The following is a 57,671-nucleotide window of genomic DNA, read 5'->3' on the forward strand; positions in this document are numbered from 1 at the left end:
TGATCCAGATTATCCGGAAAGTAGAATACAGTACATTATTCAAGATAGCCAAGCGAAAGTTATATTGATGAAAGAGACGCCTATAACATGTGATGGGGTTCAAACAGTTTCAATGTATGATAGTGAAACTTGTGAAGATATAGATGTAAAGTTGTCTATTCATTGTGATGATGTAGCTTATATGATTTATACATCTGGTTCAACAGGGAATCCAAAGGGAACGATGTTAGCACATAGAGGCGTTGTTAATCTGTACACTTGGATGCAAAAGCAATATGAATTGACAGAAGAGGATGTATTTGCCCAATTTCCTTCTTTTAGTTTCGATGCTTCTGTATGGGAGTCATTTGCTTCTTTATTCTGCGGAGGAAACTTGTATGTATTATTAGAGGAAGAGCGATTGTCTGTAGAAGCATTTGCAAATGCAATCTATAAAGTGAAAGCAACTTCGATCTTGGCATTAGCAACAATTTTTGTTCGACAAGTAGCAACTTATTTAGCAGAAGAAGATATATATAAGCTAGCTTCCCTAAAAAGAATTGCGATTGGCGGTGAAATGTTGCCTGTAGAGGTTATTAAATTGTGGAGAGAAAGAATAGGTACAAATGTTGAAATTCATAATGTATACGGACCGACAGAATGTACTGTAGTGACGACAACCTATAAAATACCTAGTCAGTTAAATGAGGATGTTGCGAGTATTCCCATTGGTAAACCATGTGCTAATTATCAAGTTATGATTTTGGATGAGAATATGAATCTTTGTCCAATTGGTGTACCTGGTGAATTATATATTGATTCAGTAGGATTAGCAAAAGGGTATTTTAATAAGCCTAATAAAACAATTGAAGCTTTTATTCAGAACCCCTTTAATCCTATAGTTAATATATATAAAACAGGTGATATTGTTAAGTTATTAGAGGATGGAAATATAGAATTTTTACATCGGAAAGATGATCAAGTAAAGATTAGAGGACATCGTATTGAACTAGGAGAAATCCAAAGTAAAATTTCTCAAAATCATAATATAAAAGAAAATGCTGTTTTTGCTAAGAAGAGTAAGGAAGGTAGCCAATATTTAATCGCGTTCTATACAACTTTAAATAAAAAAGAAATACCAGAATTAGTTTATCAGTTACAAGAGCAATTACCAGATTATATGGTGCCATCTAAACTAATTTATATTAATGAATTACCACTTACACCTAATAAAAAGATTGATGTTAAGAAGTTAGCTCAGTTAGAAGAAAAGTATGAACCGGTTCGTCTACAAGAATATGTTGCACCTTCTAATAAAGCAGAGAAACAAATAGCGCGCGCTTGGGCGGAAGTATTAGGAATTTCAAAAGTTGGAGTGCATGATGATTTCTTTACAATTGGTGGACATTCATTAAAAGTATTACGAGTCTTAACGTTGTTAAAAGAAGATTTTTCACATTTAACAATTCAAGATTTCTTTAAAGAAAGAACGATATATGGATTAGCTCGAATTGAGCGAGAAGTAAAAGTAGAGAAAGAAGAAGTATTTCGTGAATATAAAGTGATTCACGAACCAGATACTATTACGTATGCAAACGTTTTGGAAGAAACCCAGATTTTAAATGTCTTTTTAACAGGAGCTACTGGTTATTTAGGATCACACATATTATATGAATTGTTGAGAGATACATCTGCTACTATTTATTGTTTAGTAAGACCAACCAAAGATGTGCAACAAAGAATTATAGATACATTAACAGGCTACTTTAGTGATATATGTGAAGAATGGTTACAGCGTATACAGGCCGTAGCTGGTGATCTGGGGGAAGAGTATCTTGGGATGAGCGAAGAAGAATTTATGTTCATCAGTTCTAAGATGGATACGATAATTCATTGCGGTGCAGATGTAAGACATTTTGGAGATGTAAAACAATTTGAAAATATAAATGTCCAAGGAACTAGCCGTATGCTAGCATTAGCGGAGAAAGGTGCTACATTCCAATTTATTTCTACAATTGGTATCCCGTTAGAATTAGCGGTAGATCAATGGGATACATACATGAAAACTGGTGATTTTAATTACAGTGTAGACTTAGAGAATGTATATTCAAATAGTAAACTACAAGCGGAAAACATTGTTCGTGAAGCAATGAAAAATGGTTTGCGCGGAAATATTTATCGTGCAGGTAATTTAGCATGTCATTCAGAAACAGGTTCGTTCCAACAAAATATTGAAGGAAACGCATTTTATCGTCTTATTAAAACAATGCTATTAATTGGGAAAGCACCAAATGTGAAGTGGAAAGTTGATTTCACACCAATTGATTTTGCTAGTAAATCAATTGTATCGTATTTAAAAGATTCGCAAATTGTAGGAGAGACGTTACATATTTGTCATCCACATCAAATTGAGTTTGAACAATTTATACAGTTAATTGGAGAGTGTGGATACAATCTTAAAATGGTTCCACTTTCAGAATATGTAAATACCGGACTTGAATTAGCGAAGGAAAATGAAGTAATAGCAGAGTTAATTGCTTCTCAAGTTGCAGGAGATGGAGCGCAGCAATCTGAAATTGTAATGGGTACGCGTAGAACGAATGAATGGATTAAGAAAAAAGAATTGATAGTACCAGCAATCAATAAAGAATTTATACAGCAGTTATTAGCTCATGGTGAAAAAGTTGGATATTTTCCAAAAATAATGAAATGATTATGCATGCTTTTGTTTGTTCAATAAAATAAATCATGCTACAATGAAAACGAATTAAGGACCGGGGAGCCAATTGGCTGAGAGGATGTAAGTAAACATCGACCCTCAACCTGATCTGGATAATGCCAGCGTAGGGAGTTACTTAAAGTGATGTAGCATATGTTATTCTATAATAACTTGCATACAAGGCTTTCCTACGCAGTAGGAAAGCCTTTTCTTATTTTTGAAATTTAATTTTATAAGGGGGATTTTATTATGTCACAACAAGTTACAATGTCATTTTCAGTAGTACCACAAGCGAAAACGAAAGATGTATATTCTGTTGTCGATAAAGCAATTGAAGTTGTGCAACAATCGGGAGTTCGTTATGAAGTAGGGGCAATGGAAACAACTTTGGAAGGAGAATTAGATGTACTTCTTGATGTCGTTAAACGTGCGCAACAAGCTTGCGTCGATGCTGGAGCAGAAGAAGTGATTACTTCTATTAAAATCCATTATCGTCCAAGCACTGGTGTAACGATAGATGAAAAGGTTTGGAAGTACCGTGATGAATATGCAAAACCAGAAGCAATCTAAACTTATTACAACTATTTGGCTTATCCTTCTCATTGCGATATGGGAAGGATCTGTTTCATTATTTAAAATCGAACCGTGGATTTTACCAAAGCCTTCTGCCATTGTTCAAGAATTAATTGGGATGAAAGATTTACTATTACCAAATACGATGCAAACACTGCAGGAAGTTATAATTGGACTATTCTTTGCAATTTTATTGGGGACGAGCATCGCAATTATTATGGACGTTATACCTTTATTTCGTATTTTAATAAATCCATTGCTCGTTATTTCGCAAACAATTCCAATTGTTGTACTTGCACCGCTATTTATTATTTGGTTTGGATATGGGATGTTGCCGAAAGTAATGGTCGTAATACTCGTTTGTTTCTTCCCAATTGCGCTTAGTATTTTAGAAGGTTTTCAAACAGTAGATAAAAACATGTTGAAGCTGTTACAAACAATGAAGGCGACAAAATGGCAAGTTTACCAGAAAGTAAAATTTCCAGCAGTGCTTCCATACTTTTTCTCCGGTTTAAAAATTGCAGTTACATATAGCGTAATGGGGGCAATTATCGGAGAATGGCTCGGTGCAAGTGAAGGATTAGGCGTTATGCTTACGAGGGCTACAAAATCCTTTTTGACTGCCCGAGTATTTGGTGTTGCAGCAATCATCGTTATAGTGACATTATGCCTGTATTTTATCGTAGAGTTTATGGCAAGAATAACAGCACCATGGATATATAGAAAGGACGGCAGAAAATGAAAAAAGGTTTGAAAGTTATGTTAGCTGCCTTAGTAGCGGTAGGTGTGGCTGGATGTAATCCGGCGAAGAAAGAAGAAAGTGCAAGTAAAGATCAAAAAGTAAAAGTAGTATTAGATTGGTTTCCAAATACGAATCATACTGGCTTGTATGTAGCGCAAACGAAAGATTATTACAAAAAGCAAGGATTAGATGTAGAAATTATTCAACCAGGTGACAATGTAACAGCAGAGCAAATGATAGCATCAGGAAAAGCAGACTTCGCAATAAGCGCACAAGAAAATGTAACATTAGCTCGTGTGGAAGGAATTCCTGTTGTATCTGTAGGAGCGATTATTCAGCACAACACTTCAGCGTTTGCATCGCTTAAGAAAGATAATATGACGTCACCGAAAGATTTTGAAGGTAAACGTTATGGTGGCTGGGGAGGACCAGCGGAAGAAGCGACATTAAAGACGATTATGGATAAGCATCAAGCTGATTTTAATAAAGTTGAAAAAATCATCTTAGGACAAACAGATTTCTTTAAATCAATCGGCCGTGATGCAGATTTCGAATGGATTTATTACGGTTGGGATGGTATTGAAGCGAAGCGCCAAGGAAAAGAGTTAAATACGATTATGGTGAAGGACTTAGATCCAGCGCTTGATTTCTATAGTCCTGTTATTATTACGAGTGAAAAACATACGAAGCAAGATAAAGACTTTGTGAAAAAGTTTATGAGTGCAACAACAGAAGGTTATAAATTTGCAATTAAGGAACCGAAAGAAGCTGCTGATATTCTAATTAAAGCTGTTCCAGATGTAAATAAAGATTTAGTTCAAGAAAGCCAGAAATGGTTAAGTACGAAGTATCAAGATGATGCGAAAGCATGGGGAGTACAGAAGGAAGAAATTTGGACGAATTACATGAATTTCTTATATGACAACAAAGTTATTAAAAAGAAAATCGATGTAAAAGATGCTTTTACAAATGAATTCCTTCCAAGTGAAAAATGAGCGGATTACAAATAAAAAATATAGTGAAATCTTTCGACGGAAAGAATGTATTAGAGAATATTAGTGCCTCTATACAAGAGGGAGAGTTTGTTTCCTTTGTAGGACCGAGTGGTTGCGGGAAAAGCACATTATTAAACATGATTGCAAATGTTGAAAAACCAACAAGCGGGAACGTAATGTATAAAGATAAGCAAGTACAAGAGCAAGATGTTGTTAGTTATATGCCACAACAAGATTTATTACTACCGTGGCGATCAGCTTTGCAAAATATCGTTCTTCCGTTAGAAATTGAAGGAAAGCCGAAAAAACAAAGGCTGACAGAAGGAATGGAAGCATTAAAGCAGTTCGAACTAGATGAATATGCAGACCATTATCCAGATGAATTGTCTGGTGGTATGCGTCAAAGAATTAGCTTTCTGCGCACATATTTATGTGAAAAGCCAATTATGCTGCTGGATGAGCCTTTTGGTAAATTAGATGCATTTACAAAAATGGAAGTACATAGCTGGCTTTTAAACTCTTGGCATCAAGAAAAGCAAACAATCGTTATGGTGACACATGACTTAGATGAGGCAATCTTGCTTTCAGATCGCGTATTTATTTTATCTCAAAGACCAGCGTCAATTGTTGGCGAGGTACAAGTGAAATTACCTAGACCGAGAACGATGGATATGTTAACATCACTCGAATTAAAAAAGGATAAAGAAGAGATTTTAAGTGTGTTAGCTCCTTATATGAAAAAATAGAAAAAGCCTTTTAACAGTTTTTAGTATAATTACTGTTAAGAGGCTTTTTTTAGAATATGAAAAGATGGAGAAGGAACAAAAGGGAAAATAGAGAATAGAATATAACAGAGTAGTTTATACTCTTAATATAACAAATGTTAAAGGAGTGAAAGGATAAAATGACTTTATCAACTGTTCTTCAAATGGTTTTAGCTTGATATGGGAGAAGTCTGCCCATTTTTTAAGATTAAGCTAAATTGAAGACAGCAGGTAAAGAACCTTAATCCTTTTTTACGATAATATGTAATGGGTAAGGTGTATTCACCTTACCCATTTTTATATGCATAATTAAATAAGGCTTCATACTGTTGGTCTCTCTATTTAGCTTATGGACGATAAGTAAAGGAGAGAAAAAAATGAGTATATTAACAGTAGAAAATTTAAGTCATTCGTATGGTGAGAAAACCATCTTATATAATGCGTGCTTTCGATTATTAAAGGGGGAGCATGTTGGGTTAGTAGGGAAAAATGGGATTGGAAAATCAACACTGCTAAGAATTTTAACAGGAGAACTTATACATGATGATGGGAACATTGAATGGTTTCCACATGTGAAGGTTGGATTTTTGCAGCAGCATATAGATTTACAAGAAGGAATAACAATTGAAGGATACTTGCAAAGTGCATTTTCTAACTTGTATGCGATTGAATACGAAATGTTAAAAATTGCAAAAGAGATGACTGAGGCAGTAGAAGTAGAAAAATTGTTAGTAAGGTATGGAGAGTTACAAACTATATTGGAAAACTCTAATTTCTATCAAATTCATACAGAAATTGAAGAAGTGGCAATTGGTTTAGGGCTGTTTGAAATAGGATTGGAAAAGGATGTTTCAAAGTTAAGTGGAGGACAGCGGACAAAGTTATTACTAGGAAAGCTTCTTCTAGAAAAAGCTGATGTTTTATTGCTAGATGAACCAACGAACTATTTAGATACAGCACATATAGAATGGTTGCAATCGTACTTGAAACTGTACGAAAAAGCTTATATTATCATTTCGCATGATGAAGTATTTTTGAACAATATTACGAATGTCATTTACCATCTAGAAGAACGAAAAGTTAAGCGATATGTAGGGGATTATGAAAAGTTTTTACAAAGTTACCAAGTACAAAGGAAACAATTACAATCGGCGTATGTGAAACAACAAAAAGAAATTGCTCAGTTAGAAACATTTATTCAAAAAAATAAGATTCGAAAAGCAAAACAGGCAAAAAGTCGAGAGAAAGTATTGGAGAAAATGCAAAGGGTTGAAAAGGTTAATAATATACCTCGGTCCCGTTTTGCTTTTACTGTTTATAATGAACCAGTAAGTCGTATATTACAGGCTGAGAAACTAAGAGTGGGTTATAGTGAGCCGTTATTTCCAGACTTGAATTTACAAGTGAAAAAAGGAGAAAAGATAGCTGTTGTTGGTCATAACGGTATTGGAAAAACGACAATGTTAAAGACGTTATTAGGTCAAATAAAGCCGCTAAGCGGTTCAATTTTTGTTGGGGAACGAGTAAATCCTGCTTATTTTGCACAGGAAGAGTTTGCTTCAGAAATAACACCGTTAGAGAAAGTTTGGGCAGAACGACCAGATATGACAAAGAAAGAAGCGCGCCAAGCATTAGCGAAGTGTGGATTGAAAGAAGAACACGTATTAAAACCTATTCGTTTATTAAGCGGTGGAGAGCAAACGAAAGTGCGTTTATGTGAACTTATCGTAACGAAAAGCAATGTTTTAATTTTAGACGAACCGACTAATCATTTGGATGTAGAAACTAAGATGGCTTTACAGGAAGCGTTACAACAATACAAAGGAACGGTTTTAATTGTCTCACATGAACCTTCTTTCTATGAATCGTGGATAACAAAAGTATGGAATATAGAAGATTGGAATACTGAACAATATGAATAAAGAAAAGGCATTAGCTTTTAGGAGCTAATGCCTTTTCTTTGTGATTAACATGATTTTCGAGAACTCTTACATGAGAATTGTATGAAGAAGCACTCTTATGGTGCGCTTATAAGCGTGCTTTTTCTTTTGTTATATTTATAATACGAAAGCCTTTCCCTAACAGGTGACTATCTTTCTTTATATATATAGATAGTTCAAAATGGAATGAAAATAATTCCTTTATGTAAAGGATAATATGGATATTATAGGAAGACAATAGAAATTAAAGGAAATTCATGTAAAATTCAAATGAACTTCATATAAACTTCATATTAGAAATTAAATATAATTATAATAGGTTATTATGATATTTTTGATTTTTCGTAAAATTAAAAGTTTGAATTTAGGAGGTATTGCTCAAACCTAAATTCAAACTTTAGTGAATTAATTAATGGATATTACGTCTAGTTTTCGCTAATGACGGTATTTAAAAGTTCGGCAGGATTACCTGTTCCTGCACCGCCAATTGTAATAGATCCACCAGGAGGAATTTCACCATTCCATCCTGCGTTCGTAATTACATAATGATTATTTGTTTTACTACTAATTTTAGAATCCCAAACTTGTGTTAAATTACCGCTATAATCAAATTCTAATTTCCAATTTTTAATAGGAGTCGTTCCATTATTTTTGATTATAATCGAGAAGTTATAACCGCTGCCCCAATTCGAAGTGACTGAAAATGTAGCAGTGCCATTTCCATCAGGAGGTGTCGTATTAGCTTCATCCGTTTTGACAGTAAGAGCGGTAGGTTGTGATTTATTTCCAGCAGCATCTTTGGCAATTATTGAAAATGTGTATTCCGTATTAGGTTTTAAGTTTTTAATTGTAATGCTATTTGTTGTTGTACTCCATTTCTCTTCTCCAGCAGTAATTTCATATTCCGTAACTCCTACGTTATCAGTAGATGCAGTCCAGCTTAATTGAACTGAGTTTGAATTTTTATTCGTAACTACAATATTTTTAACGTTCGTTGGTGGCTCAGTATCTTTTTGACTAATAGGTCCACCAAGTAATTCTTTTACTAGCGTATCAAGTAATTTTGGACCACTACAACTATATTTTGGACTTGTACGGCAATCCCCGCTTAGTTCCCAAAACATTGCTCCACTTAAACCCTTCGTCTTTATATAGTCTGTTTTATATTTCATAGATTCATTGTCATCGTAGCTAATAAATGTGCCTGTAGTCGCATTATATAAGTAAGGTACTTTAGCTGTGTCATTCCAGTAGCGTACAAAACCATTCTTATTAACGTAATTGGCTGCTAAATCACCGTAATCATACACACCTGTGTCACCGGTAGAATAATCATCCCAAGTACCTTTAGAAGCAAGTTTCCCATCGCTACCTGGTTTGCAAGGTTGATATTGTCCGTTATTTTCTTTTCCACAACTTTTCCATCCACGTCCGTAAAAAGGTACGCCTAATACTAGTTTATCGACTGGAACACCTTCATTTGTATAAACATTTATAGCACCATCTACGTAAAAATTCGTATTTGCTGCTGGGGCATTTGGATCCTTATATAGAGCTGCATTATGATTAGAAGTAGCTTCCCATCCGCCGTGGAAATCATATGTCATAATATTAATCCAATCGAGTATTTGAGAAATTTTCTTTAGCTCTGTATGATCAGCGTAGCGTTGGCTTGCACCTGAAGCGATTGTTAGTAAATATTGTTTGCCATCTTCAGTACCTGCTTTATTCAAAGCATTTCGGACGTCTTGAAGAAGGAGAGTGAAATTTTGTTTATCTTCAGGACGATAACTACCACCAGGAATCGTTTCAACGCCCGGATATTCCCAGTCTAAATCTACGCCATCAAACCCATATGCGCGAAGAAAAGCTACTGTAGATTCAGCAAATACTTTTCTTGTTTTTTCATCAGCGGCCATATCAGAAAAGCGGTTAGACCAAGTCCAGCCACCAACGGAAATAATTGTTTTTAAGTGAGGATATTTAGCTTTTAATCGTTTTAGTTCTCCGAAATTTCCGCAACGGGCATATTTATCGCAATCTTCCCAAGTTGTACCTGAGCCAGGATACGATTTGGTAACATCAGCCCATGGTTCCCCGAGTACGAGAGTACCATTAGGAACCTCTTTATTTTGCAATGGTACACCAGATTCTTTACAGTTCCACGTTTGTTTATTTGGATTATCAGGATGAGTAGAAGGGTTTCCATGTTTTCCATTCCAACAAATATCCGCGAAAGCATAGTTAAGGTGAGTAAGTTTTGATGCATCAATGTCAGCAACTTGATAATTACGTCCGTAAACGCCCCACGAAGGAAAGTACCCAACAATTTTTTGATTTTGCTTTGGTGAATCTGCTAATGCGAGATTTGGAGTAATAAAATTTGTGAGAAAAAGAGGTAAGAAAAGTAGTAGAGATAGTAATAGCAGTGTGAATTTTTGAGACCTCATAGCCATTTCTCCTTTCAAAATAAAAGATATATTTAAAGGCATACGCCAATAAATCAAAATGAATCTAGACGTATGAAACGTCTAGATAAAATGATCAGACATCACGAAGTCTATACAAGGGAGCTGGGGGTGATTAAATCGTAACAAATGTAAGATTTAGTGTAAACGCTTTATTCAGTTGTAAAAGACTTTCTCAATACAAAAAGGCTTGAATACAAACTATATATGAAAACGAAAGATCAGTATGGGAGGAAATAGCTCATTATAAATAAATTTGAGAAAAAATTGTATGGAGCCAATTATTAAAGACGTAGAAAGATAAGGAAATATCATGTAAAATAATAGTAAAAATATGTAAAGGAGGGAATAGTGTGGATGTGTTTTTGAACATTGCTGAAGAAAAAATTCGAAAAGCAATACGGAACGGTGATCTTGATTATCTTCCGGGAAAAGGAAAACCACTACAATTAGAAGATTTTTCAATGGTACCTCCAGAACTTAGAATGAGTTATAAAATTTTAAAAAATGCGGGAATGATTCCACCAGAAATGGAACTACAAAAAGATATATTAAAAATAGAGGATCTAATTGCTTGCTGTTATGATGAAGAAGAGAGAAAGAAATTAAGAGAAGAGTTAACAGTAAAAACGCTTCGTTTTCAGCAGGTAATGGAAAAGAGAAAGATTAAAGATAGTTCAGCTTTTCGTATGTATCAAGAAAAAGTATTTCGTAAATTACGCTAAGAGGGATAAGATGACTACATTTAAAACGATAGAAGAATTAGCGACCTATATCGAAGAACAACAATTGGTACTTCTGTTTATTAAAACGGAAAATTGTGGTGTTTGTGATGTTATGCTAAGAAAAGTAAATTGCGTATTAGAGAATTATGATTACGTAGAGAAAATAGAGATATTACTACAAGACATGCAAGAGATTGCGGGGCGATATGTCGTATTTACAGGACCGACAATTTTATTATTTTATAATGGAAAAGAGATCCTTCGAGAATCGCGCTTCATTTCACTTGAAAATCTAGAGAGAACCATTCAATTATTCGAGGAATAAGGGAGGCTTTTATATGGAATTTATTATTGTCATACTATTATTTGTTGTAGTTGGAATAATCGTAACAGCAGTTCGATCGAACAAAAAGAAGGTAAATCTTACAAAACAAAATAACATTCATAATTCATCTAACAGCTCATCACCATTATTTTTCTTTGCTGGATCTGATAATGATAGCTCGCATGATGGCGGCTCACATGATTGTGGAGGGTCTTTTGGGGGAGATAGCGGTGGAAGCTGCGGTGGTGGCGGTGATTGATGAAAATGCGCCTTATATAGGCGTATTTCTTTTTAAACAAACGTTTGATTAGTTGGCTTACATATTGCATAAACACAGTTAAACCAACGTTTGATTAATATTTTTAATATACTAAGGGGAATGGAAATGAAAAGGGAACCGAAAGTGAAAAATAAGGAGAAAGTAGTGTTATTTTTATTAGCTGCGGGAGGCGTATTTCTTGTTAAATTAGCATTTAAATTTGGAACGATACATATGATTCGAACTTGGTTTGAAAGTACGTTTTCTTAAATAAGGAATATATCCTCTTGCGATAGAGGTTTTTGATTTGTTATCATTAGACTGAACGGTCGGTTTAAAGAGGTGTGAATATGAGAAGAAGCGCAGAAGAGATAAAGAAAGAAATTGCATATAAAGCAGAAAGTCTATTTTCACAGAAGGGCTATGCAGCTACATCTATGGAAGAGATTTGTGAAATTACAGAGCGAAGTAAAGGAAGCATTTATTATCACTTTAAAAGTAAAGAAGAATTATTTTTATTTGTAGTGAAACAGCATACGTATGATTGGGTTGAAAAATGGAATGAAAAAGAGAAGTTGTATAGTACTAGTACTGAAAAACTATATGGTCTCGCGGAATATCATGTAGAGGACATACAGCAACCAATTTCAAATGCAATAGAGGAATTCTCTATGAGCCAAGTTGTAAGTAAAGAGATTCTGGATGAATTGTTAGCTTTAACTAGAGAATCATATGTTATGTTTGAGAAATTAATTGAAGCAGGTATACAGTCTGGAGAGTTCCGTGAAGATAATGCTCGTGATCTTATGTATATTGTGAACGGATTATTATCAGGGCTTGGAGTACTTTACTACGAGTTAGATTATAAAGAGTTGAAGCGTATTTATAAAAAGGCAATAGATGTATTGTTAAAAGGAATGGCAGCTGAATAATAAGTCAGTTGCTTTTCTTACAAAACAAATTAGACCGAACGGTCGGTTTATGAAAGGGGAATGAAAGTGAACGCTTTATTTAAAAACCGAGCATTTATGCTCGTTATGGCATCTGATATTTTACAACAATTTGCAATTTGGATCAGAAATATGGCTCTTTTATATTTCATAATGGAGCGGACAAATAATGATCCAGTTTCAGTGTCTCTATTATCTGTCATGGAGTATGCACCTATCTTTATTTTCTCGTTCATTGGTGGTGCATTAGCAGATCGCTGGAATCCGAAAAGAACAATGGTCGCTGGAGATGTGTTGAGTGTACTGTCTATTATAGGAATTGTCCTGTTGTTAAAGCTGGATTATTGGCAGGCTATATTTTTTGCAACACTCATTTCCGCGATTGTAGGTCAGTTTTCTCAGCCCTCATCTTCGCGTATATTTAAGCGCTATGTAAAAGAAGAACAGGTAGCAAATGCGATTGCATTTAACCAAACATTACAGTCATTATTTATGATTTTTGGACCAGTTGTAGGATCAATTGTGTATACACAACTTGGCTTATTTACATCACTATATAGTTTAATCATTCTATTTTTGTTATCGGCTATCGCCCTTTCATTTTTACCAAAATGGGTTGAAAAAGAGCAAGTGGCAAGAGATTCATTAAAAAATGATATAAAAGAAGGATGGAAATACGTTCTTCACACGAAAAATTTACGTATGATTACGATCACTTTTACAATTATGGGTTTAGCTGTTGGATTAACAACTCCATTAGAGGTGTTTCTTGTAATTGAACGTTTAGGCATGGAAAAAGAAGCTGTTCAATATTTAGCAGCAGCTGATGGAATAGGTATGTTAATCGGTGGTATTGTTGCTGCAATTTTCGCTTCAAAAGTGAATCCGAAAAAGATGTTTGTATTCGGTATGGGCATATTAGCGATATCATTTTTAGTAGAAGGGCTATCTACATCATTTTGGATTACTAGTTTCATGAGATTTGGAACAGGTATTTGTTTAGCTTGTGTTAATATTGTTGTCGGTACGCTTATGATTCAACTTGTACCAGAAAATATGGTTGGAAGAGTAAATGGGACGATTTTACCACTGTTTATGGGGGCAATGCTAATTGGAACTTCACTAGCTGGAGGATTAAAGGAACTAACTTCACTAGTTACTGTATTTTGTATAGCGATGGCACTTATTTTATTAGCGATAGGGCCAGTTCTACGTATGCAAATAAAGAAAGAAGCTGTCGCTAATAAAGAGGAACTAACAAATTCGTTAGCTTCGAAATAACTATTGTAAGGGAGCAAAATTGCTCCCTTTTTCTTTGAGGAACTTTTGACAACTATATGAGCCAATTATATACTGATGTTGTAAAAACGATTTTACAGGTTAGGAGCAATGGTGTGAAAAATCAAATCTATGAATTACGCACTGAAAATAATATTTCACAAGGCGCATTAGCTGATAAATGCAAGGTTTCTAGACAAACGATAAATGCAATTGAGAATAATAAATATGATCCAAGCTTAGCGTTAGCATTCCGTTTAGCTGAAGTATTAGGAACAACTGTTGATAAATTATTTTTGTACAAGCAGTAGGGTCGTTCATTATAAGGCGCACCGTTAAAAATAAAAAAGATCCTCTTCTTATGAGAAGAGGATCTTTTCTTATAGCGTTTTAGTCTTTGGACTAGGTGGTGTAACGGATGTATTATTTTCTGGAACTCTAGTGAGTAAGAATCCACCGATAATAAACAATACAATAATACTAAGAACACCAGCGTTTGTTTTTCCTGTTAATTGCGTTGTAACACCGACTAATACCGGGCCCATAATTGCGGCGAACTTACCAAAGATATTATAAAATCCGAAGAATTCATTAGCAGATTCTTTTGGTACTAGTTTTGCAAAGTATGAACGACTTAGTGCTTGAATACCACCTTGAGATGTAGCAACTAACATTGCTAAAATCCAAAAATCAAGTGTCGTTTTTAAGAAATAAGCATATGTGCAAATAATGATATAAATAATGATACCGACATATAACATTTTTTTACCAGTAAATGTTTCAGATAGTTTTCCGTATAGTAACGCAAATGGACAAGCGACAATTTGTGTTACAAATAATATGATTAATAGATTCGTTGCACTGATACCGAGGTCGGTTCCGTAAGCTGTAGACATAGTAATAATTGTATCGACTCCGTCAATATAGAAAAAGTAAGCAATTAGAAACATAAATACAGTTTTATATTCTTTAATATTTTTAAAAGTATCAGCAAGACGTTTGAAGCTCATTTTAATAGGTCTTGGATGACGCTCAATATAGTGTGTTTGCTCTACGTTTTTAAGCATTGGAATTGTAAATAACCCCCACCAAAGAGCAGTTATCGCAAATGAAATTTGACTAGCAATGCCAACTGATAAAGGGATAGTTCCTTTTTGAGCAAGAATAATAAGAGCGATACAACCGATAAAAGGAATAGTACTCCCAATATAGCCTAAAGCGAAACCTCTTGTAGAAATTCGATCCATTCTATCTTCAGAAGTGACATCTACTAAAAATGCATCATAGAAAATGTTGGCTCCAGCAAAACCAACTAAGGCGAGCATATAGCATCCTAATAATAAGTACCACTGAGATGTTGGAACGACTGCTAACATACTTGTAAATACGATACCAAGTCCAAAGAAGAATGTGAAAAATCGTTTTTTAAATCCTTTATAATCAGCAACTGTGCCGAGAATAGGAGCAAGTATAGAAATTAAAAGTGTAGCGAACGAGTTTGCATATCCCCAATATGCTGTTGAAGTTGCACCAGATAGCCCGGCTTCTTTTGCAGCTGCTTTAAAGTAAATTGGAAATAATGCAGTTGTAATGACGAGCGAATATACCGAGTTCGCCCAATCGTATAATATCCAGCTTTTTTCTTGTCTGGACATTTTTTTCATATAGTGTTCCCCCTTAAATTTGTTCTACTAACAGTGTACAAAAATAAAAATTATAAAAAGAGAAACAGTGATGATTTTTACAGAACTTTTACATATATACACAGTTCTTTACAATTGGAGTAAATCCTCTACAATTGATCCGTCTGTTTCGCCTAAGTGTAAACCGAGTAGTCTAGCGATAGTTGGACCTTCATCAATAAGTCTCATATACGGGACGGTAACGCCGGTTTTTATTCCTTTTCCAGCAGCGATAAAAATTGTTTCATAGTTAGGTTTTGTTGGAGAGTATCCATGCGTACCAAATGTATATTTTTTACTAGGCGTAACATCTTTTTCAGTAATGTCTTTTATAAAATCTCCTGTATAGTTTTCAGTGAAATAATACCCCTCTTGCGCTTCTAACATAAATAAACAATTACCATCTGCACCGCAGTCTTTCGCAGCTTCATCATGAAGTATAAATTCAATTCCATTCTGTTTATTTTGCAGCAGTTCTTCAAGGAGTAGTTGTACTTCTCGAATTGTATCCGTATCATTTTTGTCTTTCACATATACATAGGCAGACCCGTCGCAACTTTGACAATAGGCCTTCCAATCTACTAATAGCCCTTTTTTATTTATAGATACGAGGCCTTTTTGTTGGAATAGCACATTTAATTGAATCGCTTTGTTTTCACTTAAAGCGCTATGGTCACCAAGAGCGATAATTGTACTCTCTTCGTATAGGTCACTGTCTTTTAAAGTTTGAATAATTTTCCCGAGCCGCTCATCATGTCTATGAATTGCAGCTATTGTTTCGTTAGATTCAAAGCCATGATAATGTCTTTGCGTGTCTAAATCAGTGAAATGTACGAACATAACATTAGGCTTTTTCGTCTGAATGGTGTGTACAGCAGAGGCGAGGACGAAATCATCCAGCTCTGGTTGTGATAAACCATTCCTTATATGGCCGAAACGAAGATTTAAATCTAATTGGTATAGTGGGCTACCGCTAAATAAGGAAACTAACACTTGATTTTGCCAAGGTCTATTGGGGAAAATTTCTGGTAAATTGTAATCAATGTTTGCTCTCCCAGTAACAGGCCATAGAAGGGCAGCTGTCGTTAAATTTGCTTTACGCGCTTCATCATACAATGTTGTTCCTTTTATCGATTTTCGGTACCAATGCCAATCAGGTGATTCACGTCCTGGTTGAAGTAACGTATTACTAACAACACCGTGCTTGTTAGGGTAATTACCGGTTACGATTGTTGAGTGGCTTGGATATGTTACAGAAGGATAAATTGGTTCTACTTTTTCGACAACCGTGCCCTTTTTTATTAGAGATTGGAAATGAGGTAGTTTTTGTAGTATAGGAAAATCTAAAGCTGATAAACAGTCGAATGATAAAATAATGACACGATTCGTTAATGCTTTATCCATAAAGTAATCCTCCTAATTATATAAAACCTATTCTTATATATTACTATTAATACCTAGTAATAAAAATATGTTTCTGAATAAAATTTATTGTTTATTTTCAGAAAAATTAAACATATTATAAGTATAAGGGAATCTATGGACGGAGGGAATAGTATGGACTGGTTAGATGGATTCGGTATATTTTACATCATTGGTGGCATCACAATTCTCCTTGTATTTGCTATTTCATATTTACTAAAGAAACGTTTTCCAGACAAACAGTTTGATATTATATTTGCACTGATTGTAATACTTCTTTGCTTAGCATCATTTCCTGTTACCATGATGGTTATTGGTGGGTGGGAAGGAATGGGATATGGATTTATTGGTTTCTTCGTTCTACTAGGTACACTTATTGGTATGATTGCACATCAACTTGTAAAAATCTCTCGAAAAAGCTACGTATAAAACTGTAAAAAATGAAAAGAATATATAATAATAAGAAAATTAGCTATTGTTTTAAAAAAGAATTTGTATTATGATAATCAACAAATTTATTTCGTTATAACGATGAAAAAGGACTAGTACATATTCAACCTTTTTAGCAGAGAGAGAATCCGCCAGGCTGAAAGATTCTTAAAAAGGCAATATGGAACCTGCCTTTGAGTTCTGCATATGCAGCGGGAATTTCCCGTTATCAAAAAGAGAGCATGCGCAATTTTTGTGCATGAATCAGGGTGGTAACGCCGGCAAAGCTCGGTCCCTATTTAGGGACGCGGGCTTTTTTGTATTTTCTAGAAGGAGGAAGACTGACTATGGCAAAAGAACAAGTGCAAGCCATTACGAAGATGGAAGAGGACTTTGCGCAGTGGTATACCGATATTGTAAAAAAAGCCGAACTTGTTGATTATTCAAGTGTAAAAGGGTGCATGATTTTACGTCCGTATGGTTATGCCTTATGGGAGAATATGCAGAAGGTGATGGATGAGAAGTTAAAAGAAACTGGCCATGAAAATGTATATATGCCAATGTTTATCCCAGAGAGTTTATTGCAAAAAGAGAAGGATCATGTTGAAGGATTTGCTCCTGAAGTAGCATGGGTTACACATGGCGGGGATGAAAAGTTAGCGGAAAGACTTTGTGTACGTCCTACATCTGAAACTTTATTCTGTGAGCACTTTTCAAAAATTGTGCAATCCTATAATGATTTGCCAAAGTTATATAATCAGTGGTGTTCAGTAGTTCGTTGGGAGAAGACAACTAGACCATTCCTTCGTACGACTGAATTTTTATGGCAAGAGGGTCATACAATCCATGAAACGGCAGAAGAATCGCAGGCTGAAACATTAAATATTTTAAACTTATATGCTTCTTTCTGTGAGGATTATTTAGCGATACCAGTTATTAAAGGACAAAAAACAGAAAAAGAGAAGTTTGCTGGAGCAAAGGCAACTTATACAATTGAAAGTTTAATGCATGATGGAAAAGCGCTTCAAACAGGAACCTCTCATAACTTTGGGACGAATTTCTCAGAAGCATTTGATATTAAGTTTTTAGATCGTAATGGTAAATGGCAATATGTGCACCAAACATCTTGGGGTGTATCAACAAGAATGATAGGCGGGCTAATAATGGTTCATAGCGATAATAATGGACTTGTAATGCCACCAAAAGTCGCTCCAGTGCAAGTTGTTATTGTACCAATTGCTCAGCATAAAGAAGGAGTTTTAGCAAAAGCAACAGAGTTACAAGGACATATTCAAAAGGTTGCACGAGTAAAAATAGATGCTAGTAATAAAACGCCTGGTTGGAAATTTAATGAGTATGAAATGAAGGGTATACCAATTCGATTAGAAGTTGGTCCTAAAGATATTGAAAAGAATCAAGTTGTACTTGTAAGAAGAGATACGAAGGAAAAAGAATTTGTACCAATGGATCAATTAGAAGAACGTATTCCAGCATTACTTGAAGAAATTCATAGTTCTTTATTTAATAAAGCAAAAGCATTTCGCGATGAGAATACGTATGCTGTGACAAATTTCGAAGAGATGAAAAAAGTAGCTGACGAAAAGCAAGGCTTTATTAAAGCAATGTGGTGCGGGGAATTGGCTTGTGAAGAGAAACTAAAAGAAGAAGTGGGAGTATCTTCACGTTGTATGCCTTTTGAGCAAGAGCATTTAGCTGAAGAATGTATTTGTTGTGGTAAAGAAGCTAAACAAATGGTGTATTGGGGAAAAGCGTATTAATACTCTTTTGATAGGTGATAAAAAGGACTTTGGGCTGCATAATAAAATGCAATCCAAAGCCCTTTTTAGTTTTATACATTATTTCATGTACTTTTTAGATGGAAGGATGTTGTTCTTATTTTACGTTTTTACGACGAATAAACAGTAACATACCAATGAGGAATGTTGAAAGACCCATTAAAATAGATATAGGGTAATGCGTTGCAGTATTAGGTAATTTATCACCTTGTTTTTTTGTATTATCTTTTACATTACCACCTTGAGAACCGTTGCCCTTCTGAGAATTGCTATCGCCTTTAACACGATTGCCACCTTGAGAGCCATTACCCCCTTGAGAACTGCTATCACCTTTAACACGATTGCCACCTTGAGAGCCATTACCGCCGTGAGAGCCACTGCCACCAGAACCGTTACCGCCAGAACCATTGCCACCAGAACCGTTACCACCGGAACCGTTACCACCGGAACCGTTACCACCGGAACCGTTACCACCGGAACCGTTACCACCGGAACCGTTACCGCCGGAACCGTTGTCACCAGAGCCACTGCCGCCAGAGCCGTTGCCACCAGAACCATTGCCACCAGAGCCATTGCCATCAGAGCCATTGCCACCAGAACCGTTACTGCCGGAACCATTGCCGCCAGAGCCACTGCCACCAGAACCGTTACCACCAGAACCGTTACCGCCAGAACCATTGCCACCGGAACCATTGCCACCGGAACCATTGCCACCAGAACCGTTGTCACCAGAACCACTGCCGTCAGAGCCGCTACCACCAGAACCGTTGCCACCGGAACCACTGCCGTCAGAGCCGCTACCACCAGAACCGCTACCACCAGAACCGTTACCACCAGAACCATTGCCACCGGAACCACTGCCGTCAGAGCCACTGCCACCAGAACCGTTACCGCCGGAACCGTTACCGCCGGAACCATTGCCGCCAGAACCACTATCGTCCTGAGAACCGTTATTTCCTGGAGGTTTATTATTATCCTTTAAATTTCCTTCTGCAAAATGATCGCTATTTTGTACAACAGCGTTTGTTAATGGATGGAAGTTTTCAGTTGCAGCATTACCGATATTTAAACCGCTAAAAAAAGATAAAGAGAGTGTTGATGCTAAAATGAAGATTTTCGTCATGGTTTTCCTCCTAAGAAATTAATATTCCATCTAAAATACATCCCTTTGTAATATTTCTTAGGAAAAAGAGTTTTATGCAAAAAAAACTATATATAGAAAAAGGTGGTGTATTTGTCAAAGCAGAAAAGAGTTAATGTAGATTTCCTACAAATAGTAGAGGCGGAGAATTTACATTCATAACGGTAGAGGAAGTGGCAGTAGATGAAAGAGTACATAGCGTTTGATATTGGCGGTACGCAAATTAAGTATGGCATTGTTTCAGAAATAGGGAGAGTATTAAAGCGTAAAACAGTTGCAACAGAAATTCATTTAGGCGGAGAACAAATTATTCAAAAACTTATATATGTATCCAAAAAAATAATGAATGAACATACTATTGCAGGAATTGGTATTAGCACTACGGGAATTGTTGATATTAATAAAGGAATTGTGACGGGAGGTGCGGATCATATTCCGGGATATAATACTATTCCTATTATTGATAGATTGCAAGAGATATTAAAAGTTCCAGTATCGATTGACAATGATGTGAATTGTGCAGCGTTTGGAGAAAAGTGGAATGGTAGTGGAAGAGAGAAAGAGAACTTTATTATGCTCACCCTTGGAACAGGAATTGGGGGAGCAATTTTTATAGGTGGAGAATTGTACCGAGGACATTCATTTAGTGCTGGTGAATGGGGGAATATGTTAATAGAAGGAAAAACGTTTGAAGAGGTTGCTTCGATTTCAGGATTAATTCGGCTTGTAAGAAAATATAAAGGCAAAGGCGAGTGGAATGGGAAAAGAATTTTCGAGTTGTATGATAAAGGAGATCGGGAAGTTGCTCAAGCAGTTGGGATCTTCTTTAAACATTTGGCGATTGGAATTAGTAATCTTGCTTATATTTTTAATCCAGAAACGATTATTATTGGTGGAGGAATTACCGATAGAGGAAATGAGTTTTTAAAAGAAGTAAAAGAGGAGGTCAGTAAATACTTAAATCAAGAGATTTATAATAATTGTGAGATTGAACTTGCACAAAACGGTAATTGTGCAGGAATGATTGGTGCTATTTACCACTTCTTACATCATCATAAGTAAATTATATGAATGTTTTCATATAACTGAGAATTTATCCTTTTTATCGCTAGGTAAATAATGCTACAATATAAGAGAAGAATACAATATTTTCCGATTTGGAAAATGCTTTGTAGAAAGGGAGAAACTTCATGCCTATTATTTTAGAAAAAGGTCAAAAGATCGATTTAACGAAAGGACAACCAAAAGTAGCAAAACTACAGGTTGGCTTAGGCTGGGATCCAATTGGGCAATCAGGTGGATTTCTGTCTTCATTATTTGGAAGTAAACCAAATGTAGATTGTGATGCATCTGTTGTTATGTTAGAAGGAGATCGTTTTTTAAACAAAAATGATTTAGTTTACTTCGGAAATAAACTTTCTACTTGTGGTAGTATTATTCATTCAGGAGATAATTTAACAGGCGAAGGCGCTGGTGATGACGAAACAATTTTCGTAGAATTACATAAAGTTCCGAGCCGTATTAATCGTTTAGTATTCGTTGTAAATATTTATGACTGTGTAAATCGTCGTCAAGATTTCGGGATGATTCGTAATGCATATATTCGTATTCAAAACCCGCAAACTGGTGAAGAATTAGCACGCTATAATTTATCGGATAATTATGCTGGCAAAACGACTCTAATTGCAGGTGAAATGTATCGTCACGGAAGTGAATGGAAGTTTTCAGCAGTTGGAGAAGGAACACAAGATAAAAACTTAAGTGAGATTGTATCACGTTATCAATAAAATAACCGAGGAGGAATTGTATATGGCATCAATTTCATTGAAAAAAGGACAAAAGGTAGACTTAACAAAAACGAATCCAGGTCTTTCAAAAGTTCTTGTAGGACTTGGTTGGGATACGAATCGTTATGATGGACAAAACGATTTCGATTTAGATGTTAGTATTTTCTTAGTAGGTGCTAACGGTAAAGTTTCAGGTGCAGAGGATTTCGTCTTCTATAATAACCCAAAAGGTGCGAATGGTGCTGTAGAGCATTTAGGAGATAACCGAACTGGCGAAGGTGAAGGCGATGACGAATCGATTAAAGTAGATTTGAAAAATGTACCTGCACATATCGAACGTATTTGCTTCACAATCACGATTTACGATGGAGAAGGACGCAGCCAAAACTTTGGACAAGTTTCTAACTCTTTCGTACGTATTTTAGATGAAGAAAAGAATGCAGAATTAATTCGTTACGATTTAGGAGAAGATTTCTCTATTGAAACAGCCGTAGTAGTAGGTGAATTATATCGTCATGCAGGTGACTGGAAATTCAATGCAATCGGAAGTGGATTCCAAGGTGGATTAGCGTCTCTATGTAATAATTTTGGTTTAGATGTAGAGTAATAGATTTGATTTATATATCCATCGGTGAAATGCGTGTATACCGATGGATATATTTTTAAAGATAAAAATATAGAGGTGAATATAGATGGTTATTCAATTACAAAAAGGACAGAAAATCGATTTAGGTAAGACAAGCCCTGGTTTAACAAAAGCAGTAATTGGTCTTGGATGGGATATTAAATCTTATGACGGTGGATCAGATTTCGATTTAGATGCATCTGCCTTTTTATTAGATGCAAACGGAAAATGTACGAAGGAAACTGATTTTATTTTCTATAATAATTTACAGTCTCCTTGTGGATCTGTTTTACATACAGGAGATAACCGTACAGGCGAAGGCGAAGGCGACGATGAGCAACTTGTTGTAGATTTGAAGAAGGTTCCAGCAGATGTTCATAAAATTGCTATTACAGTTACGATTTATGATGCAGAAGGCCGTAGTCAAAACTTTGGGCAAGTTGGAAATGCGTTTGTTCGTTTAGCGAATGAAGAGACGAATGAAGAAGTTCTTCGTTTTGATTTAGGGGAAGATTTCTCCATCGAAACAGCAGTTGTCTTTTGTGAATTATACCGTCATAATGGACAGTGGAAGTTTAATGCAGTAGGAAGTGGATTCCAAGGTGGTTTAGGTGCGCTTGTAAGAGCGTATGGCTTGGATGCATAGAAAGGAAACGATATTCGTTTCCTTTTTTTGACCTTTCTATAAATCTAGCAAAGAATAGGGGATAAAGGTAAGATGAGTATTTTGCAAGGAATCCTTGATACGTATGCTCAGTTTTTCGACTTGGACATGTGGATTAAAGTGTTGCAAGATCCAGTATCTTGGGGATTAATAGGTACACTTGTTGTACTTGAAGGGTTGTTATCTGCTGATAACGCACTTGTGTTAGCGGTAATGGTAAAACACCTTCCGGAAGAAAAACGTAAAAAAGCATTATTCTATGGACTTATTGGAGCTTATGTGTTCCGCTTTATTGCGATTGGAATCGGGATGTTCTTAATTAAATTAGCATGGGTAAAAGTGTTAGGTGCACTTTACTTAGCGTGGCTTTCAGTTAAATACTTCATTGATAAAAGAAAAGGTAATGCAGAAGAAGAGGAATCTCATGGTATGAACCAAAATAGTATTCTCTTCAGAATGTTCGGTGTCTTCTGGGGAACAGTTGCGATGGTTGAATTAATGGATATCGCATTCTCTGTAGATAGCGTACTTGCTGCATTTGGTGTATCTAATGAAGTTTGGATTTTACTATTAGGCGGAATGCTAGGTATTTTAATGATGCGTGGTATCGCTGGTGTATTCTTAAAATTGTTAGAGCGTATTCCAGAACTTGAAACGACAGCATATATTTTAATTTTAATTATTGCAGCAAAAATGTTATTGTCTGTTATTCATATTGAAATAAGCCATACAGTGTTCTTCATTATTTTAGTTGTAGCATTTGGAGCAACATTTATACTTCACTACATGAAGAATTCTGGACAAGCTAAAGAAGAAGTAGCAGCTACTAAAGAAGACAATAAATAATTGAAATGGGTTTGCTCGTTTTGCGAGCGCCCATTTTTTATAACCAAAAATAGTTTATAATAGAAGAAGGACTTAGAAAAAACGTAAATGTTTTTGGAGGTGAACTGTTGTGTTTTCACGTTTTACACTTCAACCATATGCATTAAAAGATGAATCAGATTTAAAGCAATTTGAAGCGCTTTTAGAAAAACGCCCACAATATGAGCTGACAGAGAATGAGATGAAATTTAGTTATATAGCATGTCGAATCCTAGGCGTTCCTAATGATGTAGATGAATATTTCAATGAACTGTTTGATTATAGTGAAGCGAAAGGAATCGAAGTTTTACACGAACAAAATTTAAACAAAGTGATTGATTCAGAAAAGCTTCGTCATATTCAAGAAGTGTTCGGATTACATCAAGAAGCACCAAATGGTCTGACAGTAAATAGGTTAGTTGCACACTTATCTGGGAAACAACTTTTACCGAAAGTAGACAACCCTGATTTACAGCATTACATACATACGACGTTTATTGCAGTATTGAAATTATATGAGAAACAACATAATCAGTCGTTAAAGACAGAAGGCTTCCGTCGTTTCTTAATCGACATAATTAAACTAAGCGAAAATTACGTAGCGAAGTGGTTCTCTACGATTAATTATAAGAAACAGATGCCACGTATCGTTTGGTATGGTGATGCACAGGAAAGCCGTATATATTTCTTATATTTTCTTATTATGCTCGGTTGTGATGTGCTTTATTATCACCCCGAAGGAAAAGATGGATTTGAAAATATTGATGAAGAGGGAAGAACTTTTATTGTGTCCCATCCGGGTCGCATTTCTCTTGAACCATTCCCTGATCGCCGCCGCGAGCGTGTTGCAACAGTAGCGTATCAAGCTTCGAAAGAAATTGAACAAGTACTTCACCACGATAATTCACTATTATATAAACCGTGGCAATTCCGTTCGTATACACCTGTAGCACGTACGTTAAAAACGACATATGATGAAATCTTTTTAATTACGAAAGAAAAGGCATTTGTACGTCCAACATTCTTTGTTGAAAATAAACATATTTATATTCCTTCTTTATTTGCGAAAATATCAGGCGTTTCAAAGAATGATAAAGAATATTTTCAACGATTAAAGGCTGTTACATCATTTGATAACAGTTTATTAATTAATACATTCCCGTTTACGAAAGAGCAAAAAGCAAACTTCCAATATCATTATCGAGATGCATTGGACCGAGCTGGAAAATTACATCCTGATCTAATTATGAATAGCCATTGGTGGCCGCATAAGCGTTTACCGGAAGGTTTACAACATGGGATTGCAGAGGCGATTATCCATACGTGCGAAAGTGAAATGTGCAAACCAATTGCGAAAGAGACGAAACAAGATGTAGCGCTATATGTTTTCGCACAACTTTCTCAAATACCACCCAATATTTTAGAACAGCTTGAGAAATTTGATTATTCACAAGATGTACCGAAAATTGTTATATTTAATAATGAGAAGAGCGGAGAATTAACTCGTTCTGACGCTGTTTTATTACTATTTTTGAATCAAATTGGAGTAGATGTATTCCATTTCAATCCCACGGGCAGAAACGATATTGAACCATATGTTGAAGCGGGAGCATTTGATTCCCATTGGCTTGAAGAAGTTAATTTCGATCTTGAGTTTCATGGTTCATCAGCCTATAAAAATTTATCACAAACAATAAAAGGACTATTTCGTCCATTTTTATAAGGAAAGGGAGAATACTATATGAATAACCCAGTCGTACTAGATTCGAAAACTGAATTGAATGAGCAAACCGCACAAGATGTTCGCTTGCAACTTAGACAAGATGCAGATGTGCAACGTATTTATAACGCAGTAGATATTAAAGATCAACTGGAATTAATTGAACTTGGAAAAGAACCTTCTATGGAAATTTCACGTTTTGCTGATCAAATTTTACATACAATGTCATTATCAAAGATAGAAGATTCTGGTGAATTGTTAAAGCAACTTGGTAAAATTATGGACAGATTTGATAGTAAAGACTTTGCAGAAGAAAAAAGTGGTTTCTTCTCGCGCATGTTCAAAAAAGCGGATAAAATGATAGAACAAATCTTTAGTAAATATCAAACGATGGGCCGCGAAATTGATAAGGTTTATGTGGAAATTACGAAGTACCAAGATGAGATGAAAAAATCAATTGGAACGTTAGATGGCTTGTATGAGCAAAACTTAAAATATTATTTAGACTTAGAGAAGTACGTAGTAGCAGGAGAAATGCTATTAGAGCGTTTAAATACAGAATTAGTTCCGATGTATGAAGAGCGCGTGCGTAATAATGATCAATTAGCAGGTATTGAATTAGAGTCGCTTAAAAACTCGGTTGAAATTTTAGAGCAACGTATTGATGATTTAGAAAAAGCGCGTATGGTTGCGCTACTTACAGCGCCGCAAATTCGCATGATTCAACGTGGTAATAATAAATTAATTGGTAAAATCAATACAGCATTTATTACAACGATTCCTATCTTTAAAAATGGTATCATTCAAGCAGTAAATGCGAAACGTCAAAAGCTTGTTGCAGATTCTATGGCTGAACTTGATCGCCGTACAAATGAATTACTTAAGAAAAATGCACAAAATATCGCAACGCAAAGTGTAGAAGTAGCGAGATTATCAGGTTCTTCTAGTATTAAGATGGAAACGCTTGAGGAAACTTGGAACATTATTTCAAGAGGTATGCAAGAAACACAACAAATTGAAGAACAAAATAAACGTGAGCGTGAAGAAAGCCGCAAGCGTATGGCTACATTAACGGAGAATATCAAAAAAGAATTACAAGGATAAATGAAAAGGCAATGAGGAATATTCCTCATTGCCTTTTAGTTTCTCTTCACTAATTTAATAATCTCATTCACAATAAGTGGAATGATACTTAATAAGAGAACAAATCCCCAATCTCGCATCGTTAATGCATGTACACCGAATATATTTGCAAGGGGTGGGATGGAGATGATACAAACTTGCATAAGAACACCGATAAGAAGGGAGAAAACTAAATATTTATTTGTAAAGATCCCAATTGAAAAAATTGATTTCGTTCTTGAACGCAAGTTAAATGAATGAACGAGCTGAGAAAAACTAAGAACGACAAATGCCATCGTTTGAGCGTGTAATAGAGCATCGTCATCAATTCGCTCTGGGAAAAGAGGGAATAAATTTGTATCTCCAGTATAGAATTTTGCTCCGGCGATAAAAGCTATTAGCGTTAAAAGTCCAATGATAACTCCATTGAAAATTAGGAAAGGAACGCTACCACTAAATAAGCTTTCTTTTGCATGTCGTGGTTTTTCCTTCATCACATCTGGATCTTCAGGATCAACCCCAAGTGATAATGCAGGCAGTGTATCTGTAATTAAATTCACCCATAAAATATGAATAGGTCGTAGTGGTGTTGCCCAGCCGAGTAAAATTGCTAAAAATAAAGCGATAATTTCTCCGAAGTTACAAGAGAGTAGGAAGAGAATTGATTTTTTTATGTTGCGATAAATATTTCTACCTTCTTCAACAGCTTTCACGATAGATGAAAAATTATCATCTGTTAACACAACATCCGCTGCCCCTTTTGCAACGTCTGTTCCTGTAATGCCCATCGCTACGCCGACATCGGCTTGCTTTAAAGATGGTGCATCATTGACGCCATCACCAGTCATAGAAACGATATTTCCTTTCGCGCGTAATGCCTTTACAATTTTCACTTTATGCTCTGGAGAGACTCTAGCGAATACATTTAAATGATTAATTTTGCTAGCTAGTTCTGTATCAGAAATGTTATCTAATTCAGTTCCAATCATAATTTCCGATATTTCTTCAGCAATGCCAAGTTCTTTGGCAATTGCAAAGGCGGTATCTTTATGGTCACCAGTAATCATAACTGTGCGAATACCGGCTTTTTTACATTCTGTAATTGAACCTTTCACTTCAGTTCGTGGTGGATCAATCATACCGACAAGACCAATAAAGATAAGATTTTCTTCAAGATGATTTATATCCACATCGTTTGAATTGTATTGTTTAAATGCGAATGAAAGTACTCTTAAAGCTTCTTGAGACATTGCTCCGGCAGCTTCTAATATTTGATTTTTATCAGAATCAGTTAAAATCTCGATTTTGCCGTTTTTAAAAATATGGGTACATCGAGGTAAGAGCTTATCAATAGCGCCTTTCGTCATGCTATAGTAGCTTTCATCGTATGTATGTACGGTTGACATCATTTTACGATCTGAATCGAAAGGTACTTCGTTAACACGTTCATGTATTTTTTCTAAATGATCTTTTTGCATGTTAAAAGTGGTTCCAGCAACGAGAAGTGCAATTTCAGTCGGGTCTCCCGTTTGTGATTCGTTATTGTAAGAAGCATCATTACATAGCACCATATTTTCTAACAATAGACGTTGCGCATCATTATTTACATTTAAACTTTCTAAGCGATCGTATGTGTTATCACTATAAAAGTGAGTAACGGTCATTTTATTTTGCGTTAACGTACCTGTTTTATCTGAACAAATAATTGTGACAGAACCGAGGGCTTCAACAGCTGGTAGTTTCCGAATGATAACGTTTTGTTTAATCATACGTTGCACACCAATTGCAAGAACGATGGAAACGATAGCTGGCAAGCCTTCTGGAATAGCTGCAACGGCTAAACTAATAGCAGTCATAAACATTTCTAACGTATCCCGGCCTTGTAAAAAACCGATGAGGAACATAACGATACAAATAGCTACAGCGACAAAGCCTAAATATTTTCCGACTTGTGCTAAGCTTTTTTGAAGTGGTGTCATATCATCGTCTGCTTCATGTAAAAGGGTAGCAATCTTACCAATTTGTGAGTTCATTCCAGTTTCAACAGCAACACCGACGCCTCTTCCGTATGTTACAAGAGTGGACATAAATGCCATGTTTTTTTGATCGCCGAGTGGTACTTGCTCATCACTTTGCATGGAAGGGTGGTAGATTGCATCTTTATCAACAGGGACAGATTCACCAGTTAGAGCAGATTCTTCAACTTTTAAATTTGCGGTTTCAATAAGGCGTAAATCGCATGGGATATATCGTCCGGCGTCGAGCATAACGATATCCCCTGGAACGACGTGCTCAGATGGAATTTCTTTTAGTTCACCATTTCTCTTGACGATAGCTTTAGGTGTTGCCATCTTTTTCAATGCCTCTAAAGCTTGTTCTGCTTTCGATTCTTGGACAACACCGATAACAGCATTTAAAACTACAACAAGCGCGATAATACTGGCATCCGCCCATTCACCTACAAAGGCAGAAATAAGGGCAGCAATAATAAGGACATATACGAGGACGTCATTAATTTGGGCGAAAATACGCTGCCATAAAGTGCGTTTTTGTTTTGTAGCTAATTCATTAGAACCGTATTGCTTTAAACGTTCACTTACAATCTCATCTGTTAAACCGTGTTGTTCGTTTGTTTCTAGGTCAATCAATGTTTGATCTTTCGTCTTACTGTACCAATTGCTCATAAGTAAGCACCTCCAGTAAAAACAGTTAGCAATGGTAGTGTTGCTATTATTTGTGAGTAGTATGTATGGAGAAAAAATCTAAGGTGAGGTTCTACTTCTATTGTACAATATTTTACAGTTGGTTGAGGGAAAGAGAAGAGTTGTCATGAATTTGTTGGAAATAAAAAAGAGCCTCATATAAGAGAGGCTTTTTTACTTTTTAATTAATGTACCTAATTCTTCTGTAATAGCTTGCATTTCACTAATGCTGAATGTTTCACGTTTCATAACATGATCATAAATGTCACGTAAATCTTCGTACATTTCTTCGTTAAAACTAGCAGCTCTCATCGCTCCAGCATTAACCATACGTAATTTTTCTTTAATAGCTTCGACCATGTATTCAACGTTTTCTTCTGACTTTACGGATAAATCCACCGAAGTGTCCCCCTTTAAAATAACATAAGGCTATCTTAACATTTTTTATCATTTTCGTTAATGGATCTTTTCAATCCTATTAAATTAGTAGGGATTTCCTTTATATTTCATAATTGGTTGTTTATACTATAAGTATATATGAAGAAATGCACCAAGAAGGGAAGAAACAAAAACATGGTTCAAGTATTGTTTGTTTGTCTTGGGAACATTTGCCGTTCTCCGATGGCAGAAGCGATTTTTCGAAATCTTGTCGTAAAAGAGGGACTTGAAGAGAAAATTGTCATTGATTCTGCAGGAACTGGAGATTGGCATGTTGGCCATCCGCCACATAAAGGAACACAAAAAATTTTAAAAGAAAATGCAGTCACTTTTGAAGGAATTAAAGCAAGGCAAGTAGAAAAAGAAGACTTAACAAAGTTTGATTATATTATTGCCATGGACAACAAGAATATAGCAGATTTAAAAAGTTTAGGTAAAACTGGAGGCTATATTGGTAGGCTGTCCGATTTTGTTCCAGACGGTGGCTGGACAGACGTTCCTGACCCTTACTATACAGGGAATTTCCAAGAAGTATATGACCTTGTAACAGAAGGGTGTGCAAAGCTATTAGCTTTCATTCGAAATGAACAAGGAATATGAGGAAGCTTAGAAAGAAATACTTTCTAACATAAGAAATGAAAGGGTGAAGGAATATGGCAAAGAAAAATAATATTGCTCGAAACATTGCGATTGGTGTAGCGGCAGGTGTAGCTGTATCCATGTTAAAGAAAGAAAACCGTGAAAAAGTAAAAAATACAGCAGAAAAAGCAAAAACAAAGATGATTGAAATTGGTGAAAATGCAAAGATCAAAGAAAAAGTGCAAACTGTTACAGATAAAGGACGCGAACTTGCTGATTTCAATGTGGTAAAAGCGAAAGTAGCAGAAATTAAAAAATTAACGCCATCTGTTGTAGAGACGTTAAAAGAAACGAAAGAAATTTTTAGTAAGAAAAAAGTTGAGCCAGAAGAAAAGCCAGAAACGATTGAAATTCAAGCTGTATCTCCAAAGGTAGATGAGCTGAAAGCAGAAGAAGAGCCAGTAGTTGCTGAAGATGGTGGTATGAAAGAAGCGCGTGAATTATTTATAAAAGACTCAAATGCAGTGGAAAAAAAAACTGAAGCGTACATTGAGTTAAAGCAAGATAAAGAAGAGAAGAAAAGCGTTTAAACATATATGAGAAAAATTTTAGAAAAGGTGAGAAGAAATCGTACTTATTCGTTTGGTAAAGATTTATATGACCGGACGATGCGCGATGATGTAGCGGGCTTGGCAGCACAGCTCGCTTATTTCTTCTTGCTTGCAATTTTTCCTGGGCTCGTTTTCTTAATTACGCTTCTTGGATTTATTCCCATTCAAACAGAGGATGTGCTTAGTTTATTAGAGGTTTATGTACCAGATGATGCAATGAACTTAATTGAGGTAAATGTAGATAAAGTTGTAAACCAGCAAAATGGTGGTTTATTATCATTTGGTTTATTATCCATGTTATGGTTTGCCTCAAATGGTGTTAATGCGGTTATGAATGCTTTTAACCGCGCTTATGACGTAAAGGAAACACGTTCTTTTATTACAACAAGAGCGTTATCAATTGTGTTTACATTAGCTATTATTTTTATGATTGTCTTTGCGTTAATTGTTCCGGTATTCGGACAAGTTATTGGAGCAGCAGTGTTTAAAGCACTCGGTTTATCAGATAGTTTTTCTTTCGTATGGAGCATTACACGATTAGTAGCGAGTTTCTTCGTACTATTTGCTTTGTTTAGTTTCTTATATACATTTGCACCAGATCGAAAGTTAAAAAGAAGAGAAGTTATTTCAGGGGCGTTATTTGCTACTGTAGGATGGATTGTGGTGTCTTACTCATTTGCTTATTATGTAGATAAGTTTGCGAATTACGCCAATACATATGGTGGTCTCGGTGGTATCATTATTTTAATGTTATGGTTTTATTTAACTGGATGGGTAATTTTACTTGGCGGTGAAATTAATGGTTTACTCCACCATTATAGAACCGGTGACAATAATTCCCGTAATGAATAATGAGTTCTTGTTCCATAATAAAAAGGAACAGGGGGGATATTTCATGAGTAATAATAAAAAGAACCATAATAATAAAAGTAATAATAAACAAAAGAGCAGTTCGCATCCAAAGCATAAAACGAGTAGCAGTGCGAACGGTCATAATAGCTATCACTAAAAAAAAACGGGTCCTCTATGAGGGACCCGTTTTATTTGCTTCCTTTTAGTAATCGTAAGCCATTCAAAATGACAAGAATCGTACTTCCTTCATGGCCAATAACACCGAATGGAAGAGCTAAAAATTGCAAGAAGTTTGAACAAATTAGCATGGCAATAACGGCTAGCGAAAAGATTACGTTTTGCTTCACAATACGGTTCATTCGTTTTGATAAACGAATTGCTTGGGAAAGGCGAGATAGTTCGTTCTTCATCAGTACAACATCTGCAGTTTCTAAAGCTACATCTGTTCCTTCTCCCATTGCAACACCAATGCTAGCAGTAGCTAGGGCAGGTGCATCATTTATACCGTCTCCAACCATTGCTACTGTACCGTATTTTTCTTTTAACTTTTTAATCGTTTCAACTTTTGTTTCTGGTAAGCATGATGCGTAATATTCCTTTATATTACTTTCAGAGGCAATTGCTTTTGCCGTTTCTTCATTATCTCCAGTAATCATAATTGCTTCGACACCAATGCTTTGTAAATCACGAATAGCAGCTATTGTTTCTTGGCGAAGCGTATCTTTTAAAGCGATAAGTCCAAGAATGCCTCCCTCATCACTAATATAAACGACAGTTTTACCTTCTTTTTCAAGTGAGGCAGAAATACCATTATGAAATGTCTTTGTTTCTTCACCGATAAAATCAGCTTTACCTATTTTATAAGCGTTGTTTTCCAATATTCCTTTTAGACCAAAACCAGTTACATCTTCAACCTTTTCTGGTTTTTTTAAAGTAATGTCGTACGCATGTTGTGCATATTTAACAATGGATTCAGCTAAAGGATGTGTAGAGTGACTTTCAATTGATGCTGTAATAGAAAGTACTTCTTTTTCTGTTATATTTTCTCGAACATATACATCTGTTACGGTAGGTTTACCTTCTGTTAATGTTCCTGTTTTATCAAACGCGATTGCTTTCACAGAAGCAAGGCGTTCTAAATGTATACCGCCTTTAAAGAGAATACCGTTTCTCGCTCCGTTAGAAATGGCTGATAACGTAGCTGGTGTAATGGCAGCTACGAGCGCACAAGGAGATGCGACTACAAGTAAGATCATAGCGCGATAAAACGTTTCATTCCAGCTCCAGTCAAGTAAGAAATGAGGAACGAACATCATAAGCGCAACAACGAGTAGTACACCTTTTACGTATGTTCCTTCAAACTTTTCAATGAATAGTTGTGATGGTGATTTTTCACTTTGTGCACTTTGGACGAGACGGATAATCTTTTGGAATAATGTTTGATCGCTCGGCTTCGTAATTTTAACTTCGATAGCACCACGTAAATTTACAGTACCGGCAAATACTTCATCGCCATGTCTTTTCTCATTTGGAATAGGTTCTCCTGTGATTGCTGCCTCATCGATATTTGTTTCACCGTTATGAATCGTACCGTCAGCAGGAACACGTTCACCGGGTTTAATTAAAATAATGTCGTTAATTTGTAACTCTCCAACAGGAACACGTTCCTCAGTTCCGGTGGAAATACGTAATGCTTCTTCAGGTTGTAAGTCAAGAAGAGCGGAAATTTCTTTTTGGCTCTTACTTAACGTATAAGATTCCATAGCACCGCTGAGTGCAAAGATGAAGATTAAAATAGCCCCTTCTGCCCAGTAGCCAATAATTGCAGCACCAATAGCTGCAAAGAGCATTAGCATTTCAACATTTAGCTCTTTTTCTTCAATCGTATCTTCAATTCCTTCTTTTGCTTTTGCATATCCACCAACTATATAAGCAAGGATATAGCAAGTAATACCTACATTTATTGCATCGTTCCTTGTGAATAGCCAGCCAGCTAAAATAAAAATACCAGATGCCACTGCAAATACAAGTTCATAATGTTTTTTTAATGTGTCCCATAAAGAGGGATGAGAAATTGTTTCTTTTGCGTGTAACGTTTTTACTTCTGAGTTCATTACTACTCGCTCCTTCCGAATTCTTATTGAGAAAAATAATCAAAATCGAAACCCCTATAAAACGACGAAAGCTGCCATCCATAATGGATAGCAGCATTTCTGTTGAATCTGTTTTTAATCGTTCTTATGTTGTAATTATTCTATAGTATATCATATGTTTTTATGAGATGGTACGGTTTTGTTTCAAGTATAAACGGAAAACTTGTGTTTTCGCAATTCCTTTGGTATATATGAATATTGTTCATAAAAAGGTCGGAAAGGAAGACAACAAGTGAAGACAGAGAAATTTTTTACCCATCCGATTGGCGTATTTATTGCTGCAATAGTAGCAACTTTTTTATGGGGAAGCGCATTTCCTTTTATTAAATTAAGTTATGTTGAACTTGGAATTCAACCACAAGAAGTTGGAGAGCAAATATTATTTGCCGGTTATCGTTTCTTTTTATCTGGATTCATGCTCTTATTATTCTTTAAAGTGTTAGGAAAAGATATGAGCTTCAAAAAAGGAACGGGGAAACAGTTAATACAAATTGGTTTATTCCAAACGTTTCTTCAATATATCTGTTTTTATATTGGAATGAGTTATAGTTCGGGAATTGAAGGAGCTATCATTTCAGGGACATCATCATTCTTTCAAATTTTACTCGCCCATTTTTTATATAAAGATGATGCCCTCAATATGAGAAAAATAATTGGCGTATCGATTGGCTTTTGTGGCGTCGTTTTAGTAAATGTGCCGAGTGATGGTAGCTTATCATTTCATTTTGGAATCGGAAGCTTATTACTTCTTAGTGCAGCAATGCTGTATTCATATGGAAACATATTAGCGAAAGAAGGTAGTAAAACGTTAGATGTTGGCTATATGACAGCATACCAAATGATGTTTGGTTCTATAGGATTATTATGTATAGGGGCTTTACAAGTTGGAGTAATGCCATTTACATTTAGTCTACATGCACTACTTATGCTGATTTATTTATCTTTCTTATCTGCAGCTGGTTTTTGCATTTGGAATACAATTATGAAGTACAATAAGGTTGGAAAAGTATCTATGTATATGTTCTTTATACCCGTATTTGGTGTGTTATTATCGAGCATGATTTTAGGTGAAGCAATTCATTCATTTGTGTTACTCGGTTTAGCATGTGTAGCCGCGGGAATTATTGTGGTAAATCGGACGCCAGCTAAGCAAAAAATAGAGAAAGAAAAACAAGTAGCATAGAAAGCAGAAAAGCGATTACAATGGAAGAACAGTACTGTTCTTCTTTTTTTATAGAAAAAGGATAATAGACTAAGTGTAACGAAAAAAGATACAAAAAGCATTTATTGAGGAGAACATATTATGAATCTACTTTACGTGGTGTTAATTGGGCAAATACTTCTTTTTTTAATTGGTGCAATTTATGCAATGCGGCAGACAAAAAGAACGAAAGATAATATGCCGTTACCTTTAGCAATCCGTCTTATTCTTAGTTTTTCTTTAACAGGTAGTGCAATTTGGATATGGTTACAAGATCCATCTGTAGAGTATAGTACGTGGGTTGCACTTGGTATGACTTTATCGACTGTGGGAGATTTGTTTATGGCTGGGCTGATTCCAATTGGTCACAGGTTAATTGGTGGGATGGTTACTTTCGCTCTTGCTCATTGTTTTTATGTAAAAGCATTTTTGCAAACAGGAATTTCGTGGAATGGTTTTTGGATTGGCTTACTCGTATATGGGCTCTTTCTAATTGTAGGATGGTTCTTCTTTATCCGAAATGATAAACAGGATAAATTGTTTACGATAGGAGCTCTAATTTACGGATTGTGGGTTGGAGGAATGGCTTGCTTTGCATTCGCCTTATATTATGAAAATACAGGAATATGGTGGATACCAGCGTTTGGTGGTTTACTGTTTGTGATTTCTGATTTTATTATTGGCGTGACAGATATCGGAGGGCGTAAATTGAAGTATGAGCCACTTTGGATTTGGTTTACATATGTAGCTGCTCAAATGTGTATTGTATATGTGGGATTATAAAAAGATACTCTCAAAATAGTGAATAGACTATTTTGAGAGTATCTTTTTTGCTTGTTTAATTTAATCAGTATTTTTATTTTTATTTTTATTTTTAAATTTCTAATATTATAATTTTATAATTCAGAATTTTGTAGAAAATCATCGGTCGTATTATTTATAATAAAAGTAAAAAGATGATGAGTTGGTGAAATGATGCAAAAGAAAAAACGTTGGCGTGAATTCTTTGGAACTATTGCAATTGCGTGTTTATTGGTGTTTTTGGCGAAAATTTTTGTGTTTTTTCCGACGACTGTAAAAGGAGCATCCATGAGGCCGACGTTGCAAGATGGAGATAAGGTAATTGTTAATAAGTTAGCAAAACAATTTGAAAGCTATGGGAGAGAAGACATTATTGTTGTGAAAACAGATAATTTTTATGTCAAAAGAGTGATTGGATTATCTGGAGATATAATTGAGATGAGAAATGATCAATTATATGTGAATTCTGAAGTGATAGATGAAGAGTATTTGGATAGTAATAAAAAACAAGCAGAAAAAAAACTTATGAATTTAACAGAGGACTTTGGACCGATTACAGTTCCTAAAAATAAGATTTTTGTTATGGGAGATAATCGCTTAATAAGTAAAGATAGTAGAAATGGTTTAGGTTTTATTGATAGAGAAGATGTGTTAGGTAAGTTAGCAGGCATTTATTATCCGTTTGAAAATATGAAGATAATAAAGTAAAAAACCAAGCAAATTTTAGTTTGCTTGGTTTTTTTGTTAAACAGTAGGAGATTCGTTAGATACAAAGATATCTTCATGTTTCTTTGTAGTACTTAAAACAAATTTATGTTGTAGCAATTGTAGTTTAAATAGCGCTAAAGGATCATGATATGTTTCTGGATTGCTTCTTAGCGTTGCTAATGTTTGCTCGTCTTCCTTTATCTCAAGTTGAGCTGCATCCACATTTTGTTTCAATATGCTAAGTGGATCTTTAAAGAACATCATGATATCACGTTCTAATGCACCTTCAAATACTTCAAATTGTAGGAAGAATTGTTTTGAAATTGTGTGAGCAATTTCTGTATAGTCTTCTGTTTCAATATATTGTTTATATTTGTTGGCGAGCATAGATTGGTTTTTTTGCATATTACCAAATAATTTTCCGGCACTTTTTAAGAAAAACTGTGTTGGTGTAAAGCGTAATAAAATATTGATGTTCGTTACTGTAATTCGATTTGTCATTCGTACAACATCTCGATTCCAATCATCTAATAATTTGAAATCGCAAGGAAGTTTCATACGTTCTTCTTTATATAATTTATTAAACGTTTCACTCATTTCATCTAAATAAGCTTGAGCTTGAATAAATTCATTATGTGCTGTTTCAATCCATTCTTGAATAGACCCAGTAAATTTAGGAAGAAGTACCTGTTGTACATGCTTTTGAACTCGTTCATTCATTGCAGCATTTAATTCTTCATGAACTAGTTTGAAATCACTATCTTCTTGAACAAGATCAGAGCAGCTCTGTAATAATTCAGGAATTTGAGAATGTATATCTCGTGTAATTTCTTCTTTCGTTAAAAGATAGGATTCGGTAATAGAGCGAATTTTATCTTTTTCAAGAGCAGTAAGGTTATTAATAAATCCAGTAAGTTTCACTGAGATGTGTTTATTCCAGCGTACGGATTTTACTAATGTATTTTCTAATTCCACACGTTCATTTATGAGATAAGCAATTGTCTTTTGCGTAAACCATATTAGCTTTTCTATACGTTCTTTTTCTATATCGCGTTTTGCAAGATTAGAGAGAATAGATTCTGTTACATCTCCAAGTTGCTGACTACTCTCTTGCGAAGGAGAGTATGGGAAGAATTGTGCATCTGGAAAATGTACTTTAAGTTTACTAATTAGTTTTTCATTAGTAGTCGTATTATTTGTGTGTAATACGAAGTGAATTTGTAAGTTTGGTACTTGTTCACGTAAATAAATTAACGTATCAATTTCTTCACTATGCAATGGTGAAGAAGAATTTAATACGTAAACAAGGCTATCTGCCGCTTGTAAGTATTCAAAGTATGCATTGTTTTTATCCAATTGTCCTTGAATGGATGGTGTAATAAGAAATGTAAACTTATTTTTTCTTAAAAATCTACTTGGTAGCTTAATTTCTATACATTTTTTCTCAAGTTCTGACTGAGCAGATGTAGCCGTTATTTGATGGAATTCATCAAGGTTAGAGATATTTCTGATATCTAACTCGGTAAATTCTGTTATTTCAGTTTGACTAGCGTCTTTAAATAGAATAGGAGTTGTTAAAGTTTCAGTTAAGATGTTCTCTCCTAATATTGAATTAACAAATGATGTTTTATCATGGTCACTAGTTCCAGCTATTAGTAGTGGTGTGACATTTAAATCACATAGTTCATGGACGAGTAGCGTAAATTGATGACTTAAATCTACATCATTTTTCTCAGCCCATACAGCGATTGTTTCGAATAAATGAGAAACTGTTTCCATATTTACATCTGCTTCAGCTGATGTATTAGAAAGTAAGGATCCAGCACTTTTTACGAGTAATGATTCTAAAGTTGTAGGTGAGACTTCATTCCATGCTAATACTGCTGCAGAGACAACTAGAGAATCTTTTGCTTTCGTTAAACTGAACCAATTTGTTAATAGATTTGGTACAAGTCCGTTTAATTCATGCATAAAATGATTTCCGGTAATTAATGCAAAGTATGTTTCTTGATAGCGAGTAGAAATTTCATTCCAATCGTCATTATTGTCTGTTTCAATATGCAAGAATAAATGATTAATACTTTGAATCCAAGGAAGGTATAAGGATTCATGTTGGTAGCTATTCCAAAGAGCAATAACAAGTTCTTTAAATTGAGCTTGATCAACAGCATATAGAGCTTTTAAAGACTCATAGAAATATTCAGGCTTAATATTTTTAGTAAATCCTTTGTTTATGTAATTTATTAATGTATCAAACCAGTGTAAAGATTGTGTTCGAATACCTTCTTGAACAGCTAGTTCGATAGCGTTGTTCCAATCTTCTTGTTTTTCATAGAAAGAACGTGCAATTGCAGTAATATTTGGGTAATCCGGTTGGAATGCAACAGCTTCACTAATCGTCTTAAAAGCAAGTCCTAAACGATCTTGTTCGATATAAAGAGAAAGAAGTTGTAATGAAACTTCCATCGTAAGAGTTGTATCTTCTGTTTGAATAGATTGATAAATTTCTTCTGCCTTTGGTAGGAATCCTAGTTCAAAATAAGCATCTGCAATATTTTTTGTTGCCCAAAGTGCAAGAGTATTATTAACTTTTTCCCATTTAAATATAGCTGCTTCAAAATCTTTATTTTGATAATAAAATTCACCTTGAGCAAATCGAATATTAGAAATGTTGGAGAATTCATTTTTAGATTCATTTATATATGCTTCACCGAGTACTTCCGATGCAGGAGTAGAAGTTTCTTCTGTTAAAAATGTTTTATAGTAAACTTTTTGAATAAATTGATTTTCAATGGTCATGTTCGTTCCCCCCTGTATAATTTAGAAAAATGATGTTGTATGTAAAAGGGTTCATGTTCTTTTAATAGGTAGAAGTTGTATTATATAGACCAAACTATGTTTTTGCTAGATATATCATTTTTCTTGAGAGTTAAACCGTTGCGAAAAGTAACTTTCCTTTATTGTAACAAAAAAACACGCATATGAATTTTTATTTTTTATCAGGACATTTGCAGGCAGTAAGAATCTAATCTCAAAATTAGTGAATGTAAGTGAATTATGTCGGAGGCGAGATACCTGTAGAAGCCTGATGGATGTAGGCTAATAATCAGTAGAGGATGAAGAAAACCCACGCGGATTGAAGTTTAATTTTATCTCTGTTAAAGGAAAGAATAGAAGTAGAGTTCATTATAAAAACAATGTATAGTGAATATGTATACCATGTTTGCCTTAAAGATAGAAAGGGTACAATGTGGAATAACGATCGTGCATAGGATGTGTCTTCCGAATGGAACAACATATTGGCGAGTTAATCGCGCATTATGGCTATTTTGGAATTGTTATAGCTTTGGCTGGTGGGATTGTCGGATTACCGATACCAGACGAGTTTTTATTGACCTTTGTTGGTTATAATGTTTCAAAAGGAGTTATGTCAGGAACTGCTGCTTTTTTAAGTGGGATGGCTGGTGCGATGTTAGGGATCACGTTAAGCTACATATTAGGTTTAAAACTTGGGCTCCCTGTTTTAAAGAAATATGGGCCGAAAATTAGAATTAAAGAACATCACATTGAAAAAACACATATTTTATTTGAAAAATATGGGCCATTTCTTTTAATGATTGGTTATTTTATACCGGGAGTACGTCATTTAACAGCATATTTTGCTGGGGTATCAAATTTGACACTTTGGCGTTTTTGTTTGTACGCTTACGGTGGTGCGCTCATTTGGATAAGTGTTTTTATTGGGCTTGGCTGGAAGTTAGGCGAGAAGTGGCGCTTCGTTGAGTATAGTTTACATCATTATGGAATATGGATTTTATTAATTTCAGCAGTTGTTACATGTGTTGTATGGTTGTACATAAAGAAAAAGAAAAACCGCTAATAGCGGTTTTTTTAGCTGAAAGCAATAAATAATACACCAGCTGTAATAAAGACTACACCAACACCGGTCATAAAGTTTAACTTTTCACCGAGGATAATCATAGCGAGAATGATAGAAAATACGACGCTTAATTTATCGACAGGAGCTACTTGTGAAACCTTTCCTGTTTTGAGGGCAAGAAAATAAAATAGCCATGACGAAGCACCTGCAACCCCACTTAATGTGATAAATAGCAGTGCTTTTTTATTTAGCAGTACGTCGCCGATATTTTGAAATTTACCTTGTATGATAATAACGCCTATCATAAATAATGCCATAATAATAGATCGAATTGTTGTTGCAACATTTGCATCGATGCCGTTTAAACCAAACTTTCCAAAAATCGATACAAGGGCAGCAGCAATTGCTGATAATAGTGCAAACAAGAGCCACGAACTCATAGTAAAATTCCTCCAATCTTACAGTATTATACATGAAAATGATTCTCATGTATAAAGTTGAAGCAATTGAGGTTTATAGGAAGCACGACTTCAACTTAACTTCTTGTTCCACCTGAATTTTAAGGTGGGAGTTTGACTGCCCGCAAATAGTGGGCTAAATAACGAAATAATCCCCACCTTATATTTTTAATAAGGTGGGGATTATTATACTACTCTGCAATTTCCTCATATAAAAAGTACGTTACATTATAAATATGTTCTACTTCATCGTCTGTCATAAACAGTAATTCGTCACGCTCAATCCCTTTTTTCTTTTCAATAAACTCAATCATGTTTTTGCGTTCTTCTCTCTTCATCAATTTTATTTCTCCTCTCAATCTGTTTTAATACAGTTTATTTAAGTTACTGCTATTATATAACAGAATCTTTAGAAAGTTCCACCTATTTTATTGTTTTTTTCAAAAGAACTTTTCGACAAAACAAGCCCACCTAAGGGGGGCTTGTTTTATTTTATAGTCGTAAAAACTCAGGCTCCGTCGTACCGGCACCATCGATGTAATAAATTGTGTCGGGATTGATTTTTATCAATACGTAATTAGGGTCTTCAGGACCGAGTAACCAACGTTTTAAGCTATTATTCCAAAACTTGTTTTTTAATGTCGAGTCTTCCTCAATTGAAGCTAATCCTTCAACTTCAATATAATCTTCATCTAACTTTTTCCCTTCTCGTCCGAGTAATACATGGACATTAGGATTGTTTTCAATATCTGTTATCTTTTTTGATTGTCGATCTGTTGCAACGTACAGTACAAAATCTTCATGGAAAAACATCATAAAGGCGCTATGAGGTTTCTCATTTCGTACTGTAGATAATACACCGGTACGTTGACCTTGAATAATAGTTGCGATTTTTTCTTTTAAGTGCATAATTTTAACCCCTTTTCACAATTTATAATTCTGTCTGTTTAAACAAGATAATTTAAATATCTTTCATACTGTTTTCTTCAATCCGATTTTTTAAACGTAATTGTGATGAAATCGGACAAGTTAGGAGAAGAATAATAATAATATTGTGGAGAAATACATACGATGGAAGGGTGAAAAGCATGTTTAATAAAATATTTCTTATAGTAGCACTTATAGGTGTACCACTATCTGTACTTGGAAAAACACTTCATTGGCCAGAAACAATTATGTTCGCTGTGTATTGTATTACGATTATCGCGTTAGCTGGTTTTATGGGGAGAGCAACAGAGAGTTTAGCAATTGTATCTGGTCCTAGAATAGGCGGATTATTAAATGCTACTTTCGGTAATGCTGTTGAACTTATCATTTCAATTTTTGCACTTCAAGCAGGGTTAATTGAAGTGGTGTTAGCTTCTTTAACGGGTTCTGTACTTGGAAATTTATTATTAGTAGGAGGACTATCCTTCTTTGTAGGTGGACTTAAATATAAAAGGCAAAGCTTTAACGTTTACGATGCAAGGCATAATTCAGCTTTATTAATATTTGCTGTTGTCGTGGCCTTTGTTATTCCAGAGATCTTTTCAATGAAGATGGACGTTGGCAAGACGTATCAATTAAGTATAGGTGTTTCTATTATTATGATTATCATGTACATTGCTGCATTACTATTTAAGTTAGTTACGCACCGTGGTGTATATCAACATAAAAGTGACGAAGTAGCGCATGAAGAAGAGCCAGAGTGGTCGAAAGGGAAGGCACTCCTTATTTTAGCGATAGCAACACTGGCGGTAGCTTATGTATCAGAGGCGCTCGTGCATACTTTTGAAACTGTTGCAAAATCATTTGGTTGGTCAGAATTATTTATAGGGGTTATTATCGTTGCAATTGTTGGAAATGCAGCGGAACATGCATCTGCAATTATTATGGCTTATAAAAATAAAGTAAATATTGCAGTCGAAATTGCAATAGGTTCTACATTACAAATCGCCATGTTTGTTGCTCCTGTACTAGTATTGCTATCTATGTTCTTCGCGCAGAGGATGCCTTTAGTATTTACCATACCAGAACTTGTATCTATGATTACAGCCGTTTTCTTAACGATTGCGATTTCAAATGATGGAGATACAAACTGGTTTGAAGGCGGCACTTTACTAGCGGCGTATGTCATTATGGGAATTGGTTTTTATTTATTATGAAAAATAGGCATAACAATTGTGCTCAGAGAAAACAATAAACAAAGTAGTATATATACCTTTACATAGGAAGGAGCCAGACAGGTGAAACGAGTATACAGCATATGTCTTTCAACTATGGTCTCGTTTATTTTATTATTTCCTAACATGAGTTTTGCAAAGACAACAGTAGGAACAAAAATGCCTTCATCTGTTTTAAATATTTCAAAAGACAATACATTTCCAAATGATGCGCAAGATTTGCCACGTTTACAGCCAAGTAAGTTTGCTCAAGAACTATTGAAAACAGCTAATATTAAAATTGAAAATCCAGACTTAATTCGGATGTTTAATGAAACGACAATTTCAAATGCGCCGCTTGCAGTAGGGTACCGGGCAAAAATTTATTTAGGTCAATGGGCTTTACATTATGAATCAGTAGACACATCGATTAATTGGGAATATAAACAAGTGAATCGAAATGTGTATGATAATCGCGGAGGAGACCGTTTATATCCACTTCGCTATAAGCAAGAAACACAAAAGACGGTTGAAGGCGATTTAACAGCAGATATGAAAGATGCTGCAGATGTGAAAAAAATGATGCTTCTCAAAGCGCTTGAAAAAGTACAATTGCCCCTTTCGTTTAAAACAACTATTGGTTATGGTACTGGACATGAGCGTGTGTATAATATTAGTCCGAGTCAACTCGGATATTTATACGCTTATACACCAGCAGTAAATGAAAAGGGAAAAGTAACATTTGGAGAAGTGTATCTTGTATTAAAGGGAAATCAAAAAAGACTTGTTGTGAAAAATATTACTTCTCAAGGAATTGGAGCGGCGATTCCAATTCATGATCATTTATTTTTTAAATTCATTTCTTCTTCCCACTCGCAATAACGTAAAAAAACGTCAGCTTATAAGCTGACGTTTTTTATAATGTAATGTTTGCTGTTTTTGATAAGAAATCTTCTGTCGGATAGTAGCTGTTTTTTACAAGAACATTTGGTCCAAGACATTTTACTGCAGGACAGTGACAGCTTAATGATTTTGCTGTTTTTGAAGCACTCCATTTGTCATATGCTTCTTGTAATGTGTTTGTTTGTATGTTTCCTAGAAGTGGAACATCACCAAAGTCCGTTACAATAATATTTCCATCGAAAATATTTACATTTAAACGAGAACGGCCATCTGGATCATTACGAACAGTGACATTTTTGCTCTCTTGTAATTTTTTAAATGTGGCAATGTCTCGCTCGTCATCGCTACAAGCATAGAAAGGTAACGTTCCAAATAACATCCATACATTTTCATCACGAATTTCTAGTAAATGCTCAATAGCATCACGAATTTCAGCTTTTGTTAAAATCTCTAGATTACTCGCGAAGTCACTTGGATACATTGGGTGAACTTCATGACGTTTACAGCCCATCTCTTCGACGATTTGACGGTGAATATGTTCAATATGTGGTAGAGTTCTTTTGTTTAACATTGTTTCGGCCGATACAAGTACACCTGCATCTGATAGAGCCTTACTATTTGTAATCATTCTTTCGAATAATTTTGCACGTTGTTCGTAAGTAGGTTTACGCTCCATCATTGCAAATCCGCCTTCAACGAAGTCATCAATTGTTCCCCAGTTATGAGAGATATGCAACACGTCTAAATAAGGAATAATTTGTTCGTAACGTGCTAAATCTATAGTTAAGTTAGAGTTGATTTGAGTGCGAACGCCTCGTTCATGGGCGTATTTTAAGAGTGGTGTTACATAGTTGTCGACGGATTTTTTTGAAAGCATAGGTTCTCCGCCAGTAATACTTAAAGAACGTAAATGAGGAATCTCATCTAATCGTTTTAATAAAAGATCCATCGGAAGCGGATTTGGGTCTTTCGGCTGTAACGTGTAACCAACAGCGCAATGCTCACAGCGCATATTGCATAACGTCGTCGTTGTAAATTCAACATTTGTTAATAGTAGTTTGCCGTACTCTTCAAGGTCCATATACGCTTCCCATGGATCGTAAGAAGGAGTAATCGGCTTCATTTTTTGTGATATCGTCATATGAAATACTCCTTTGACTATTGAAATAACAATTTGTCCATTCTCTATAATAGAAGAATATGTGCTTTTTATAAAGTGAAACTTTTTAGCGTGAAAAGAGAGAGGGCTTACATTATAGTGGATGACTGTGACAAAATTGATGAAATTTCATGCCCATAGCAATCATTTTTGCGGTATAATAAAAGCAACTCGAATTAAAAGGAGAGTGCCTTCATGGGAAAAGCAATTCAAGATAAAGATACACAATTAGTATATTTAAAAGAGCGTTTAAATATGTTCATTGAAGTAATTGATACAATTGAACCTGAAGAAGTAGAATTAGAAGATGTAGATCGTCTTCTTGCAATGTTAGATGAATTAGAATTAAAATGTGAGCAATTTAAAAAAGACGAATAATATATTAAAAAGGCTGCCAATTCCAATTTGGTAGCCTTTTTCTGTGCGGATAATAGAAGGACGATAGAAAAAGAGGTATAATCAAGTTGTGAAAAATTTCATTTATGCTTTAATAGCGTGAAACAAATAAAAAGCTAAAGAGCATAACAATGGAATTTTCAGCTCATAACGTTTTGGTAGCGTTCACAATTGAGGGGGAAGTAACAATGGAAAAGCTTCAAGAAAGCATGTATCAACTAATTGTTGAAACGTCAACGAACTTACCGAAAGATGTTCGTCGTGCGATTCAACAAGCGAAAGAGCGAGAAAATGCAGGGACTCGTTCTGCGATGGCACTTGGCACAATTACAAATAATATTAAAATGGCTGATGATAACATCTCACCGATTTGCCAAGATACAGGGATGCCAACGTTTAAAATTTATACACCAGTTGGTGTGAATCAATTAAAGTTGAAGGAAGCTATCTATAATGCGCTTGAGCGGGCGACAAAAGATGGTAAACTTCGTCCAAATTCTGTTGACTCTCTTTTTGGAGACAATAGTGGAAATAATTTAGGACCAGGTACACCGGTTATTAAGTTTGAACAATGGGAAAAAGATTATATTGATGCACGTTTAATCCTAAAAGGTGGTGGCTGTGAGAATAAAAATATTCAATATAGCTTACCGTGTGAACTAGAAGGACTTGGACGAGCTGGCCGTGATTTAGAAGGAATTCGTAAATGCCTTCTTCATGCAGTATACCAGGCACAAGGTCAAGGATGTAGTGCTGGTGTAATTGGTGTTGGTATCGGGGGAGACCGCACATCAGGTTATGAATTAGCAAAAAATCAATTATTCCGTACATTAGATGATGTCAATCCAGTACCAGAGTTACAACAACTTGAAGAGTACGTATTAGAAAATGCGAATAAGCTTGGCATTGGTACAATGGGATTTGGTGGAGAAACAACTTTACTGGGCTGTAAAATTGGCGTGTATAACCGCCTGCCGGCTAGCTTCTACGTATCTGTGGCGTATAATTGCTGGGCATATCGCCGCCTAGGTGTAACAATCCATCCTGAAACAGGTGAAATTATGGATTGGTTATATCAAGAAGGTGAAGATACACTTCAGCATGAAGCACAAGAAAAAACAGAGCAACGTGAGATTGTATTACAAGCACCAATTACAGAAGAGCAAATTCGTGGACTTCGCGTTGGTGATGTTGTAACAATTAATGGCATGATGTATACAGGTCGTGACGCAATCCATAAGCATTTAATGGATAATGATTGTCCAGTAGATTTAAATGGACAAATTATTTACCACTGTGGTCCAGTTGTTGTGAAAGATGACAATGACAATTGGCAAATTAAAGCGGCAGGTCCAACGACAAGTATTCGTGAAGAACCGTACCAAGGCGATATTATGAAGAAATTTGGTATTCGCGCTGTTATTGGAAAAGGCGGTATGGGTGCGAAAACATTAGCGGCTTTAGAAGAACACGGCGGCGTGTACTTAAACGCAATTGGCGGTGCGGCGCAATATTATGCTGAATGTATTAAAGAAGTGAAAGATGTTGATTTCTTACAATTTGGTATTCCAGAAGCAATGTGGCATTTACGCATTGAAGGTTTTAAAGCAGTTGTAACGATGGACTCTCATGGTAATAGTTTACATGCAGATGTTGATAAAACATCACTTGAAAAATTAGCGAGCTTTAAAGAGCCGGTATTTAAATAAACAAAAATGCATCTCGAATCTTTCGAGATGCATTTTTTGGTATATATAGAAAAACATGCACAGCATGAAAGTAAGTAAGTAAACAGAAACTACAGGTACGATTATATATGGAAAGGAGACTATTTATGAAATATAAATGGTTATATATCGGTCTCATTTTTTCAATTATGATGGCACTTGTTCCAGTTTCGGCATTGGCTTATACAAATACTCCACATAACTGGGGAATCCCGCGTCCTAAAAATGAAACAGTACCAGATGCAGGAAAGTTATATACGGATTTACTGCAAAAAAATGGCGGGTTTTATTTAGGAGATACGAAGAAAAAAGATATTTATTTAACATTTGATAATGGATATGAGAATGGATACACAGGGAAAATCTTAGATGTATTAAAAGAGAAAAAAGTACCAGCAACTTTCTTTGTAACGGGGCATTACATTAAAACACAAAAAGATTTATTGTTAAGAATGAAGGATGAAGGACACATTATTGGAAATCATTCTTGGAGTCATCCTGATTTTACAGCGGTAAATGATGAGAAGCTTCGTGAAGAATTAACGAGTGTAACGGAAGAAATTAAAAAAGTAACTGGGCAAAAAGAAGTGAAATATGTACGTCCTCCGCGCGGCGTATTTAGTGAAAGAACGTTAGCTCTTACGAAAGAAATGGGCTACTATAATGTATTTTGGTCACTTGCATTTTTGGATTGGAAAGTGGATCAGCAAAGAGGATGGCAATATGCGCATAATAATGTTATGACGATGATTCACCCAGGATCTATTTTATTACTTCATGCAATATCAAAAGATAATGCAGAAGCACTTGCAAAAATCATTGATGATTTGCGCGAGAAAGGGTATCATTTTAAAAGTCTAGATGACTTAGTAAAAAGCAATCAACCGTAAGCATGTATGCTTACGGTTTTCTCATGCTATAATGATGTGTAAAAAGGATGGGGAAACGTATGTGGAGCGAACATGTTACGTTAGAGTATCCGTATCATTTTGAAGAAGTATTAAAACGTTTATCTTTTGATCCTCTTAACGTCATTCAATTAGATGAGAAAGTCATTTATATCCCGCTTTGTATAGACGAGGAACAGGTTATTGTTCGCTTACAAGGGATTGGTACTGTTCAAAATCCACAGTTTTGGATTTCTAGTCAGACAGGAAATCCGGAGAAAGTCATGAAACGAATGAGGGCCATTTTTCATTGGAATGAACCGTTTCAAGATATACAAAATCATTTTTTAAACACATCATTACGTCCACTATTTGAAACATATGCTTATACTCCAATTATTTTAGAATTTGATTATTTTGCTTGTCTTCTTCGCTGTATCATTCACCAACAAATAAATTTGAAATTTGCTACTGTGTTAACAGAACAATTTGTGAAACGGTATGGAACAGAGAAGAACGGTGTATTCTTTTTCCCCACTCCGGAAATAGTAGCAAATATTTCAATAGAAGAATTGAGAGAGCAGAAGTTTAGTCAGCGAAAGGCTGAATATATAGTAGGATTAGGTCGAAGTATTGTCAGTGGTACATTAAATTTAGCGAGTATAGAAAATGGGACGGAAGAAGAAGTTTCAGCACAATTGTTGCCAATTAGGGGAATTGGTGCATGGACAGTGCAAAACTTTTTAATGTTTGGGCTTGGACGGAAAAATATGTTCCCGAAAGCGGACATTGGGATTCAGCGTGCAGTGCAAGGTATATTTCAATTAGATGATAAACCTGATGATGCATTTTTAGAAAAAGTGAAACAAGAGTGTGAACCATACTGCAGTTATGCAGCGTTATATTTATGGAAAAGTATAGAGTAGAGGTGTAATAATGATACAAAAGCAACATGAGAGTAAGTTGGAAGTTGGTCAAACGTTTCCTGTGACAATTAAACGTCTTGGGATTAACGGAGAAGGCGTTGGTTATTTTAAGAGACAAGTTGTTTTCATTCCAGGGGCATTACCAGGGGAAGAAGTTGTTGCAGAAACAACGAAAATTCAGCGTGGCTTCGCTGAAGCGAAAGTGAAAAAAGTTCGTAAAGCTTCACCGCATCGTGTGAAAGCACCGTGTCCAGTATATGAGGAGTGTGGCGGTTGTCAGCTGCAACATTTAGATTATAAAGAACAATTGAATCAAAAGCGTGATATCGTTGTACAAGCATTTGAGAAGTACATGAAAAACAGTATGGAAGAGAAAATTCGTCCAACGCTTGGCATGGAAAATCCATGGCATTACCGTAATAAGAGTCAATTACAAGTGGGGCGTAAAGACGAAAAGGTTATTACAGGGCTATATAAACAAAACTCACATCAGTTAATTGATATTGCTCACTGTATGATTCAACATAAAGCAACGAATGAAGCGACAAAAGTTGTAAGACGTATTTTAGAAAAATTAAATGTTTCTATTTACAACGAGAAAAAACAAAAAGGTTTAGTACGCACAATTGTAACACGTACTGCAGTTCAAACAGGGGAAGTACAAGTTACACTTATTACAACAAAAGAAGAATTACCAAATAAAGAACAATTTGTTGCAGAAGTACAAAAACAGATGCCAGCGGTTAAATCAATTATGCAAAATGTAAACTGGCGTAAAACATCTGTTATTTTTGGAGACAAAACATTTAAATTAGCTGGAAAAGAAGTAATTCAAGAAACACTTGGTGATTTATCATTTGAATTATCAGCACGTGCATTCTTCCAGTTGAATCCAGAACAAACAGTTGTTTTATATAATGAGGCGAAAAAAGCAGCTGCGTTAACAGGAAACGAGAAGATTGTGGATGCTTACTGTGGTGTTGGTACAATCGGTCTTTGGCTTGCAAATGATGCAGCGGAAGTACGTGGTATGGATGTAATTCCAGAAGCGATTGCAGATGCAAGAAAAAATGCGAAGCGCCACGGATTTACAAATACGAAATATGAAGCAGGTAAAGCTGAACAATGGTTACCGAAATGGGTAAAAGAAGGATGGCGTCCAGATGTAATTGTTGTCGATCCACCACGTACAGGTTGCGATGATAAATTACTGGAAACAATTTTAAAAGTGAAGCCGAAACAAGTTGTGTACGTGTCTTGTAATCCTTCATCATTAGCACGTGATGTACAAGCATTAATGAAGAGCTATGAAGTGGAGTATGTGCAACCAGTTGATATGTTCCCGCATACAGCTCACGTAGAAAATGTAGTGAAGCTTGTTAGAAAGTAAAGTTTATTAATATTCCCTCATGGTATGAGGGAATATTTTCTATGAAGGAGAATATTATGCATAATTATAAATTAACGATTCAGTATGATGGTGCACGTTTTAAAGGATGGCAACGTCTCGGTAATAACGATAATACGATTCAAGGAAAAATCGAAAGTGTCATATCTGAAATGATCGGAAAAGAAATTGAAATTATCGGTTGTAGTAGAACAGACGCTGGTGTACATGCTTTGAATCAAGTTGCTAACTTTCAAAGTGATGAGAAGTTAGTGGAACATAAAGTGAAAAAATATTTAAATCAATATTTACCTAATGATATTAGCATTACGAATGTGGAAGAAGTATATGATCGTTTCCATGCTCGTTACAATTCTAAAGCAAAAACATATCTGTATAAAATTTGGAATGAAGAGCATACAAATCCATTTATGCGTAAATACAGCATGCATGTGAATAAAAAATTAAATGTGGAAAGCATGAAAGCAGCTGCGAAACATTTAGTTGGTTCACATGATTTTACTGCTTTTTCAAATGCGAAATCAAAGAAAAAATCTATGGTTCGAGAAGTATATACACTTGATGTGATGGAAGAGGCAGGGTTTGTACAAATTAGAGTAAGTGGTAACGGCTTCCTTCATAACATGGTAAGAAAAATTGTTGGAGCATTAATTGAAGTTGGATTAGGACAATTAGATGCTGAAGCAATTCCACAAATTCTAGAGGCGAAACAACGTAATCAAATTAATTGTCTTGCTGAGGCGAGTGGTTTGTATTTGGAGAATGTTGAGTTTTAATGGCAAATAAAAAAATCGGGCTAAGTAGCTCGATTTTTTTAGTATTACGAAGATTTCTCTTTTTTTATACGTATCTTCAAATTCCAAAAAGCAGCAAGCATAATAGCTGCAAAGGAGCCGCTAATTGTTCCAAATAGTTTTGCATAAGGAGAGCTGCTTACATCGGCATTAATGAATAACATCATACAGAGCATGGCAGGGAAAAAGTATAAGTATTGTAATAACTTTAATTTTTTATCATTACTCATATATATAGCCCCTTTCTAGCATGTTATATGTTTATTATAACATATTTTACCAAGTTGTTTTTACACTTGGAGACATGTTCATTTCATATGTGTAAATGCAGTTTTTTAATTCGATATTGTAAGTTTTGCCTACTTAATCCTAAAAATTTTGCAGCTTGTGAGATGTTGCCATGATTCTCTTTAAGAATTTGGTTAATGTAGTTCTTTTCCATTTTTTCTATTGTGTGTTTTAAAGTTTTTGGTGCATCAGTATTGTGATTAGTTAGTGCATGTTGCATATTGAATTCTGTTTTTATTCGTTCACGGAAGCGAGTAGGCATATGAAACGCTGTAATGATGGTTTCATCTTCTATTAAGTTCATGGAACCTTCAATTATATGTTCCAACTCCCGTACGTTCCCAGGCCAATCGTATGCATAGAAAAATTCTCTTACATTTACATCTACATCGGTTACGTTTAGCCCGAATTGAGTATTATATTTTTCAATAAAGTGCTGAACAAGAGCTAGAATATCTTCTTTTCTTTCACGTAAAGGCGGAAGACATAAAGTAACGACGCTTAATCGGTAATATAAGTCTTCTCTTAATCGATTATGTGCGATGGCTTCGAAAGGATCTTCATTGATAGTTGCTATAATACGAACATCAATTTCTTTTTCGTGTGTGCCTCCGATTCTTCGTATTGTTTTTTCTTGTATAGCTCGTAGTAACTTCGCTTGAAGTGCTGGACTTAATGAGTTGATTTCATCTAATAACAAAGTTCCTCCGTTCGCTTCTTCAAATAAACCAGCTTTATCGATAGCTCCTGTAAATGCACCTCGGTTTGTACCGAATAATAAGCTTTCCATGAGTGTATCAGGTATAGCGGCACAGTTCTGTGAAATAAAGGGTTTTGTTGAACGCTGACTTTCATTATGGATGCTTTGTGCAAATAGTTCTTTCCCAGTGCCTGTTTCTCCTACTAGAAGTATGGAGGAAGATGTACGAATTACTCTTTTTCCTTCAGTAATGATTGATTGAATAGCTTCAGAATCACCAATTATGTGATCAAAGGTAAATTTAGTACTTTGTTTTCGAGAAGGGCCCATTCTTATTGTTTGCTTTAAGTTACTAATTTCTTTTGATATTTCAATAGCGCCTTTAATTTTTCCATTTTCTATTATAGGGAAAGTATCGTTAATCGTTGTAATTTCTTGTCCTTTATTGTTAAAATACGTTTGTTTTATATTTTTGTTTGTTTTTCCTAATTTTAATGCCTCTATAAGAGTACTATTTTTATTTTCTTCAAATGCAAATATTTCTAAAGGACTTTTATATAATACATCTGAGCGTTCCATTGATTCAATTTCCATCATTTTGCGGTTATAGATAATCGTTTTACTTTCCTCATTAATAATATGAATCCCGATATCGAGTTCATTGAGTAAAGTTTCATATAGCATGTTCATTTCAATGATCTGTTTAAAATTAATGTCTTCTGTACGCATAGATTATCTTCTCCTCATTTCACCCTATGAAGACTGACTTTTTATAATTTTATTAAAATTCTTATAAAACCGCAAAATTTTTTTGCTATTTTCCTTTTAAAACTTTTCAAATGATAGAAAAATTTTGCGGTTGTGCACGCTTTTTTGTGTAAAACTCTCATTTAATATATGAATTAGAGACTTGGTACGCATTTTGCATAAATAATATTTGAAATCTCTAGAGGGGAGAATATGAATTTTTACAGGATATACAACGTTTCGGTGTCAATTAATAAGAGGGAGGGATTTATAAAGTGAAGACAGTTATAGAAGGTGTGTATAGTCCTTGTTATGGAAAAGTAGAGAAGTTATTTGTTACGGAAAGTTCTTACGTATACGAGTGGGAGAAATTAGCGTTAATTGAAACAATAGATAAACAGAAAGTAGAAATTAAGATAGGAATCAGTGGTTATATTGAATCATTAGAAGTAGTAGAAGGACAAGCTATTGCTGATCAAAAGTTATTAATAACAGTAAGGGATGACCTTTTAGTAACAGGCAGTGATTAATGTAAGTGATGTGTATTTTTGCTCTTTTAAATCATTATTTTTACGGTGAAGAATTTTAAAAACGCTTACATTAAATGGATTGGCAAAGTGAAAAGGGGGGATTTATATGATGGATCAAAACCAAGGATTAAAAAGAGAATTGAAAAGCAGGCACATATTTATGATTGCACTCGGTGGAGTTATTGGTACAGGACTTTTTTTAGGATCAGGTTATACGATTCATGAAGCTGGACCTGGAGGAGCAATTGTAGCGTATCTTGTCGGTGGATTTGTAATGTATTTAACGATGCTCTGTCTTGGAGAGTTAGCGGTTGCGATGCCTGACGCAGGGTCTTATCAAACGTATGCGACAAAGCATATTTCTCCTGCAGCAGGTTATGTAGTGGGATGGATGTCGTGGTTAAACTGGTCTGCTACGATAGGTATTGAATTAATTGCAGTTAGTATTTTGATGAAACGTTGGTTTCCTAATGTACCGTCATGGATTTGGTGTGTAGTGTTCGCGGTACTGCTCTTTGCTATTAATGCGTTATCTTCAAGAAGTTTTGCGGAAGTGGAATTTTGGTTTGCAAGTATTAAAGTAATTACAATTATTGCATTTATTATTTTGGGCGGGGCAGCAATGTTTGGGTTTCTAGATATGAAAGGGAATGAACCAGCGCCAATGTTCTCTAGCTTTACTGATTATGGTGGATTGTTTCCAAATGGATTATCAGCCATTTTAATTACAATGATTGCAGTTAATTTTTCTTTCCAAGGAACAGAATTAGTTGGTATTGCAGCAGGTGAGAGTGAAAATCCAGAGAAAACGATCCCGAAGGCAATTAACAATACAGTTTGGCGTATACTTGTTTTCTTTGTACTATCTATTTTTATTCTTGCTGGACTATTCCCTTGGCAGCAAGCAGGAGTAATAGAAAGTCCATTCGTAGTTGTATTTGATAAAATTGGTATTCCTTATGCAGCAGATATTATAAATTTCGTTATTATTACAGCAGTACTATCCGTTGCGAATTCAGGATTATATGCAACTTCGCGTATGCTATGGTCTATGTCTAATCAAGGAATGATTAGTCCAATTTTTGGAAAGTTATCTAAAAACGGTGTTCCTATTTATGCATTAATCGTAAGCACAATTGTAGGGTGTCTCTCACTACTATCAGGTATTTATGCGGAAGATACAGTTTATTTATGGCTGCTTTCTATCGCTGGATTCGGAGCGATACTAGTTTGGGCATCTATTGCTTTATCAAATTTATTAGCTAGAAGGTCATACATGAAGCGGGGCGGGGATGTTAAGGACTTGAAATTTAAAACACCATTGTATCCATTTGTACCACTTCTTGCGTTAGTATTAAATTTAACAGTAATCGTTGGCATGGCCTTTATTCCAGAACAAAGAATGGCATTGTATTGTGGTATTCCATTTATGATTGTTTGCTTACTGTTTTATCGTGCTACAAGAAATAAGGGAAGTAATGTAGAGCATATTGAAAAGACAAATACAACGGAAGTAGAGAGTTTATAATAGTGATTAATTAGGAGACTGTAAAATTGTAAACAGTCTCTTTTTTTGTGAAAATAAAGCTGGAAACATACTATGTATGCAAAGGGGAATTAGCGATGAATCCAGAAGTTTCGCAGTTGTTAAAACAAATAGATTCAAGGAAAGAGGAATTACTAGAACTTACAAAAACTTTAATTCGTTTTGAAACACCAGCACCGCCAGCGAGAAATACAAATGAAGCACAAGAATTTGTTGCAGAGTTTTTAAGAAAACGAAATTTTAGTATTGATAAATGGGATGTATATCCGAATGATCCGAATGTTGTTGGGGTAAAAAAAGGGATAAAAAGTGACTCATATAAAAGTCTTATTATTAATGGACATATGGATGTAGCCGAAGTGTCAGCAGATGAGGCGTGGGAAACAAATCCATTTGATCCATTTATAAAAGATGGCTGGTTAGTTGGACGTGGCGCAGCAGATATGAAAGGTGGGCTGGCTGGAGCGCTATTTGCCATTCAACTTTTACAAGAAGCTGGTATTGAATTACCTGGAGATTTAACTTTTCAATCGGTAATTGGAGAAGAAGTTGGAGAAGCAGGTACACTTCAATGCTGCAAAAGGGGTTACGATGCTGATTTTGCAGTAGTAGTGGATACGAGCGATTTACATATGCAAGGACAAGGCGGTGTCATTACTGGATGGATTACAGTGAAAAGTCCACAAACGTTTCATGATGCAACGCGCAGACAAATGATCCATGCTGGAGGACGTTTATTTGGAGCGAGTGCGATTGAAAAAATGATGAAAATTTTACAAAGCTTACAAGAATTAGAGCGCCACTGGGCAGTTATGAAAACATATGAAGGCTATCCATCTGGAACAACAACAATTAATCCAGCTGTTATTGAGGGAGGAAGGCATGCGGCGTTTATTGCGGATGAGTGCCGATTGTGGATAACAGTGCACTTCTATCCGAATGAAACACATGAACAAATAATAAACGAAATTGAAGAGTATATTGGAAAGGTGGCAGCTGCCGATCCATGGTTAAGTGAAAATCCGCCACAATTTAAGTGGGGCGGAGAATCAATGATTGTAGATCGTGGGGAAATTTTCCCTTCATTAGAAGTAGATAGTGAACATAAAGCTGTAAAAAAACTTAGCTCAGTACACGAGTCTATTCTATCAAAAAATACAATTTTAGATATGTCTGCAACGGTAACTGATGGTGGTTGGTTTAGTGAGTTTCACATTCCAGCGATTATATATGGACCAGGTACATTAGAAGAAGCACATTCTGTAAATGAGAAAGTTGAAATTGAACAGTTAATTGAATTTACAAAAGTGATAACAACATTTATATATGAATGGTGCCACACGAAAAAATAGATTTGTATAGTAAAATCGTACGAGTATGTATACTTGTACGATTTTTTAGTGAACTATTTCAGAGTTGAATATAAACAACTGAAATAGTTCTTTATTTTGCTATGTCTTTCGTTTCATTTCAAGTAATTTCTCTTTTGCTAATTCAACGGCAATCGCATCATCTAAATAGCCAATTGGAAAGAGATAGTCGGGAATAATATCTGTCGATAAAATGAAATAAAGTAATGCGCTCCCAAGAACTGCACGTTCTTCTTTTGAAATGGTTTCATTACAAAATTGTTGATACATATCTGTTAATTGTTCAATAAAAGGACCAGCACTATCAATTTGCTCTAATTTGCTTGCAAAACTGTCATGAATACGTTTTTCGCCTTCTGTTGTCTGGGCATAGCGTTCGTAATTTTCGAGTTCTTGTTTTACGCGAGTTGTAGTGTAATCGAAATCGAATAAGTTAGAGGATTGTAAAGTTTGTTGAATGGTATCAAGAGATGTGTACATATCCGTTTTTTCTTTATTAATGTGAGGAGAATCAGGGTACATTTCATCAAATAACAATTGGGGTGGAACTTGAAGACATTCTGCAAATTTTTGTAGATGTTTTTGTTTTGGCGGTTGTTTGCCATTAATAATTCTTGAGACTGTTGCAGGATCAATATTTGTAAGTATTCCTAGTTGGCGCATAGATAAGGCGCGTTCTTTTAAAAGTTTTTTTATTAATTTACCAAGCCGATTATTCGGGTTTTCATTAGCCATAGTGCAGGCACTCCTTTTTTAGTGTTGAAAAAATGTTGAGCATTTATTACAAGTATATGAAA

Annotated in this window: 55 protein-coding genes, 1 riboswitch and 1 other annotated feature (1 of these 57 cut by a window edge); of the genes, 40 read left to right on the top strand and 15 right to left on the bottom strand. The window is 35.3% G+C overall.

What is annotated here, in order from left to right; all coding sequences use genetic code 11:
- From H6481_RS10080 to H6481_RS10105, 6 genes are all read left to right on the top strand, one after another.
- Nucleotides 1–2,692, top strand: the 3' portion of a protein-coding gene (locus tag H6481_RS10080; protein WP_182811608.1) for a non-ribosomal peptide synthetase. 890 nt of this gene lie to the left of the window's left edge; the window shows 2,692 of its 3,582 coding nt (coding positions 891–3,582); its start codon lies off the left edge, out of view; it ends in the stop codon at nucleotides 2,690–2,692.
- 52 nt (nucleotides 2,693–2,744) lie between these two features.
- Nucleotides 2,745–2,846, top strand: a riboswitch (TPP riboswitch).
- Between the two features lie 101 nt (nucleotides 2,847–2,947).
- The gene (locus H6481_RS10085) at nucleotides 2,948–3,268 is read left to right on the top strand and encodes an MTH1187 family thiamine-binding protein (protein WP_000082906.1); all 321 of its coding nucleotides are present in this window, start codon (nucleotides 2,948–2,950) and stop codon (nucleotides 3,266–3,268) included.
- Nucleotides 3,240–4,013, top strand: a complete 774-nt coding sequence (locus H6481_RS10090; protein ID WP_001057164.1) for an ABC transporter permease — start codon at nucleotides 3,240–3,242, stop codon at nucleotides 4,011–4,013. Before H6481_RS10085 ends, H6481_RS10090 begins: the two co-directional genes overlap by 29 nt.
- Nucleotides 4,010–5,008 carry an ABC transporter substrate-binding protein gene (locus tag H6481_RS10095; RefSeq protein ID WP_071731314.1) on the top strand — a complete coding sequence of 333 codons (999 nt, stop codon included), beginning with the start codon at nucleotides 4,010–4,012 and terminating at the stop codon, nucleotides 5,006–5,008. The genes H6481_RS10090 and H6481_RS10095 overlap by 4 nt, the downstream gene beginning before the upstream one ends.
- A complete protein-coding gene (locus tag H6481_RS10100; RefSeq protein WP_000016079.1) occupies nucleotides 5,005–5,754 on the top strand; it encodes an ABC transporter ATP-binding protein in 750 nt (249 codons plus the stop codon). The genes H6481_RS10095 and H6481_RS10100 overlap by 4 nt, the downstream gene beginning before the upstream one ends.
- 395 nt (nucleotides 5,755–6,149) lie before the next feature.
- A complete protein-coding gene (locus tag H6481_RS10105; RefSeq protein WP_182811611.1) occupies nucleotides 6,150–7,694 on the top strand; it encodes an ABC-F family ATP-binding cassette domain-containing protein in 1,545 nt (514 codons plus the stop codon).
- A 443-nt stretch (nucleotides 7,695–8,137) separates the two neighbouring features.
- Here H6481_RS10105 and H6481_RS10110 read toward each other — a convergent pair whose 3' ends face one another.
- The gene (locus tag H6481_RS10110) at nucleotides 8,138–10,162 is read right to left on the bottom strand and encodes a glycosyl hydrolase family 18 protein (RefSeq protein ID WP_182811614.1); all 2,025 of its coding nucleotides are present in this window, start codon (nucleotides 10,160–10,162) and stop codon (nucleotides 8,138–8,140) included.
- Between the two features lie 371 nt (nucleotides 10,163–10,533).
- Between H6481_RS10110 and H6481_RS10115 the strand changes: the two genes are divergently transcribed.
- The 7 genes from H6481_RS10115 (at nucleotide 10,534) to H6481_RS10145 (ending at nucleotide 14,028) form a co-directional block, all read left to right on the top strand.
- Nucleotides 10,534–10,905, top strand: coding sequence for a DUF1992 domain-containing protein (locus H6481_RS10115; RefSeq protein ID WP_017657409.1), 372 nt, complete (start codon nucleotides 10,534–10,536; stop codon nucleotides 10,903–10,905).
- A 10-nt stretch (nucleotides 10,906–10,915) separates the two neighbouring features.
- Nucleotides 10,916–11,230 carry a thioredoxin family protein gene (locus H6481_RS10120; RefSeq protein WP_182811616.1) on the top strand — a complete coding sequence of 105 codons (315 nt, stop codon included), beginning with the start codon at nucleotides 10,916–10,918 and terminating at the stop codon, nucleotides 11,228–11,230.
- A gap of 13 nt (nucleotides 11,231–11,243) precedes the next feature.
- On the top strand, nucleotides 11,244–11,489 hold the full coding sequence (locus H6481_RS10125) for a hypothetical protein (RefSeq protein ID WP_000394364.1): 246 nt from the start codon (nucleotides 11,244–11,246) through the stop codon (nucleotides 11,487–11,489).
- Nucleotides 11,490–11,615: 126 nt separating this feature from the next.
- Complete coding sequence (locus H6481_RS10130; RefSeq protein WP_069354903.1) at nucleotides 11,616–11,759, top strand: histidine kinase; 144 nt, start codon at nucleotides 11,616–11,618, stop codon at nucleotides 11,757–11,759.
- A gap of 80 nt (nucleotides 11,760–11,839) precedes the next feature.
- Nucleotides 11,840–12,421: a TetR/AcrR family transcriptional regulator gene (locus H6481_RS10135; RefSeq protein WP_001254447.1), complete on the top strand. Its 582-nt coding sequence runs from the start codon at nucleotides 11,840–11,842 to the stop codon at nucleotides 12,419–12,421.
- Between the two features lie 66 nt (nucleotides 12,422–12,487).
- Nucleotides 12,488–13,720, top strand: a complete 1,233-nt coding sequence (locus H6481_RS10140) for an MFS transporter (RefSeq protein ID WP_064532166.1) — start codon at nucleotides 12,488–12,490, stop codon at nucleotides 13,718–13,720.
- A gap of 56 nt (nucleotides 13,721–13,776) precedes the next feature.
- Nucleotides 13,777–14,028, top strand: a complete 252-nt coding sequence (locus H6481_RS10145) for a helix-turn-helix transcriptional regulator (RefSeq protein ID WP_002023181.1) — start codon at nucleotides 13,777–13,779, stop codon at nucleotides 14,026–14,028.
- Nucleotides 14,029–14,097: 69 nt separating this feature from the next.
- Here H6481_RS10145 and H6481_RS10150 read toward each other — a convergent pair whose 3' ends face one another.
- Both H6481_RS10150 and H6481_RS10155 read right to left on the bottom strand, forming a co-directional pair.
- Nucleotides 14,098–15,381, bottom strand: coding sequence for an MFS transporter (locus H6481_RS10150; RefSeq protein ID WP_000738820.1), 1,284 nt, complete (start codon nucleotides 15,379–15,381; stop codon nucleotides 14,098–14,100).
- Between the two features lie 108 nt (nucleotides 15,382–15,489).
- Nucleotides 15,490–16,803, bottom strand: a complete 1,314-nt coding sequence (locus H6481_RS10155; RefSeq protein ID WP_053565342.1) for an ectonucleotide pyrophosphatase/phosphodiesterase — start codon at nucleotides 16,801–16,803, stop codon at nucleotides 15,490–15,492.
- 153 nt (nucleotides 16,804–16,956) lie between these two features.
- Here H6481_RS10155 and H6481_RS10160 point away from each other — a divergent pair, with 153 nt between their 5' ends.
- Both H6481_RS10160 and proS read left to right on the top strand, forming a co-directional pair.
- Nucleotides 16,957–17,250 carry a YesK-like family protein gene (locus H6481_RS10160; protein WP_000383860.1) on the top strand — a complete coding sequence of 98 codons (294 nt, stop codon included), beginning with the start codon at nucleotides 16,957–16,959 and terminating at the stop codon, nucleotides 17,248–17,250.
- Between the two features lie 93 nt (nucleotides 17,251–17,343).
- Nucleotides 17,344–17,550: a binding site (T-box leader), on the top strand.
- Between the two features lie 47 nt (nucleotides 17,551–17,597).
- Nucleotides 17,598–19,028 (top strand): proline--tRNA ligase, encoded by a 1,431-nt coding sequence (proS, locus tag H6481_RS10165; RefSeq protein WP_001040983.1) that lies wholly within the window; start codon nucleotides 17,598–17,600, stop codon nucleotides 19,026–19,028.
- 115 nt (nucleotides 19,029–19,143) lie between these two features.
- Here the strand turns inward: proS and H6481_RS10170 are convergent, their stop codons facing one another.
- Nucleotides 19,144–20,169 carry an LPXTG cell wall anchor domain-containing protein gene (locus H6481_RS10170; RefSeq protein WP_182811619.1) on the bottom strand — a complete coding sequence of 342 codons (1,026 nt, stop codon included), beginning with the start codon at nucleotides 20,167–20,169 and terminating at the stop codon, nucleotides 19,144–19,146.
- A 201-nt stretch (nucleotides 20,170–20,370) separates the two neighbouring features.
- Here H6481_RS10170 and H6481_RS10175 point away from each other — a divergent pair, with 201 nt between their 5' ends.
- The 7 genes from H6481_RS10175 to H6481_RS10205 all read left to right on the top strand — a co-directional run bounded on the left by H6481_RS10175 (nucleotide 20,371) and on the right by H6481_RS10205 (nucleotide 26,951).
- Nucleotides 20,371–21,249: an ROK family protein gene (locus H6481_RS10175; RefSeq protein WP_000666109.1), complete on the top strand. Its 879-nt coding sequence runs from the start codon at nucleotides 20,371–20,373 to the stop codon at nucleotides 21,247–21,249.
- A 128-nt stretch (nucleotides 21,250–21,377) separates the two neighbouring features.
- Nucleotides 21,378–21,974, top strand: coding sequence for a TerD family protein (locus tag H6481_RS10180; RefSeq protein ID WP_001121586.1), 597 nt, complete (start codon nucleotides 21,378–21,380; stop codon nucleotides 21,972–21,974).
- A 22-nt stretch (nucleotides 21,975–21,996) separates the two neighbouring features.
- Entirely contained in the window at nucleotides 21,997–22,581 is a 585-nt protein-coding gene (locus tag H6481_RS10185; protein ID WP_000146729.1) for a TerD family protein, read from the top strand.
- A gap of 85 nt (nucleotides 22,582–22,666) precedes the next feature.
- Nucleotides 22,667–23,245: a TerD family protein gene (locus tag H6481_RS10190; protein ID WP_000236649.1), complete on the top strand. Its 579-nt coding sequence runs from the start codon at nucleotides 22,667–22,669 to the stop codon at nucleotides 23,243–23,245.
- A 72-nt stretch (nucleotides 23,246–23,317) separates the two neighbouring features.
- Nucleotides 23,318–24,109 (top strand): TerC family protein, encoded by a 792-nt coding sequence (locus tag H6481_RS10195; RefSeq protein ID WP_023520991.1) that lies wholly within the window; start codon nucleotides 23,318–23,320, stop codon nucleotides 24,107–24,109.
- Nucleotides 24,110–24,218: 109 nt separating this feature from the next.
- The gene (locus H6481_RS10200) at nucleotides 24,219–25,850 is read left to right on the top strand and encodes a YceG family protein (RefSeq protein ID WP_182811622.1); all 1,632 of its coding nucleotides are present in this window, start codon (nucleotides 24,219–24,221) and stop codon (nucleotides 25,848–25,850) included.
- A gap of 18 nt (nucleotides 25,851–25,868) precedes the next feature.
- Nucleotides 25,869–26,951: a toxic anion resistance protein gene (locus H6481_RS10205; RefSeq protein ID WP_001064413.1), complete on the top strand. Its 1,083-nt coding sequence runs from the start codon at nucleotides 25,869–25,871 to the stop codon at nucleotides 26,949–26,951.
- Nucleotides 26,952–26,986: 35 nt separating this feature from the next.
- On the opposite strand, the gene H6481_RS10210 is transcribed toward H6481_RS10205, so the two are convergent.
- A complete protein-coding gene (locus H6481_RS10210) occupies nucleotides 26,987–29,653 on the bottom strand; it encodes a cation-translocating P-type ATPase (RefSeq protein WP_182811624.1) in 2,667 nt (888 codons plus the stop codon).
- 192 nt (nucleotides 29,654–29,845) lie between these two features.
- On the bottom strand, nucleotides 29,846–30,070 hold the full coding sequence (locus H6481_RS10215; protein WP_000366196.1) for a DUF1128 domain-containing protein: 225 nt from the start codon (nucleotides 30,068–30,070) through the stop codon (nucleotides 29,846–29,848).
- A 174-nt stretch (nucleotides 30,071–30,244) separates the two neighbouring features.
- Between H6481_RS10215 and H6481_RS10220 the strand changes: the two genes are divergently transcribed.
- Genes H6481_RS10220 through H6481_RS10230 form a run of 3 tightly spaced genes read left to right on the top strand, consistent with a single transcriptional unit; the run spans nucleotide 30,245 to nucleotide 32,151 of the window.
- Nucleotides 30,245–30,709: a low molecular weight protein-tyrosine-phosphatase gene (locus H6481_RS10220; RefSeq protein ID WP_000250916.1), complete on the top strand. Its 465-nt coding sequence runs from the start codon at nucleotides 30,245–30,247 to the stop codon at nucleotides 30,707–30,709.
- 53 nt (nucleotides 30,710–30,762) lie between these two features.
- Nucleotides 30,763–31,278: a DUF4075 domain-containing protein gene (locus H6481_RS10225; RefSeq protein WP_001085387.1), complete on the top strand. Its 516-nt coding sequence runs from the start codon at nucleotides 30,763–30,765 to the stop codon at nucleotides 31,276–31,278.
- A 6-nt stretch (nucleotides 31,279–31,284) separates the two neighbouring features.
- The gene (locus H6481_RS10230) at nucleotides 31,285–32,151 is read left to right on the top strand and encodes a YihY/virulence factor BrkB family protein (protein ID WP_001226536.1); all 867 of its coding nucleotides are present in this window, start codon (nucleotides 31,285–31,287) and stop codon (nucleotides 32,149–32,151) included.
- A 188-nt stretch (nucleotides 32,152–32,339) separates the two neighbouring features.
- On the opposite strand, the gene H6481_RS10235 is transcribed toward H6481_RS10230, so the two are convergent.
- Entirely contained in the window at nucleotides 32,340–34,265 is a 1,926-nt protein-coding gene (locus H6481_RS10235) for a heavy metal translocating P-type ATPase (RefSeq protein WP_182811626.1), read from the bottom strand.
- A gap of 271 nt (nucleotides 34,266–34,536) precedes the next feature.
- Between H6481_RS10235 and H6481_RS10240 the strand changes: the two genes are divergently transcribed.
- The 3 genes from H6481_RS10240 to lepB all read left to right on the top strand — a co-directional run bounded on the left by H6481_RS10240 (nucleotide 34,537) and on the right by lepB (nucleotide 37,014).
- A complete protein-coding gene (locus H6481_RS10240) occupies nucleotides 34,537–35,487 on the top strand; it encodes a DMT family transporter (RefSeq protein WP_063546354.1) in 951 nt (316 codons plus the stop codon).
- Nucleotides 35,488–35,607: 120 nt separating this feature from the next.
- Nucleotides 35,608–36,288: a lysoplasmalogenase gene (locus H6481_RS10245; protein WP_001051080.1), complete on the top strand. Its 681-nt coding sequence runs from the start codon at nucleotides 35,608–35,610 to the stop codon at nucleotides 36,286–36,288.
- 189 nt (nucleotides 36,289–36,477) lie between these two features.
- Nucleotides 36,478–37,014 (top strand): signal peptidase I, encoded by a 537-nt coding sequence (gene lepB, locus H6481_RS10250; RefSeq protein ID WP_000983309.1) that lies wholly within the window; start codon nucleotides 36,478–36,480, stop codon nucleotides 37,012–37,014.
- Nucleotides 37,015–37,050: 36 nt separating this feature from the next.
- Here the strand turns inward: lepB and H6481_RS10255 are convergent, their stop codons facing one another.
- Nucleotides 37,051–39,813 (bottom strand): tetratricopeptide repeat family protein, encoded by a 2,763-nt coding sequence (locus H6481_RS10255; RefSeq protein WP_023520995.1) that lies wholly within the window; start codon nucleotides 39,811–39,813, stop codon nucleotides 37,051–37,053.
- Nucleotides 39,814–40,300: 487 nt separating this feature from the next.
- Here H6481_RS10255 and H6481_RS10260 point away from each other — a divergent pair, with 487 nt between their 5' ends.
- On the top strand, nucleotides 40,301–40,894 hold the full coding sequence (locus H6481_RS10260; RefSeq protein ID WP_000434878.1) for a DedA family protein: 594 nt from the start codon (nucleotides 40,301–40,303) through the stop codon (nucleotides 40,892–40,894).
- An 11-nt stretch (nucleotides 40,895–40,905) separates the two neighbouring features.
- Here the strand turns inward: H6481_RS10260 and H6481_RS10265 are convergent, their stop codons facing one another.
- From H6481_RS10265 to H6481_RS10275, 3 genes are all read right to left on the bottom strand, one after another.
- Nucleotides 40,906–41,334 (bottom strand): EamA family transporter, encoded by a 429-nt coding sequence (locus tag H6481_RS10265; protein ID WP_182811628.1) that lies wholly within the window; start codon nucleotides 41,332–41,334, stop codon nucleotides 40,906–40,908.
- Nucleotides 41,335–41,543: 209 nt separating this feature from the next.
- Complete coding sequence (locus tag H6481_RS10270; RefSeq protein WP_000817786.1) at nucleotides 41,544–41,690, bottom strand: BH0509 family protein; 147 nt, start codon at nucleotides 41,688–41,690, stop codon at nucleotides 41,544–41,546.
- A gap of 154 nt (nucleotides 41,691–41,844) precedes the next feature.
- Nucleotides 41,845–42,261, bottom strand: a complete 417-nt coding sequence (locus H6481_RS10275) for a pyridoxamine 5'-phosphate oxidase family protein (RefSeq protein ID WP_000550219.1) — start codon at nucleotides 42,259–42,261, stop codon at nucleotides 41,845–41,847.
- 179 nt (nucleotides 42,262–42,440) lie between these two features.
- Between H6481_RS10275 and cax the strand changes: the two genes are divergently transcribed.
- Both cax and H6481_RS10285 read left to right on the top strand, forming a co-directional pair.
- Nucleotides 42,441–43,496 carry a calcium/proton exchanger gene (gene cax, locus H6481_RS10280; RefSeq protein WP_000482136.1) on the top strand — a complete coding sequence of 352 codons (1,056 nt, stop codon included), beginning with the start codon at nucleotides 42,441–42,443 and terminating at the stop codon, nucleotides 43,494–43,496.
- A gap of 81 nt (nucleotides 43,497–43,577) precedes the next feature.
- Nucleotides 43,578–44,375 (top strand): YfkD famly protein, encoded by a 798-nt coding sequence (locus H6481_RS10285; RefSeq protein WP_002083605.1) that lies wholly within the window; start codon nucleotides 43,578–43,580, stop codon nucleotides 44,373–44,375.
- Between the two features lie 34 nt (nucleotides 44,376–44,409).
- Here H6481_RS10285 and yfkAB read toward each other — a convergent pair whose 3' ends face one another.
- Entirely contained in the window at nucleotides 44,410–45,537 is a 1,128-nt protein-coding gene (gene yfkAB, locus H6481_RS10290; protein WP_000156022.1) for a radical SAM/CxCxxxxC motif protein YfkAB, read from the bottom strand.
- A gap of 213 nt (nucleotides 45,538–45,750) precedes the next feature.
- On the opposite strand from yfkAB, the gene H6481_RS10295 reads away from it, so the two are divergent.
- From H6481_RS10295 to truA, 6 genes are all read left to right on the top strand, one after another.
- Nucleotides 45,751–45,933, top strand: a complete 183-nt coding sequence (locus tag H6481_RS10295; RefSeq protein WP_000513558.1) for an SE1561 family protein — start codon at nucleotides 45,751–45,753, stop codon at nucleotides 45,931–45,933.
- Between the two features lie 206 nt (nucleotides 45,934–46,139).
- Nucleotides 46,140–47,660 (top strand): class I fumarate hydratase, encoded by a 1,521-nt coding sequence (gene fumA, locus H6481_RS10300; RefSeq protein ID WP_000413530.1) that lies wholly within the window; start codon nucleotides 46,140–46,142, stop codon nucleotides 47,658–47,660.
- Nucleotides 47,661–47,785: 125 nt separating this feature from the next.
- Nucleotides 47,786–48,568: a delta-lactam-biosynthetic de-N-acetylase gene (pdaA, locus tag H6481_RS10305; protein WP_000875957.1), complete on the top strand. Its 783-nt coding sequence runs from the start codon at nucleotides 47,786–47,788 to the stop codon at nucleotides 48,566–48,568.
- Between the two features lie 59 nt (nucleotides 48,569–48,627).
- A complete protein-coding gene (locus tag H6481_RS10310) occupies nucleotides 48,628–49,491 on the top strand; it encodes a DNA-3-methyladenine glycosylase (protein WP_065481908.1) in 864 nt (287 codons plus the stop codon).
- A 10-nt stretch (nucleotides 49,492–49,501) separates the two neighbouring features.
- A complete protein-coding gene (gene rlmD / locus H6481_RS10315) occupies nucleotides 49,502–50,881 on the top strand; it encodes a 23S rRNA (uracil(1939)-C(5))-methyltransferase RlmD (RefSeq protein WP_017657168.1) in 1,380 nt (459 codons plus the stop codon).
- Nucleotides 50,882–50,937: 56 nt separating this feature from the next.
- Nucleotides 50,938–51,675, top strand: a complete 738-nt coding sequence (truA, locus tag H6481_RS10320) for a tRNA pseudouridine(38-40) synthase TruA (protein ID WP_048538466.1) — start codon at nucleotides 50,938–50,940, stop codon at nucleotides 51,673–51,675.
- A 44-nt stretch (nucleotides 51,676–51,719) separates the two neighbouring features.
- Here truA and H6481_RS10325 read toward each other — a convergent pair whose 3' ends face one another.
- Nucleotides 51,720–51,923, bottom strand: a complete 204-nt coding sequence (locus H6481_RS10325) for a hypothetical protein (protein ID WP_000063858.1) — start codon at nucleotides 51,921–51,923, stop codon at nucleotides 51,720–51,722.
- Nucleotides 51,924–52,006: 83 nt separating this feature from the next.
- Nucleotides 52,007–53,410, bottom strand: a complete 1,404-nt coding sequence (locus H6481_RS10330; RefSeq protein WP_001258420.1) for a sigma 54-interacting transcriptional regulator — start codon at nucleotides 53,408–53,410, stop codon at nucleotides 52,007–52,009.
- A gap of 293 nt (nucleotides 53,411–53,703) precedes the next feature.
- Here H6481_RS10330 and H6481_RS10335 point away from each other — a divergent pair, with 293 nt between their 5' ends.
- The 3 genes from H6481_RS10335 (at nucleotide 53,704) to H6481_RS10345 (ending at nucleotide 56,856) form a co-directional block, all read left to right on the top strand.
- On the top strand, nucleotides 53,704–53,958 hold the full coding sequence (locus tag H6481_RS10335; RefSeq protein ID WP_000859489.1) for a biotin/lipoyl-containing protein: 255 nt from the start codon (nucleotides 53,704–53,706) through the stop codon (nucleotides 53,956–53,958).
- Between the two features lie 106 nt (nucleotides 53,959–54,064).
- The gene (locus H6481_RS10340) at nucleotides 54,065–55,486 is read left to right on the top strand and encodes an amino acid permease (RefSeq protein ID WP_182811631.1); all 1,422 of its coding nucleotides are present in this window, start codon (nucleotides 54,065–54,067) and stop codon (nucleotides 55,484–55,486) included.
- A 95-nt stretch (nucleotides 55,487–55,581) separates the two neighbouring features.
- Nucleotides 55,582–56,856, top strand: coding sequence for an acetylornithine deacetylase (locus H6481_RS10345; RefSeq protein WP_001067761.1), 1,275 nt, complete (start codon nucleotides 55,582–55,584; stop codon nucleotides 56,854–56,856).
- A gap of 99 nt (nucleotides 56,857–56,955) precedes the next feature.
- Here H6481_RS10345 and H6481_RS10350 read toward each other — a convergent pair whose 3' ends face one another.
- Complete coding sequence (locus H6481_RS10350) at nucleotides 56,956–57,609, bottom strand: DUF1232 domain-containing protein (protein WP_023521001.1); 654 nt, start codon at nucleotides 57,607–57,609, stop codon at nucleotides 56,956–56,958.
- Between the last annotated feature and the right edge of the window lie 62 nt (nucleotides 57,610–57,671).

The organism is Bacillus sp. ME78, assembly GCF_903970865.1.
Classification (GTDB): Bacteria; Bacillota; Bacilli; order Bacillales; family Bacillaceae_G; genus Bacillus_A; species Bacillus_A cereus.

Coding starts and splice junctions, on each gene's coding strand:
- H6481_RS10085 (WP_000082906.1), top strand. CDS start 2,948: ATGTCACAACAAGTTACAATGTCATTTTCAGTAGTACCACAAGCGAAA.
- H6481_RS10090 (WP_001057164.1), top strand. CDS start 3,240: ATGAATATGCAAAACCAGAAGCAATCTAAACTTATTACAACTATTTGG.
- H6481_RS10095 (WP_071731314.1), top strand. CDS start 4,010: ATGAAAAAAGGTTTGAAAGTTATGTTAGCTGCCTTAGTAGCGGTAGGT.
- H6481_RS10100 (WP_000016079.1), top strand. CDS start 5,005: ATGAGCGGATTACAAATAAAAAATATAGTGAAATCTTTCGACGGAAAG.
- H6481_RS10105 (WP_182811611.1), top strand. CDS start 6,150: ATGAGTATATTAACAGTAGAAAATTTAAGTCATTCGTATGGTGAGAAA.
- H6481_RS10110 (WP_182811614.1), bottom strand. CDS start 10,162: ATGAGGTCTCAAAAATTCACACTGCTATTACTATCTCTACTACTTTTC.
- H6481_RS10120 (WP_182811616.1), top strand. CDS start 10,916: ATGACTACATTTAAAACGATAGAAGAATTAGCGACCTATATCGAAGAA.
- H6481_RS10125 (WP_000394364.1), top strand. CDS start 11,244: ATGGAATTTATTATTGTCATACTATTATTTGTTGTAGTTGGAATAATC.
- H6481_RS10130 (WP_069354903.1), top strand. CDS start 11,616: ATGAAAAGGGAACCGAAAGTGAAAAATAAGGAGAAAGTAGTGTTATTT.
- H6481_RS10135 (WP_001254447.1), top strand. CDS start 11,840: ATGAGAAGAAGCGCAGAAGAGATAAAGAAAGAAATTGCATATAAAGCA.
- H6481_RS10145 (WP_002023181.1), top strand. CDS start 13,777: ATGAGCCAATTATATACTGATGTTGTAAAAACGATTTTACAGGTTAGG.
- H6481_RS10150 (WP_000738820.1), bottom strand. CDS start 15,381: ATGAAAAAAATGTCCAGACAAGAAAAAAGCTGGATATTATACGATTGG.
- H6481_RS10155 (WP_053565342.1), bottom strand. CDS start 16,803: ATGGATAAAGCATTAACGAATCGTGTCATTATTTTATCATTCGACTGT.
- H6481_RS10160 (WP_000383860.1), top strand. CDS start 16,957: ATGGACTGGTTAGATGGATTCGGTATATTTTACATCATTGGTGGCATC.
- proS (WP_001040983.1), top strand. CDS start 17,598: ATGGCAAAAGAACAAGTGCAAGCCATTACGAAGATGGAAGAGGACTTT.
- H6481_RS10170 (WP_182811619.1), bottom strand. CDS start 20,169: ATGACGAAAATCTTCATTTTAGCATCAACACTCTCTTTATCTTTTTTT.
- H6481_RS10175 (WP_000666109.1), top strand. CDS start 20,371: ATGAAAGAGTACATAGCGTTTGATATTGGCGGTACGCAAATTAAGTAT.
- H6481_RS10180 (WP_001121586.1), top strand. CDS start 21,378: ATGCCTATTATTTTAGAAAAAGGTCAAAAGATCGATTTAACGAAAGGA.
- H6481_RS10185 (WP_000146729.1), top strand. CDS start 21,997: ATGGCATCAATTTCATTGAAAAAAGGACAAAAGGTAGACTTAACAAAA.
- H6481_RS10190 (WP_000236649.1), top strand. CDS start 22,667: ATGGTTATTCAATTACAAAAAGGACAGAAAATCGATTTAGGTAAGACA.
- H6481_RS10195 (WP_023520991.1), top strand. CDS start 23,318: ATGAGTATTTTGCAAGGAATCCTTGATACGTATGCTCAGTTTTTCGAC.
- H6481_RS10205 (WP_001064413.1), top strand. CDS start 25,869: ATGAATAACCCAGTCGTACTAGATTCGAAAACTGAATTGAATGAGCAA.
- H6481_RS10210 (WP_182811624.1), bottom strand. CDS start 29,653: ATGAGCAATTGGTACAGTAAGACGAAAGATCAAACATTGATTGACCTA.
- H6481_RS10220 (WP_000250916.1), top strand. CDS start 30,245: ATGGTTCAAGTATTGTTTGTTTGTCTTGGGAACATTTGCCGTTCTCCG.
- H6481_RS10225 (WP_001085387.1), top strand. CDS start 30,763: ATGGCAAAGAAAAATAATATTGCTCGAAACATTGCGATTGGTGTAGCG.
- H6481_RS10230 (WP_001226536.1), top strand. CDS start 31,285: ATGAGAAAAATTTTAGAAAAGGTGAGAAGAAATCGTACTTATTCGTTT.
- H6481_RS10235 (WP_182811626.1), bottom strand. CDS start 34,265: ATGAACTCAGAAGTAAAAACGTTACACGCAAAAGAAACAATTTCTCAT.
- H6481_RS10245 (WP_001051080.1), top strand. CDS start 35,608: ATGAATCTACTTTACGTGGTGTTAATTGGGCAAATACTTCTTTTTTTA.
- lepB (WP_000983309.1), top strand. CDS start 36,478: ATGATGCAAAAGAAAAAACGTTGGCGTGAATTCTTTGGAACTATTGCA.
- H6481_RS10255 (WP_023520995.1), bottom strand. CDS start 39,813: ATGACCATTGAAAATCAATTTATTCAAAAAGTTTACTATAAAACATTT.
- H6481_RS10260 (WP_000434878.1), top strand. CDS start 40,301: ATGGAACAACATATTGGCGAGTTAATCGCGCATTATGGCTATTTTGGA.
- H6481_RS10265 (WP_182811628.1), bottom strand. CDS start 41,334: ATGAGTTCGTGGCTCTTGTTTGCACTATTATCAGCAATTGCTGCTGCC.
- H6481_RS10270 (WP_000817786.1), bottom strand. CDS start 41,690: ATGAAGAGAGAAGAACGCAAAAACATGATTGAGTTTATTGAAAAGAAA.
- H6481_RS10275 (WP_000550219.1), bottom strand. CDS start 42,261: ATGCACTTAAAAGAAAAAATCGCAACTATTATTCAAGGTCAACGTACC.
- cax (WP_000482136.1), top strand. CDS start 42,441: ATGTTTAATAAAATATTTCTTATAGTAGCACTTATAGGTGTACCACTA.
- yfkAB (WP_000156022.1), bottom strand. CDS start 45,537: ATGACGATATCACAAAAAATGAAGCCGATTACTCCTTCTTACGATCCA.
- H6481_RS10295 (WP_000513558.1), top strand. CDS start 45,751: ATGGGAAAAGCAATTCAAGATAAAGATACACAATTAGTATATTTAAAA.
- fumA (WP_000413530.1), top strand. CDS start 46,140: ATGGAAAAGCTTCAAGAAAGCATGTATCAACTAATTGTTGAAACGTCA.
- pdaA (WP_000875957.1), top strand. CDS start 47,786: ATGAAATATAAATGGTTATATATCGGTCTCATTTTTTCAATTATGATG.
- H6481_RS10310 (WP_065481908.1), top strand. CDS start 48,628: ATGTGGAGCGAACATGTTACGTTAGAGTATCCGTATCATTTTGAAGAA.
- rlmD (WP_017657168.1), top strand. CDS start 49,502: ATGATACAAAAGCAACATGAGAGTAAGTTGGAAGTTGGTCAAACGTTT.
- truA (WP_048538466.1), top strand. CDS start 50,938: ATGCATAATTATAAATTAACGATTCAGTATGATGGTGCACGTTTTAAA.
- H6481_RS10325 (WP_000063858.1), bottom strand. CDS start 51,923: ATGAGTAATGATAAAAAATTAAAGTTATTACAATACTTATACTTTTTC.
- H6481_RS10330 (WP_001258420.1), bottom strand. CDS start 53,410: ATGCGTACAGAAGACATTAATTTTAAACAGATCATTGAAATGAACATG.
- H6481_RS10340 (WP_182811631.1), top strand. CDS start 54,065: ATGATGGATCAAAACCAAGGATTAAAAAGAGAATTGAAAAGCAGGCAC.
- H6481_RS10345 (WP_001067761.1), top strand. CDS start 55,582: ATGAATCCAGAAGTTTCGCAGTTGTTAAAACAAATAGATTCAAGGAAA.
- H6481_RS10350 (WP_023521001.1), bottom strand. CDS start 57,609: ATGGCTAATGAAAACCCGAATAATCGGCTTGGTAAATTAATAAAAAAA.